Below are 57,671 nucleotides of genomic sequence, written 5' to 3' on the forward strand. Positions count from 1 at the left end.
AGCTGGCCGGGCGAGAGCTGGTACGGAGACCCCGCGCGCCGCAGCGCGGTGAGCACGTCGAACTCCCAGGGCTCCAGGCCGACCTCGGAGAAGGCCAGCCGGCGCGCGCGGTCGAGATGCCGGGCGAGCCGGCTGATACGGCTGAGCACCTCGAGTGGTTCCACATCGAGGTCGGGGCGCTCGCGGCGCCATGCTGCGACCAGTCGGTCGACCTCGTCCTCCATGACGATCAGTGTAGTGGTTGTGTCGACGTGAAGTCTCTTGACGTCAAGATATATTTTGCTGGACGATTGGGCAGCGTCGGCAGCAGTTCCTGCTCCACCGGCCTAGGCCCGTACCAGCAGAGGGGTTCGACCATGCACGACACGCACGTTGCGCCGACCTGGGACCCACAGCAGTATCTCCGCCACGCGACCCACCGCACCCGCCCCTTCCTCGACCTGCTCGCCCGGATACCCGAGCTGCCCGCCGCCCGCCGCCCGCGCATCGCCGACCTGGGCTGCGGCCCCGGCAACGTCACGGCCCTGATAGCCGACCGCTGGCCCGACGCGCACATCACCGGCTTCGACAGCTCCGCCGACATGCTGGCCCGGGCCCAGTCCTACGCGGGCCCCACCCCCGGCGGCGGCCACCTGGACTTCGCCCCCGCCGACGCGGCCACGTGGATCCCCGACGAACCCTTCGACCTCATCGTCTCCAACGCGGCACTGCAGTGGGTCCCCGGCCACGCCGACTCGTTCGCCCTCTGGATCGACTCCCTCGCCCCCGGCGGCACCCTCGCCCTCCAGGTCCCCGGCAACTTCACCTCCCCCAGCCACGCCCTCCTCGGCGAGCTGTGCGAGAGCCCTCAGTGGCGCACCCGCCTCGGCGACAAGGGCCGGCGCTTCGTGCACATCCTGCAGCCGGAGGAGTACCTCGAGCGGCTGATCGACCTCGGCTGCGCGGCGGACGCCTGGGAGACCACCTACGTCCAGGTCCTGCAGGGCGAGGACCCGGTACTGGACTGGGTGAAGGGCACCGCGCTGCGCCCCGTCCTCACCGCCCTGGACGGCGACGCCGAAACGGCGGCGGAATTCCTCGACCAGTACCGCGACCTGCTGCGCAAGGCCTATCCGACCGGCCCGCACGGCACGGTCTTCCCCTTCCGGCGGATCTTCGCCGTGGCCCGTAAGGAGATCTGAGCGCATGATCACCGGCCTCGACCACGTCCAGCTCGCCGCGCCGCCCGGCTCCGAGGAAGCCCTGTGCCGGTACTACGAGGGCGCGCTGGGCATGGCCCGGGTCGCCAAGCCGGCCGCGCTTGCCCCATGCGGAGGCTGCTGGTTCGAGGCCGGTACGGTCCGGCTCCATGTCGGCATCGAGGATGCCTTCCGGCCCGCGGCCAAGGCCCACCCCGGCATCCTCGTCACGGACATCGACGCCCTCGCCGCCCGGCTCGCCGCCCACGGCGCGGACCTCACCTGGGACGACAACCTCCCGGGCCACCGCCGTTTCTACTCCCACGACCCCGTCGGCAACCGGCTGGAATTCCTCGAACCCCTGTCCTGACCCGGCGCGCGCGGGTCGCCTGCGCTGCTCACTCTTTCGGGTGAACTTTGGGGCGCGTGTGACGAGAGGTCACGCCTTGCGATGGCCTATCAGCCGCGGTTTCGGCTCCAGCCCGTCCAGCCCGTGCCAGGCGAGATTCACCAGATGCGCGGCGACTTCCGCTTTCTTCGGCTTGCGTACGTCCAGCCACCACTGGCCCGTCAGCGCCACCATCCCGACCAGCGCCTGCGCATACAGCGGCGCCAGCTTCGGGTCGAAGCCGCGGGCCTTGAACTCCAGGCCCAGGATGTCCTCGACCTGCGTGGCGATGTCGCTGATCAGTGACGCGAACGTGCCCGTCGACTGAGCGACGGGGGAGTCCCGCACCAGGATGCGGAAGCCGTCGGTGTACGTCTCGATGTAGTCCAGGAGCGCGAACGCCGCCTGTTCCAGCAGCTCACGCGGGTGCCCCGCGGTCAGGGCACCCGTCACCATGTCCAGCAGCTGCCGCATCTCGCGGTCCACGACGACCGCGTACAGCCCTTCCTTACCGCCGAAGTGCTCGTACACCACCGGCTTGGACACCCCGGCCTTCGCCGCGATCTCCTCCACCGACGTGCCCTCGAAGCCCCGCTCGGCGAACACCGTGCGCCCGATGTCCAGCAGCTGCTCCCGGCGCTCCTTGCCCGTCATGCGGACCCGGCGCACACGCCGCGCGCCCGCACCGGAAGACGCCCTGTCCTTACTGCCACTCACGCTGCTGCCATCGATCGCCACCCGTCAATCATGCCGCCTGCGCGGCCTTGTCCTTTCGGCGGGAGTCGTTCTCCTGGCGCCGGGAGTCGATCCGCGAGGCGTTCGGCCACCGCACGTCGTACGCCCACCCCAGCTGCTCGAACCAGCGGATCAGCCGCGCACTGGAATCCAGCTGCCCCTTCAGCACGCCGTGCCGCGCACAGGTCGGGTCCGCGTGGTGCAGGTTGTGCCAGGACTCACCGCAGGACAGGATCGCCAGCCACCACACGTTCCCGGAGCGGTCCCGCGACTTGAAGGGACGCTTGCCCACGGCGTGGCAGATGGAGTTGATCGACCACGTGACGTGGTGCAGCAGCGCCACCCGCACCAGGGAGCCCCAGAAGAACGCGGTGAACGCGCCCCACCACGACATCGTCACCAGACCGCCGACCAGCGGCGGGATCAGCAGCGACACCGACGTCCACAGGACGAACTGGCGAGAGATCCGGCGGATCGCCGAGTCCTTGATCAGATCCGGCGCGAACTTGTGCTGCGGCGTCTGCTCCTCGTCGAACATCCACGCCATGTGCGCCCACCACAGGCCCTTCAGCAGGGCCGGCACGGTCTCGCCGTAACGCCACGGCGAATGCGGGTCACCCTCCGCATCGGAGAACTTGTGGTGCCGGCGGTGATCCGCCACCCATCGCACCAGCGGACCCTCCACCGCCAGCGACCCCATGATCGCCAGCGCGATCCGCAGTGGCCGCTTCGCCTTGAACGATCCATGCGTGAAATAGCGGTGGAAACCGATCGTGATGCCGTGGCAGCCGATGAAGTACATCGCCACCAGCAGCCCCAGATCGAGCCAGCTCACGCCCCAGCCCCAGGCCAGTGGCACCGCGGCCACCAGCGCCAGGAACGGCACGGTGATGAACAGCAGCAGCGCGAGCTGTTCCACGGAGCGTTTGCTGTCGCCGCCCAGCGTCGCGGGCGGCAGCGCGCTCTCGGCGGTCTTCGGGGTTTTCTCGACGACTTCAGGGCCAGCGGTCATGTGGTGTCCCTCGCTGGGGGTCAGGGGCATGGCTACGGTTCCGTAACCTACGGTCTCGTAAGTATGGCAGTGCCGCCACACCGTACAAGGGTGTGACCGGCCCGACAGTCCCTCTCACAGAGCGGACGGTATGACCGCCCGAAAAGCGGAGATCTATTCTTGAGGCGTCGGACAGCGCGGTCCGCAACCCGCCACAAAGGAGTGTCCACAAGACACCCACCAGCCCAGACGTGCTCAACACTGCAAGGAGCCGCACCTGTGAGCAGTGCCGACATCTCTCCCGACGCCGCACAGCAGACCCCGCGCCCCGGCGCCCCTGACGCGGCCGACACCGGCAACGGCGCCCTGCGCGCCGACATCCGCCGCCTCGGCGACCTCCTCGGCGAGACGCTCGTACGCCAGGAAGGTCCCGAGCTCCTCGATCTGGTGGAACGCGTACGCGCCTTGACGCGCACCGACGGCGAGGCCGCCGCCGAGCTCCTCGGCGACACCGACCTGATCACCGCCACCAAGCTCGTGCGGGCCTTCTCCACGTACTTCCACCTCGCCAACGTCACCGAGCAGGTGCACCGCGGCCGCGAGCTGCGCGCCCGCCGCGCCGCGGAGGGCGGCATCCTCGCCCGCACCGCCGACATGCTCAAGGACGCCGACCCCGAGCACCTCCGCCAGACCGCGGCCCACCTCGGCGTACGCCCCGTCTTCACGGCCCACCCCACCGAGGCCGCCCGCCGCTCCGTCCTCACCAAGCTCCGCAAGGTCGCCGAGCTGCTGGAGACCACCGACGCCGGCGACCGCCGCCGCGCCGACCTCCGCCTCGCCGAGAACATCGACCTGATCTGGCAGACCGACGAGCTGCGCGTCGCGCGCCCGGAGCCCACCGACGAGGCCCGGAACGCGATCTATTACCTCGACGAGCTCGGCCGCGGCGCCGTCGGCGACGTCCTCGAAGACCTCGCCGCCGAGCTGGAGCGGGCCGGCGTCAAGCTGCCGCCCGGCACCCGCCCCCTCACCTTCGGCACCTGGATCGGCGGCGACCGCGACGGCAACCCCAACGTCACCCCCCAGGTGACCTGGGACGTCCTCATCCTCCAGCACGAGCACGGCATCACCGACGCGCTGGAGCACATCGACGAGCTGCGCGGCGCCCTCTCGAACTCCATCCGCAACTGCGGCGCCACCGAGGAACTCCTCGCCTCCCTCCAGCAGGATCTGGAACTCCTCCCCGAGATCAGCCCCCGCTACAAGCGGCTGAACTCCGAGGAGCCCTACCGCCTCAAGGCCACCTGCATCCGCCAGAAGCTCGTCAACACCCGCGAGCGCCTGGCCAACGACACCCCGCACGTCACCGGGCGCGACTACCTCGGCACCGGCGAGCTCCTCGACGACCTCACCCTGCTGCAGACCTCGCTGCGCGAGCACCGCGGCGGCCTCGTCGCCGACGGCCGCCTGGAGCGCACGATCCGTACGATCGCCGCGTTCGGCCTGCAGCTCGCCACCATGGACGTCCGCGAACACGCCGACGCCCACCACCACGCCCTCGGCCAGCTCTTCGACCGCCTCGGCGAGGAATCCTGGCGCTACGTCGACATGCCACGCGACTACCGCCGCAAGCTCCTCGCCAAGGAACTGCGCTCGCGCCGCCCGCTGGCCTCCACCCCCGCCCCGCTGGACGCGGCCGGAGCCAAGACCCTCGGCGTCTTCGAGACCATCCGCAAGGCCAAGGCCACCTTCGGCCCCGAGGTCATCGAGTCGTACATCATCTCCATGTGCGCCGGCTCCGACGACGTCTTCGCCGCCGCCGTCCTCGCCCGCGAAGCCGGCCTCATCGACCTGCACGCAGGCTGGGCCAAGGTCGGCATCGTCCCCCTCCTGGAGACCACCGACGAGCTGAAGATCGCCGACCAGCTCCTGGACGAGATGCTCTCCGACCCCTCCTACCGACGCCTCGTCGCCCTCCGCGACGACGTCCAGGAGGTCATGCTCGGTTACTCGGACTCCTCCAAGTTCGGCGGCATCACCACCTCCCAGTGGGAGATCCACCGCGCCCAGCGACTCCTCCGCGACGTCGCCCACCGGCACGGCGTACGACTGCGCCTCTTCCACGGCCGCGGCGGCACCGTCGGCCGCGGCGGCGGCCCCTCCCACGACGCGATCCTCGCCCAGCCCTACGGCACCCTCGAAGGCGAGATCAAGGTCACCGAGCAGGGCGAGGTCATCTCCGACAAGTACCTCGTGCCGTCCCTGGCCCGCGAAAACCTGGAACTGACCGTCGCGGCCACCCTGCAGGCATCCGCCCTGCACACCGCGCCGCGCCAGTCCGACGAGGCGCTGGCCCGCTGGGACGCGGCCATGGAGAAGGTCTCCGAGGCCGCCCACGGCGCGTACCGCAAGCTTGTCGAGGACCCGGACCTGCCGACCTACTTCCTCGCCTCGACCCCCGTCGACCAGCTCGCTGACCTGCACCTGGGCTCGCGGCCCTCCCGCCGTCCCGGCTCGGGCGTCTCCCTCGACGGCCTCCGGGCCATCCCGTGGGTCTTCGGCTGGACCCAGTCCCGCCAGATCGTCCCCGGCTGGTTCGGCGTCGGTACGGGCCTGAAGGCGGCGCGCGAGGCCGGCCTGGACTCCGTGCTCGACGAGATGCACGAGCACTGGCACTTCTTCCGCAACTTCCTGTCCAACGTCGAAATGACGCTGGCCAAGACCGACCTGCGGATCGCCCAGCACTACGTCGACACCCTCGTGCCCGACGAGCTCAAGCACATCTTCGACGTCATCAAGGCCGAGCACGAGCTCACCGTCCAGGAAGTCCTGCGCATCACGCAGGAGACCGAACTGCTGGAGGCCAACCCCGTCCTCCAGCAGACCTTCCGCATCCGCGACGCCTACCTGGACCCGCTGTCCTACCTCCAGGTCTCCCTCCTCGCCCGCCAGCGCGAGGCCGCCCAGCGCGGCGAGGAAGCCGATCCGGTACTGGCCCGGGCCCTGCTGCTCACCGTCAACGGTGTCGCGGCGGGTCTGCGCAACACCGGCTGACCTGCCGCACACGAAAGGGCCGGGCGCCGCTCCCCGCGGCGCCCGGCCCTTTCGGCTCAACTCACAGCCTCACAGCGTCACGAACGCCGCCACCAGCAACGCGGCCCCCGCCAGACCGACGCCCCACGCCGTCCGCCTCATACGAAGCCCCCCGGCCACCACCAGCGAAGCCAGCAGCAGCGCCCCGCCCAGCGGCGCCCACGCGTACAGAATGCCGCCCGGCCCCGTACGCACCGCACGATCCGTATCGGGCTCCACCGTCACCTCGACCAGCTGCCCCTTCTCCGGAGCCGCCGCCTCCGCGAGCACGACCTTCGCCCGCCGCTCACCGTCCCCGCCCGTCGGCACGTACGGACCCCAGCAGCTCTCCTCGCCGCACGACGCCACCGTCATCGTGCCGCGCTCCTTCGCGCCCACGAGCATCGCGTACTGCGCCGTACCCCACGACGTCCACCCGCCCGCCACCAACAGCAGCAGCGCGAGCAGCGCCATCAGCAGGTTCTTCACGACGAGCAGCAGCCCGAACGCGCTCTCACCCGCCCGCTTGGTACGGCTGCGCTTCTTGGACCCTGTCGAACCTGTCCTGGACATGGCGGCGATCCTTGGTCATGCGAGTACGCCCGGTCAACTCGATCAGAACGCTTCGTCAGGCGTCGTCCCGCACTGTCCCGCTCAGGAGTTGTAGGCCGATTGCGCCCGTTCCAACCCCTCTGTGACCAGCGCCTCCACCGCATCCGCCGCCCGGTCCACGAAGAAGTCCAGCTCCTTGCGCTCCGCCGACGAGAAGTCCTTCAGCACAAAGTCCGCCACCTGCATCCGCCCCGGCGGCCGCCCGATCCCGAACCGCACCCGGTGGTACTCGGCACCCATCGACTTCGTCATCGACTTCAGCCCGTTGTGACCGTTGTCCCCGCCACCCAGCTTCAGCCGCAGCGCCCCGTAATCGATGTCCAGCTCATCGTGGACCGCCACGATGTGCGACACCGGGATCTTGTAGAAGTCGCGGAGGGCCGTCACCGGACCGCCGGAGAGATTCATGTACGACGAGGGCTTGGCCACGATCACCCGCCGGCTGTTCGGCCCCGGAGGACCGATCCGGTCCTCCACCACCTGCGCCCGCGCCTTGTGCGCCTTGAACCGGCCGCCCATCCGCTCCGCCAGCAGATCGGCCACCATGAACCCCACGTTGTGGCGATTGGCGGCGTACTCGGGACCGGGATTACCCAGCCCCACCACCAGCCACGGGCTCGCCGAGTCCTCACTCACCGCTGCACTCCTGCACGTAAGAAACAGTACGTAAAAAAACCGCCGCCCCGCTCGCAACGAACGGGACGGCGGCGGAAGAACCAGAGACGGAAACCGTCGGACGCGGCGACCGTCAGAGGTGGTCCGAGGCTCAGGCCTCGGCGCCCTCCTCGGCCTCGCCCTCGCCCTCAGCGGCGGCCTCGGCCTGCGCGGCCACGACCTGCAGGACGACCGCGTCGTCCTCGACGCCCAGGGAGACACCGGCCGGCAGCTTGATGTCCTTGGCCAGCACCGACTGACCGGCGTCCAGACCCGCGATGTCGGCGGTGACCGACTCGGGGATGTGGGTGGCCTCGGCCTCGACCGGCAGGGTGTTCAGCACGTGCTCGAGCAGGTTGCCACCCGGGGCCAGCTCGCCCTCGGTGTGGATCGGCAGCTCGACCGAGACCTTCTCGCCCTGGCGGACCAGCAGCAGGTCGACGTGCTCGATGATGCCGAGACGGATCGTGGCGCGCTGCACGGCCTTCGGGATGACCAGCTCGCGCTTGCCCTCGATGTCCAGGCTGATCAGCACGTTCGAGTTCTTCAGCGCCATCAGGGTGTCGTGGTGCGGCAGCGCCACGTGACGCGGCTCCGAGCCGTGACCGTAAACCACCGCGGGAACCTTGTCCTCGCGACGCAGACGGCGGGCGCTGCCCTTGCCGAACTCGGTACGCAGCTCGGCGGAAATCTTGACCTCGGCCATGATGCACTCCTCGTAGTACTTCAACGGATCTGACGACCGTCACCCGGCCCACGACAGACCTGCTACGAAGAGCGCGTCGATAACGGACAGCCGTACATACGAGTACGGCCTCCCTCGCCGAGCAACTCCGTGAGTCTACCCGGCGGGGAGGCCGCCCTCGAAATCGATCTCCGCAGTCCCTACGCGGGGACCGGGATCACTGCTCCTCGAAGAGGCTCGTCACCGAGCCGTCCTCGAAGACCTCGCGGATCGCACGGGCGATCGTCGGGGCCATCGACAGCACCGTGATCTTGTCCAGCTCCAGCTCACCCGGAGTCGGCAGCGTGTTCGTGAACACGAACTCGCTGACCTTGGAGTTCTTCAGGCGGTCGGCCGCCGGGCCGGACAGGATGCCGTGCGTGGCGGTGACGATGACGTCCGCCGCGCCGTTCGCGAACAGGGCGTCGGCCGCGGCGCAGATCGTGCCACCGGTGTCCACCATGTCGTCGACCAGGACACACACCCGGTCCTGCACGTCGCCCACGACCTCGTGGACCGTGACCTGATTCGCCACGTCCTTGTCACGCCGCTTGTGCACGATCGCCAGCGGCGCGTCCAGCCGGTCGCACCAGCGGTCCGCGACGCGTACACGGCCGGCGTCGGGAGAGACGACCGTCAGCTTGTTCCGGTCCACCTTCGCGCCCACGTAGTCCGCCAGCACCGGCAGCGCGAACAGGTGGTCCACCGGACCGTCGAAGAAGCCCTGGATCTGGTCCGTGTGCAGATCCACCGTGACGATGCGGTCCGCACCCGCCGTCTTCAGCAGATCCGCCACCAGACGCGCCGAAATCGGCTCACGGCCACGGTGCTTCTTGTCCTGACGGGCATAACCGTACGAGGGAATGACCACGGTGATGCTCCGCGCCGAAGCGCGCTTCAGAGCATCAATCATGATCAGCTGTTCCATGATCCACTTATTGATGGGAGCCGTGTGGCTCTGCATCAAAAAGCAGTCCGCACCACGCGCCGACTCCTGATAACGGATATAGATCTCACCGTTGGCGAAGTCGAAAGCCTTCGTCGGGACCAGGCTGACACCCAGCTGGTGAGCAACCTCCTCCGCCAGCTCGGGGTGGGCGCGGCCGGAGAAGAGCATCAACTTCTTCTCGCCGGTCGTCTTGATCCCGGTCACAGCAAATCTCCTTGCCAAGCTCTCAAACATGAGGGCGCTTTGCCTGCGCCGACCACGTTGCGTGCGCTTATCACGGTACGCCCCGCACGGCGCACCCGTTGCCCGGTCACTGCTCGCCCTCACTCTTCTGACGAGCAGCCGAAGCGGCCTGCGCGGCGGCGCTTCCCGGTCGCTTACGAGCGACCCAACCCTCGATATTCCGCTGCTGACCACGCGCGACAGCCAGCGAACCCGGGGGCACATCCTTGGTGATCACGGAGCCCGCCGCGGTGTACGCGCCGTCCCCGACCGTGACAGGAGCCACAAACATGTTGTCCGACCCCGTCTTGCAGTGAGACCCCACCGTCGTGTGATGTTTCGCCTCACCGTCGTAATTCACAAAGACGCTCGCAGCACCGATGTTGGTGTACTCGCCAATGGTCGCATCCCCCACATAAGAGAGATGCGGCACCTTCGTACCCTCACCGATTTTCGCGTTCTTCATCTCCACATACGTGCCGGCCTTCGACTTCGGCCCCAGCTCCGTACCCGGACGCAGATACGCGTACGGACCCACACTCGCCCCCGGCCCGACCCGCGCCCCGTCCGACACCGTGAAAGACACCACAGCGCCCTCATCGACGTACGTGTCCGCCAGCCGCGAATTCGGACCCACCTCGGCGAACGCCCCCACATGCGTACTGCCCAGCAGCTGCGTACCGGGGTGCAGAAGGGCATCCGGCTCGAACGTCACCGTCGCGTCCACCCACGTCGACGCCGGATCCACCACCGTCACACCGGCCAGCATCGCCGCTTCCAGCAGCCGGTCGTTCAGCAGCCGGCGCGCCTCCGCCAGCTGCACACGGTTGTTGATCCCCAGAATCTCCCGGTGATCCGCCGCGACCGCCGCACCCACCCGGTGCCCGGCCTCCCGCACGATCCCCAGCACATCCGTGAGGTACTCCTCACCCTGGCTGTTGTCCGTCCGCACCTTGCCCAGCGCGTCGATCAGCAGCCGCGCGTCGAACGCGAACACGCCGCTGTTGATCTCCCGGATCGCCCGCTGCGCGTCGCTCGCGTCCTTGTGCTCGACGATCGCGGTGACGGCCCCCGTGGCCTCGTCCCGCACGATCCGGCCGTACCCGGTCGCGTCCGGCACCTCGGCCGACAGCACGGTGACGGCGTTGCCGTCGGCGGCGTGCGTCTCGGACAGCTTCTTGAGGGTCTCCCCGGTCAGCAGCGGCGTGTCGCCGCACACGACGACCACGGTGCCGTCCAGCTCCACGCCCGGTGCACCGGCCGCACCGGAACCGCCGGAGGTCAGCTCCTCCAGCCCCATCCGGACGGCGTGCCCCGTACCGTTCTGCTCCTCCTGCACGGCCGTACGGACGCCCGCGTCGATCTCACCGAGATGCGCGATGACCTGCTCACGGGCGTGACCCACGACCACGACGAGGTGCTCGGGGTCCAGCTCACGGGAGGCGGCGACGACATGGCCGACGAGGGAGCGGCCGCAGATCGCGTGCAGGACCTTCGGGGTCGCCGACTTCATGCGGGTGCCCTCACCCGCTGCGAGAACGACGACGGCTGCCGGGCGGTTGGCGCTCACGGGGATGCCCTTCGGCTTCTTGGCTACTTCGGGTGGTGGACACCCGAAGGATACCGGTGCGTATTGCAGCCGAAACGCGGACGGGTCCCGACGCCACCGTCAGGACCCGAACCGAGCAGTTGTACAGCCTGGCTCCCCCGCAAGGATTCGAACCTTGACCTGCCAAGACCAAAACTTGGTGTGCTGCCTGGTTACACCACGGGGGATCAGTGCGTCAGACCATACCTGAGAGCCGGTCGATCCCGGGGGCTGCCGCCCAACCTGAGATGCCTTGCCACCAACCTTCCACCTGCCGGTACAGCCGAGCACTGTTCGTGACGTAGATCCTCAGGCAGCCACGGTAGGACGGTCCCCGGTTCAGACGGTTGGTTCCGGGGTTGTCGTGCCGGAGGCTCGGCTTGAGGAAGTCCTCTGCCGGCACCCCGGTGATCTCGGACCAGAACCGGGTGGCCTCGGTCAGATCGGCGGAGTCGTGGATGTGCAGGCTGCACCGCATCCGGTGCCGCTCGACGCCGAGCAGCTCCAGCCAACGCACATAGACCTCGATCATGTGCGGATCGCTGTTGATGAAGGTGAGGCTCTCGCGGCGAGCGTAGGTCTTGTCCTTGGAGCCCTCAGCCCAATAGAGGGCGGCTCCGATGAGCAGCAGCTCCCGGTCATCGATGTCGCCGACCTGTCGCGAAGCCTCGCTCGTCAGCCGCTCCCGTTCTTCGTCCCGACTCGCGCGGAAGGCGGCCTGGGCCCGCTCCAGGCGCTGCATCTGCGGGACCTTCTTCCACCGCGGGGCGGGTTTCGGCAAGTCGCGTACCCACGCGGAGATGGAGCTCTTGGAGACCCCGAGCTCCGCTCTGATCTCGTCGTACGTCATGCCCTGCTCTCGCAGCGCGCGGGCCTTCAGGCGCAGGTGATCCTTCGCATTGGGGCGGCGAGCCCAGTCCGGCGGGGTGCCGGGCCGGCCGAGGTCTGGGTCGTGCAAGGAGCCGAAATTCGTCCCGGTGTTTGTCACAGTGCAAAGCGTCGCGGTCGCCGTGGACAGATGTGCCGAAAATGTGGGTGATTCGCTGGTTCGAGGGAAAGGCGTAGGTACTGGTCCGTAACGGACGGGCTACGTGGTGGTGGGCGTGGCCGGAAATCGGGGGCGGGCGCCCGTAGGGTGGGCGGTATGACCGCGACGGGGGTAAGGGACGCCGGGGGCGTCAGGGGTGCGCCGGGTGGCGGGCCATGGTGGTGGGAGAGCCGCCGCAGCGCCGCGTTGGATGTGTGTCTGGCTGTCGCTTCGGCGGTGGAGTGCGTGCTGGAGGGGATCCAGTTCGCGGAGGAGTCCCGGCTGCCGGTGGCGGTGGGGATCGTGCTCGGGGTGCTGGTCGGCCCGGTGCTGCTGCTGCGCCGCAAGTGGCCGATTGTCGTCGTGCTGGTGTCGATCGCGGTGACGCCCGCGGAGCTGGGCGCGCTGCTGGGGATCGTGGGCCTGTACACGTTGGCGGCGTCGGACGTGCCGCGGCGGTTCACGGTGTTGCTGGCGGGGATGTCCGTCATCGGCACGCTGATCACCACGATCTTGAAGATGCAGCAGGACGTGGCGTCGCAGGAGGACTTCGATCCGCCGTGGTGGTTCGTGCCGCTGGTGTCGATGGCGCTGGGTCTGGTGCTGACGGCGCCGCCGGTGCTGCTGGGGCTGTACGTGGGGGCGCGGCGGCGGCTCGTGGAGAGCCTGCGGGAGCGTAACGACGGCCTGGAGCGGGAGCTGATGCTGCTCGCGGAGCGCGCGGAGGAGCGTGCGGAGTGGGCGCGTAACGAGGAGCGGACGCGGATCGCGCGGGAGATGCACGACGTGGTGGCGCACCGGGTGAGTCTGATGGTGGTGCATGCGGCGGCGTTGCAGGCGGTGGCGTTGAAGGATCCGGAGAAGGCGTCGCGGAACGCGGGTCTGGTGGGGGACATGGGCCGGCAGGCGTTGACGGAGCTGCGGGAGATGTTGGGGGTGCTGCGTACGGGGGAGGGCGCGGGGGCGTCGGTGACGGTGTCGGACGAGCCGGAGCGGCTGGTGGCGGTGGCGTCGAAGCTGTCCAGGACGTCGCAGGCGTCGCAGGTGGCGGAGTCCGCCGGGCCTGTGACGGGGGCGGCCGCGGCCGGGGACGTACTGGCGGGCGGGGACGTATTGGTGGAGGGCGCGCCGGGGGCGGTGCGGGCGCGTGCTGCGCGTGGTGGTCCGGCGGCGGGGCGTTCGGAGGCCGAGGGGGAGGGGCCGTCGCTGGCGGACGTGGCGGGGCTGGTGGAGCAGTCGTGCGCTGCGGGCGCGGTGGTGGAGCTGTCCGTGGAGGGGGAGGTGCGGGCGTACGGGTCGGGGGTGGAGCAGGCGGTGTTCCGTGTGGTGCAGGAGGCGTTGACGAACGTGCACAAGCATGCGCCGGGGGCGCGGGTGCGGGTGCGGTTGGCGCATCGCGAGGGGGAGGTCGCGGTGCAGGTGGAGAACGGTCCGTCGGAGCGCGGGGCGGCGGATGCGGGGCTGCCGAGTGGGGGGAACGGCCTGGTGGGGATGCGGGAGCGGGTCAATGGGCTGGGTGGTGTGTTCGTTTCGGGGCCGACGGAGGCGGGCGGCTTCCGGGTGTCGGCGGTGCTGCCGGACGGGGTGGAGCGGTAGGCCCTGCCGCGGTGGAGCGTCAGGGCCTGGCGGGACGGGGCGCGGGGTCCGCCCCGCCGGGGGTGCGCGTCGCGTCAGCCCGTACCGACCGCCGTGCCGTACCGAGACGACCGTCAGGCCGTGCCGACCGTAAGCCGGGTCGGCCGGGTGCCCAGTACGAGCGTGGCGAAGGCCTGGTCGATGTCGCGGCCGAGGTACCAGTCGCCGGTGTGGTCGAGGCTGTAGACGCGGCCTTCGGCGTCGATGGCGAGGGTGGCCTGGCTGTCGGCTTCGCGGCCGAGCGGTGCGACGTGGGTGTCCAGGGCGCGGCCGAGGTCGCCGAGGGTGCGGGCGAGGTGGATGCCGTACAGCGGGTCGATCTCGAAGGGCGTGGGGGCGATGTGCCGGCCGGGTCCGGGCGCGTTGATGCGGAGGGCGCCGAATTCGGCCCAGGCTTCGACGGCGGCGGGGAAGACGGTGTGCCGGTGGCCGCCGGGGGAGGCGTATTCGCGGAGCGCGTCGGCCCAGCGTTCGGCCTGCTTGATGTCCCAGTGGCCGGGCTGCCAGCCGGCTTCGTGCAGGGCGGCGTCGACGGCGACGGGGAAGCGGGTGGTGGCACCGGCGGCGCGGTCGTACGCGGTGGTGGGTGGGGTCATGGTGCGGTTCAGCTCCCTGCCGCGGAGAGGCCGACGGGCATGACGCCGAAGAAGGCCAGGAGGGCGTCGCAGGAGCGGCAGGGCGCGGCGTAGTGGCCGTGCTGGGGGTCGCCGTCCTCGCGGATGTGGCGGGCGGTGAGTTTGGAGTGTTTCAGGGAGCGGCGGGCTTCGCCGTTGGTGAGCGGTTTTTTGGACTGGCGTTTGGAGCGGTTCGCTTCGACGGCGGTGAGGTGCCGGGAGAGCAGGACGGCTTCGGGGCAGCGGCCGGTGAAGCGTTCGCGCTGTGCGGTGCTGAGGGTGTCCAGGAAGTCCTGGACGAGGGGGTGGAGCGCGGGGGGCTGTTCGGACTTGCTCGCGGTGCAGGTGAGGGTTGTGCCGCGGACGGAGAGGGCGGCGGCGACGGTGGGGAGGATGCCGTCGCGGCGGTGCCGGAGTGTGGGCGGCCCGTCGTTGTCGGCGGTGGCGCTCCAGCCGATCCGTGGGTCGCCTGCGGGGTGCGCGGATGACGGCGCGCCTTGTTCGGCGCTGCCTGCGCCGGCGACTGTGGCGGTCCGTGCGGCGGACTGTGCGGTGGTGCTCATGCGGTGCTTTCCCTCCCTGCATCCCCCCGTCTGCGGGGGTCAGCCTGCCAAACGCGCTGGGTGTTGCGGAAGTCGGGCATGCCCAGTGGGTGTCACGGGTCGGTGCCGGTCCTTGTCGCAGGTCTGTGACAGTCGGCCGGTCGGGGGTGTGGTGGCACGGATGTACGAGGGTGTGGTGGTGCGGGTGTGACCGTCCCGAAAAGGGGCTCGACGGGTGGCCGGTGGACGGTCTGCGGGGGCGGGCGGGGGCGGGTGCGGTGGTTGCCGTAGCGCTTAGGCTGTGCGGCAGTAGCCAGTTCCAGCCAGGGGGCAACCGCCATGACGACAGGTCGGCTCGGGCAGAGCGCCGCGCCACCGAACACGGCCTACGCCGGGCAGGTCGTGCATTTCCCGGACCCGGTCCGGGCCGCGCGCTTTCCGCGGGGTGTACGGGTGGACGGTTCGGGTTTTCCGGACTTTTCTCCGTATGCGCGGGCGGCGGCGGAGATCGCCGAGCCGCCGGAGGGTTTCGGGGTCGACGAGCTGCGGCTGACGGACTTCGTGTCGGCCAACGCCGCCCTGCACGCGGCGGACCACGAGCTGTGGGAGGACGTGCCGTCGGTGGCGACGCCGCACGGCTGGACGTGGCACCACGTGGCGGGCACGCGGCGCATGGAACTGGTGCCGGTCGAGGTGAAGGCGCTGCTGCGGCACCACGGCGGGCTGGCGACGGCGGCGGTGGACCACGAGAAGCGCGGGACGCGGCCGTTGCAGGAGACGCGGCCGACGCACTTCGGGCTGCCGCACCGTGATGTGTCGGTGCCGGAGGACGCGGTACTGCAGGCCGAGGAGGCGCTGGGGTACCGGCTGCCGGGCGCGTACCGGGCGTTCCTGAAGGCGGCGGGCGGCTGCGCACCCGTAGGCGCGGCGCTCGATGCGGAGCTGGGGCTGCTGGTGGACCAGCCGTTCTTCACGGTGCGGGACGATGCGGCCGTGAACGACCTGGTGTACGTGAACAAGTGTCTGCGGGACCACTTCACGAAGGACTACCTGGGCGTCGGGTTCGTCCAGGGCGGTGTGATCGCGGTGAAGGTGCGCGGGGACGCGACGGGGTCGGTGTGGTTCTGCGCGTACGACGACGCGCGGGACCGGGACGGCTGGTCGGTCCAGGAGCGGGTGGAGCGGCTGCTGTTGCCGTGCGGCGGGGACTTCGATGAGTTCCTGGAGCGGCTCGCGGGCAATCCGCCGGAGCTGGAGACCGTGGCGAACCTGATGGTGGACGGTGGCTTCGCGCGCGCCGTTCCGGTGGAGGGGTGAGGCGCGATGGTGACGTTCGCGCAGGCGCAGGAGCGCGCGGAGCGCTGGGTCAACGGTGAGGTGCCGGCGTACCAGCAGCGTGAGGTGAAGGTACGGGAGTTCGAGCTGGGCTTTGTGGCCTGGGCGGAGGACCGCGAGGGCGGGCCGGCGGTCGGCGGTGGCCGGCAGCGGCTGGTGATCGCCCGGGACAGCGGGGAGACGACGCTGTGGCCGGGGCTGCCGGTGGGTGAGGTGATCCGGCGGTACGAGGAGGAGTACGGCGGGGTGCCGGAGGCGGCGCCCGCGCCGGAGGTGCCGCGGCAGCGGATCGATCTGGAGCAGACGTCGTTCCTGCTGACGCCGCCGGAGTGGCTGCAGGAGGCGGCGGACGCGATCGGCATTCCGGAGCGGGGGGCGTCGGCTCCTGGCGCGCCTGCCGCTGCGCCCGAGCCGGAGCCGGTGGCGGAGACGCCTGCCGCCGCGCCGGAGCCGCAGCCGGTGGCGGAGTCGCCTGCCGTCGACGAGGCCCCGGCGGCTGTCACTCCCGCCGCCGGTACGTCTCCCAGTACTTCCGCCGCCCCCTCCTGGGAGGGCACGGACATCACCGCGGACGACGACGGTGACGACCGGTCGGTGGGGCTGCCCGCGACAGTGTTCGCGCCGCCGCTGGACATCGAGGACGCGGGTGCGGTGCGGCCGGATGCCAAGACCGAGCTGCTCCAGGGGGGCAGCCGGCTGCCGCCCACGGCGGTCGAGCCGGCCATCGAGGAGCCGAGTGCCGCCGCTCCCGTAGCCGCTCCCAAGCTCTCGGACCTGCCGCCGCCGTCGGGCCCGGCGGTCACGCACCTGCCGCCGCCTCCGGGGGCGGCCGCTGCGCCCGGTACGCCGCCTCCGCCACCCGCTGCTCCCAGTACGCCGCCGCCCGCCGCACCTGGTACGCCGCCGCCCGCGCCGTCCGGTGCGCCGGGAGGCGGTGGTTACGTACCGACGCAGATGGTCTCCCAGCTGGAGGACCCCGACGCCACCGGCCCGTCCGGCGCGTCCGGCGCGCCGGACGCGGCCGAGGGCTCGCAGCCCGCGCCGCCCGGCCCTCCGCCGGCCCCCGGTGCGCCGGGTACTCCCGGTGCTCCCGGTACGCCCGCTGGTGGCGTGCACGCGGCTGCCACGATGCTGGCCGACGGCTCGTCGCTGCCCGGCAACGCCGGTGCGGCGAAGAGCGCCGGCGACGGGCCGCCGCCCCCGTCCCCGCCCGGTGTGCCCGGCGCCGCCGGCCCCGGTACGCCTCCGCCGCCGCCCGGCGCCCCGGCCACCCCGCCGCCGGGCGCTCCCGGCACCCCCGGTGGTGGCGTGCACGCCGCGGCGACGATGCTCGCGGGCCCCGGTACGCCGCCGCCCGCAGGCCCCGGTGCGCAGCCTCCGGCCGCCCCTGGTGTGCAGCCTCCTGCTGCCCCCGGTACGCCGCCGCCCGCTGCCCCCGGTATGCAGCCTCCCGCCGCCCCCGGTATGGCGCCTCCCCCCGCCCCTGGTGCGCAGCCCCCGGCCGCTCCCGGTATGCAGCCCCCCGCTGCCCCCGGTATGCAGCCTCCCGCCGCTCCTGTGGGTCAGCCCGGTGCCCCGGCCGCTCCTGCTGGGCCGCCTCCGGCGTACGGATACCCGCAGGCGCCGCCGACCGGTCAGCCGACCGTCGGTCCCGGGTACATGGCCGTGCTGCGTTACCGCGCGCACGACGGGTCCGAGCAGCAGATCATCCGGCGTTCGGCGCCCGGTACGCCGCATCCGGAGTGGCAGATCCTGCACGAGCTGCGCGGGCTCAACGTGCCGCCGCAGCAGGTGCTGGAGCTCCACACCGAGCTGGAGTCCTGCGATCTGCCGGGCGGTTACTGCGCCCGGATGATCCGGGAGACCTGGCCGCAGGTGCGGATCAGCCACACCGCCGCGTACGGCCACGACCACGCCTCGCGGCAGCAGGGCGTACGGCATCTGGTGGAGCATCAGGGCGAGCTGCACCAGGTGGCGGACGGGCCCGCCCGTCCGGCGCCGGTGCGCGTGCCGCTGCCGCACCCGTCGCAGATACAGCTCGCGCCGCCGGTCCCGCCGCAGACGATCGGGCAGGAGCTTGAGCAGGCGTTCGGGCCGCAGGGCGTCTTCCGCTTCGACCAGCGCGCCGTCTCCCGGCAGGGCGTGCCCGACGTGGTGGGGCAGACCCTGGTCTGGGCCGGTGTACCGGTCGATTTCGGCCCGTTCTTCTGGGGGCAGGCGCAGCCGGGCCGGCCGGTGCCGACGCTGGCGGAGCTGGCCCAGGAGCGGGGCGTGCAGCCGGCTCCGGACGCGGGCTCGTACCTGGTCATGGGCTCGGACTTCGGCCGTCAGCTGTGTGTGCAGTACGGCACGGCGCACATCGTGGCGGTGCCGCTGGAGGCCGGCCCCGGTGGGCAGGCGGCGACGCCGCAGTTCGTGAACACCGGGCTGCCGGAGTTCGTGCGCTGCATGGCGATGCTGGGCCGGATGTGGCGACTGCGGTACGGGCTGACCCCGGAGCAGGCGGGCCGCTGGACCACCGACTTCCAGGTGCAGCTGGCGGCCCTGGACCCGGCGGCGCTCGGCTCGCCGGAGACCTGGTGGTCGGTCCTCCTGGAACAGATGTGGGACGGCCTTCTGTAGCCGGGGGACGGCCCTCCTGTAGCCGGGGGACGGCCCTCCTGTAGCTGGGGGCGGCCTTCTGCAGCGGTGGGGCGGCGGCGCTGAGCGCGCTGTCGCCCGTACGGCCGTGACGGTGTGTCATACGTGGCGCTCGACCTGCGAGGCGGGTCGGGCGCCACGATCATTCCGGTATGGCCCCACCGTCCTCGCCGTCCCCACCGTCGCGGTCCTGGCCGCGGCGGATCGCGCTCCTGGTGACCGTGCTGGTGCTGCTGGCCCTGGCGCTGGCGGCCGCGCTGTTCTTCTGGGCGGGCGGGCAGCTGCGCCAGATGGACGCACTCAGCGGCTACTCGGACCGGCCGGCCGCGGGCAAGGGCACGAACTGGCTTCTGGTGGGCTCCGACAGTCGGCGTGATCTGACCGCACGCCAGCAGCAGGAGCTGCATGTGGGCCATGATGCGGTGCGCAACACGGACACGGTGATGCTGCTGCACTACGGGGACAGCGGCCCGTATCTGGTGAGCCTGCCGCGGGACAGTTATGTCGCGGTGCCGGGACACGGCAAGAACAAGATCAACGCCGCGTACGGGCTGGGCGGCCCGAAGCTGCTCTCGCGCACCGTCGAACAGGCGACGGGCCTGCGCGTGGACCACTACGCCGAGGTCGATTTCATCGGCTTGGTACGGGTGGTGGACGCGCTGGGCGGAGTACGGCTGTGCCTGGACGCGCCCCTGAAGGACGAGAAGTCCGGCGCCGACTTCCCGGCGGGCTGCTCGCAGATGAACGGCACGCAGGCGCTGGCCTACGTACGGGCCCGTTACAGCGATCCGAAGGGCGATCTGGGACGGGTGCAGCGTCAGCGGCAGCTGATCAGCGCGGTGTCGGAGAAGATGCTCGGCCCCGGGACGCTGCTGAACCCGTTCCGGACGGTGCCCGCGCTGGACGCGGCGCTGGCGGCGGTGCGCGTGGACGGCCGCACCGGCGTGGTGGACCTGACGCAGATGGGACTGTCGATGAAGCAGGTGGCGAACGGCTCCGGGACGGCCACGACGGTGCCGGTCACCGGCCCGGGGACGGTGGTCGCCGGCGCGGGCGACGTACTCGTGTGGGACGCGGAGCGGGCGCGGCGATTGTTCCGTGCCCTGCGTACCGACGAGCCGATTCCGACTTCTGCTGAAAAGTAACGCATCCTTGGGCAGTGATAGGTGCGGAGTGTCGCGTTATGGGCGCTTCGGAACAATCAACAAAGATGTGCGCCGGACCACGTCACTGTCGGAGAGGGGCTTTGAGGGATGAGTGCATCGGTGTCGCCTCACGGATTCGAGGTCGTACGAGGGCGTGGTTACCGTCCGGCGGACGTGGACCGCAGAGTCGAAGGGCTCTCCCTGGACCGCGACTCCTGCTGGGAACGGGCGGCCCGTCTCACCGTGCTGGCCAACGAGATGACCGCCGAGCTGGAGCGGCTGCGCGAGTACCTCGCCCATATGCCGCCCCAGACGTACGAATCCCTGGGCGAGCAGGCCCGGCTGATCCTGACCACGGTGGAGTCCGAGGCGGACCGGCTGCGCACCGAAGCGGCGGCGGACGCCGAACGACTCCGGGAGGAGGCGGCGGACTACGGGCGGGAGCAGGGCGACGCCGCCGACGCGTACGCGCTGAAGCTGTGTCAGGACGCCGAGGACGCCGCTGTACGTGCCGAGGAGGCCGCGGAGGCCGAGGCGCGGACGATGGTCGAGGAGGCCGCCAGAGCCGCCGAGGAGGCGCGCCAGGAGGCGGAAGAGCGGCTCCGCGAGATGCGCCGGCGCACCGCGGAGGTCCTGGAGGACCAGGAGAAGAGCCTGGCCGAACAGTGGGCGGCGGCCGAACAGGAGCTGGCCGAGCGCGAGCTGGCCATACAGCAGCGGATCTCGGACATGGAGGAGCGCGGCGAGGAGCGCATCGCGGAGGTGCAGCGCCACTACGCCAGGATGGAGGAGTCCGCGCGGCACATCGATGAGGAGGCCGCGGCCCGCGCCGCCGAACTGATCGCGGAGGGCGAGGCGGAGGCGGCCCGCGTCGAACGCGCCACGGAACGCGTCCTGCGCGAACACGAGGAGCGCCGCGAGGAACTGCGCTCCCACATGGCCCACGTACGCAGCAGCCTGGCCACCCTCATGGGCAAGGACCCGGACGCGGCGGACCAGGAACACGAGCAGGAGCACGAGCAGGAGCACGTGCAGGGGTACGAACAGGAGCCCGCCGCCGGGGACGGCGTACGGGGGCACACCGACGCGCCGTACGAAGAGCATCGGGACGCGCCGTACGAAGAGGCCCCGGGCGCCGGGTACGAAGAGGCCGCGAGCGCTGCGTATGAAGGCGGCGCGACCGCTGCGTACGAAGGCGGCGCGACCGCTGCGTACGAAGGCGGCGCCAACGCTGCGTACGAAGAGGCGCCCGCCCCAGAAGCGGTGCCCGCCTACGAAGCCGCGCCCGCCCCCGAAGAGGCCCCCGCCAAGCGTGGTGTGGACCCCGATGAGGAAGACACGCTGGAGACCGAGCTGCCGCGTACGGAGAGCTGAGCGCCGCCCGCCTCAGTCCTTCTCGGCGGGAGCGGGCGCGGCCTCCCCCTCGCCCCGCGCGTCCGCGTGGACGGGGAAGCGGCGCGGGGCGAAGAGCAGCGCGGCCAGGGCGAGCAGCCCGGCGAGGGCAGCGCCGTAGTAGACGTGCTCGACCGTGGTGTCCACGGCGCGCCGCAGGTAGTCGGCGGCCTGCGCGCTGAGCGTGCCGGCGTGCTCCAGCGCGCGGGAGACGGCGTCCAGGTCGTCCGGCAGCCCGGCGCGGATGCCGGCGGGCGCGTCGGCCAGCCGCCCGGCCAGGGTGGCGTTGGCGACGGCCCCGAAGAGCGCGGCCCCGACGGACTGGCCGACCTGGCGGCAGAAGAGGATCGAGGCGGTGGCGGTGCCCCGTTCGGCGTATCCGATGGAGGACTGCACTCCGATGATCAGCGGCAGCTGGAACAGCCCGAGGGTGGCGCCCAGCGCGAGCATCAGCAGGGCCGGTTGCCACGCCGCACCGGGGTAGGGCAGCTGCGGGAAGGCCAGCAGTACGAGCGTGGCCGCGCCGATGCCGAGGAGCGCGCAGGTGCGGATGCCGAAGCGGTTGTAGACGTGGCTGCTGAGCGCGGCCGCCACCGGCCAGCTCATGGTCATGGTGGACAGCACGAAGCCGGCCGCGATGGGGCCGAGGCCCAGTACGGCCTGCGCGTAGGTGGGCAGGAAGACGGTCGGGGCGACCATCAGCAGCCCGAGGGCGCCGAGCGCGAGGTTGACGGTGGAGATGGTGCGGCGGCGCCAGACCCAGCCGGGGATGATCGGTTCTGCGGCGCGGCGTTCGATCAGTACGGTGGCGGCCGCGCACAGGGCGCTGCCGCCCAAGAGGAGCAGCGAGGGTGCGGACAACCAGGGCCAGGCCACGCCGCCCTGGACGAGCGCGGTCAGCAGCAGCCCGCCGCAGGCGAAGATGGCCAGCGCGCCGGGCCAGTCGATGACCGGACGGGTCGTACGGGAGCGGTGCGCGCGGTCCTCAAAGAAGTGGCGCAGGACGAGCCAGAGGGCGAGCGCGCCGACCGGCAGGTTGACGAGGAAGATCCAGCGCCAGTCCGCGTACGCCGCGAGCAGGCCGCCGAGCGCGGGCCCGGCCACGGAGGAGGTGGCCCAGACGGTGGAGAGCTTCGCCTGTATGCGCGGCCGCTCCTTCATGGGGTACAGGTCGGCGGCGATGGTCTGCACGGTGCCCTGGAGGGCGCCGCCGCCGAGGCCCTGCAGGATGCGGAAGGCGATCAGCGAGGCCATGTTCCAGGCGCCCGCGCACAGCAGCGAGCCGACGAGGAAGATCACGATGCCGGCGACGAGGACGGGCTTGCGGCCGAAGGTGTCGGAGAGCTTGCCGTACACGGGCAGGGTGACGGTGACGGCCAGGAGGTAGCCGGAGAAGAGCCAGGAGAAGACCGAGAAGCCGCCGAGGTCGCCGACGATCTGCGGGACGGCGGTGGCGATGATCGTGGAGTCCAGGGCGGCCAGCGCCATGCCGAGCATGAGGGCGGCGACGACGGGGCCGCGACGGGTGGCCGGAGCCGCGGCGGCCGCGGGCGCGGCCCCGGGCGCCTGCGGTGCTTCCGGCGCCTCCGGTGCCTGTGGTGCGGCGCCTGCCGTCCGCTCCGGTTCCGTCCGTCCGCCGGTGCCGCTCACCGTGCCCCCTCCGCCGTATCCGTGTACGGGACACCATTCCACGCGCGGCCGGAATGCGGTACGGGGCTTCTCGCCCGTCGAGACGGTGCCGCGCCGTCGCGACCAGCCACGGCGGCGCGCGCCGGTGCCGCGCTCCCGTACCACCCCGATGACCCCATCCGCACCGCGGCCGGGCGTACGCTGGGGGATCCTGGCCCGCCCGCGGTGCCGGCCGTCGAGCCGCCGCAGGGCGGCACCCACGTTGTCCGACTCCCTGGGACGGAAGCCTTTTCATGAGCCTGACAGGACTGCTCGACGCCGTCGTACGGGACCCGGCGCTGGCCGAAGCGGTCGAGGCCGCCACCGACGGGCACCGCCGCCACCTGGACCTGGTCGGCCCGCCGGCCGCCCGTCCCTTCGCCGTCGCCGCCCTGGCCCGCGACGCCCGGCGCCCGGTGCTCGCGGTCACCGCGACCGGCCGGGAGGCCGAGGACCTGGCCGCCGCGCTGCGCTCGCTGCTCCCCGAGGACAGCGTCGTGGAGTACCCCTCCTGGGAGACCCTGCCGCACGAGCGGCTCTCGCCCCGTTCGGACACCGTCGGCCGCCGCCTCGCCGTGCTGCGCCGGCTCGCCCACCCCAGCAAGGACGACCCGGCGACCGGCCCGGTCTCGGTCGTGGTCGCGCCCGTGCGCTCCGTGCTGCAGCCGCAGGTCAAGGGGCTGGGCGACCTGGAGCCCGTCGCGCTGCGCAGCGGCGAGAGCGCCGACCTGGGCGAGATCGTGGACGGCCTGGCGGCCGCCGCGTACAGCCGGGTGGAACTGGTCGAGAAGCGCGGCGAGTTCGCGGTCCGCGGCGGCATCCTGGACGTCTTCCCGCCCACCGAGGAACACCCGCTGCGGATCGAGTTCTGGGGCGACGACGTCGAGGAGATCCGGTACTTCAAGGTCGCCGACCAGCGCTCCCTGGAGATCGCCGAGCACGGTCTGTGGGCGCCGCCCTGTCGTGAGCTGCTGCTCACCGCCTCCGTACGGGAGCGGGCCGCGGCGCTCGCCGAGGAGCACCCGGAGCTCGGCGAGCTGCTCGGCAAGATCGCCGAGGGCATCGCGGTGGAGGGCATGGAGTCCCTCGCGCCGGTCCTCGTGGACGAGATGGAGCTGCTGCTGGACGTGCTGCCGGCGGGCTCCATGGCGGTGGTCTGCGACCCGGAGCGGGTGCGGACGCGCGCCGCCGACCTGGTCGCCACCAGCCAGGAATTCCTGCAGGCCAGCTGGGCGGCGACGGCCGGCGGCGGGGAGGCGCCCATCGATGTCGGCGCGGCCTCCCTGTGGGGCATCGCGGACGTCCGGGACCGCGCCCGCGAGCTGGGCATGATGTGGTGGTCGGTCTCGCAGTTCGCCGCCGACGAGGCGGGCGAGGCGGACGGGGACACCCTCAAGCTCGGCATGCACGCCCCCGAGACGTACAGAGGCGACACCCAGCGCGCGCTCGCCGACACCAAGCAGTGGCTGGCCGACGGCTGGCGCACGGTCTACCTCACCGAGGGCCACGGCCCCGCGGCCCGTACGGTCGAGGTGCTCGGCGGCGAGGGCATCGCCGCCCGCCTGGACTCCGAGCTGGCGGAGATCTCGCCGTCCCTCGTGCACGTCTCCTGCGGCTCGATCGACAACGGCTTCGTCGACCCGGGCCTCCAGCTCGCCGTCCTCACCGAGACCGACCTCTCGGGCCAGAAGGCGGCCGGCAAGGACGCCACACGGATGCCGGCCCGCCGCCGCAAGACCATCGACCCGCTGACCCTCGAAGCGGGCGACTACATCGTGCACGAACAGCACGGCGTGGGCCGGTACATCGAGATGGTGCAGCGCACGGTCCAAGGCGCCACCCGCGAGTACCTCCTCGTCGAGTACGCGCCCGCCAAGCGCGGCCAGCCCGGCGACCGCCTCTACATCCCCACCGACCAGCTGGAGCAGGTCACCAAGTACGTGGGCGGCGAGGCCCCGACGCTGCATCGCCTCGGCGGCGCCGACTGGACCAAGACCAAGGCGCGCGCCAAGAAGGCCGTCAAGGAGATCGCGGCCGACCTGATCAAGCTGTACTCGGCCCGGATGGCGGCGCCCGGCCACACGTTCGGCCCGGACACCCCCTGGCAGCGCGAGCTGGAGGACGCGTTCCCGTATGCGGAGACGCCCGACCAGCTCACCACCATCGCCGAGGTCAAGGAGGACATGGAGAAGTCGGTCCCGATGGACCGGCTGATCTGCGGCGACGTCGGCTACGGCAAGACCGAGATCGCGGTGCGCGCCGCCTTCAAGGCCGTCCAGGACGGCAAGCAGGTCGCCGTGCTGGTCCCGACCACGCTGCTCGTGCAGCAGCACTTCGGCACCTTCACCGAGCGCTACGGCCAGTTCCCCGTCAACGTCCGTGCCCTCTCCCGCTTCCAGACCGAGACCGAGTCCAAGGCCACCCTGGAGGGGCTGAAGGACGGCTCGGTCGACATCGTCATCGGCACCCACCGCCTCTTCTCCTCCGAGACCAAGTTCAAGGACCTGGGCCTGGTCATCGTCGACGAGGAGCAGCGCTTCGGTGTCGAGCACAAGGAGCAGCTGAAGAAGCTCCGCGCCAACGTGGACGTGCTCACGATGTCCGCAACGCCCATCCCCAGGACTTTGGAGATGGCGGTGACCGGCATCCGCGAGATGTCGACCATCACCACCCCGCCCGAGGAGCGGCACCCGGTCCTGACCTTCGTCGGGCCGTACGAGGAGAAGCAGATCGGCGCCGCCATCCGCCGCGAACTGCTCCGCGAGGGCCAGGTCTTCTACATCCACAACCGTGTGGAGTCCATCGACCGGGCCGCGGCCCGGCTCCGCGAGATCGTCCCCGAGGCGCGCATCACCACCGCCCACGGCCAGATGTCGGAGTCCGCGCTCGAACAGGTCGTGGTCGACTTCTGGGAGAAGAAGTCCGACGTACTGGTCGCCACGACCATCGTCGAGTCCGGCATCGACATCTCCAACGCCAACACGCTGATCGTTGAACGAGGCGACAATTTCGGCCTCTCGCAGCTGCATCAGCTGCGCGGCCGCGTGGGACGAGGGAGGGAGCGCGGTTACGCGTACTTCCTCTACCCGCCGGAGAAGCCGCTCACCGAGACCGCGCACGAGCGGCTGGCCACCATCGCCCAGCACACGGAGATGGGCGCCGGCATGTACGTCGCCATGAAGGACCTGGAGATCCGCGGCGCGGGCAACCTCCTCGGCGGCGAGCAGTCGGGCCACATCGCGGGCGTCGGCTTCGACCTGTACGTCCGCATGGTCGGCGAGGCCGTGGCGGACTACCGCGCCTCCCTGGAAGGCGGCGTGGAGGAAGAGCCGCCGCTCGAGGTCAAGATCGAGCTGCCGGTGGACGCGCACGTCCCGCACGACTACGCCCCCGGCGAGCGGCTGCGCCTGCAGGCGTACCGCGCGATCGCCGCGGCCAACACCGAGGAGGACATCGCCTCGGTACGCGAGGAGCTGACCGACCGCTACGGCAAGCTCCCCGAGCCGGTGGAGAACCTCCTGCTGGTCGCGGGCCTGCGGATGCTCGCCCGCGCCTGCGGCGTCACCGACATCACGCTGCAGGGCTCCAACATCCGCTTCGGCCCGGTCGAACTGCGCGAGTCCCAGGAGCTGCGACTGAAGCGCCTGTACCCGCGCACGGTCATCAAGCCCGCCACCCACCAGGTCCTGGTCCCCCGCCCGACCACGGGCAAGATCGGCGGCAAGCCCCTGGTCGGGCGCGAACTGCTGGCTTGGGTGGGGGAGTTCCTCACGTCGGTGCTGGGGTCGTAGGGGAGCGCCCGCCTCGTGAGCCGGGGCAGCGGGTCTCGGGTCCGCCGCGGCGGCGGGGCCGTGGGGGCCCCTGCCGCGGCTCTCAGTCCTTCGTGGCGCGCTTGAGGAGCGTGAGGCCGCCGGCCTCGCCGTCCGGTACGTACACCGCGCCCGGGTGGCGGTGGACGGCGTCCGCGAGGGCCTGCGGGGTGGTCCGGCCGTCGCGGAGCTGGACGGCGATGTAGTCCGGGGCGATGCCGCGGGTGTCGCCTATCCAGTACACCGTCGTACGGCCGGTGAGGCGGCTGATGGGCCGGACGTCGGCCTCGACGGTGGCGCCGTCGGGGATGCGGCCGAGCAGCGCCTCGGCCTGGGGGACGGTGGACGGCGTGCGGTAGGTGGCCGCTTCGGTGAGCCGCGCCAGCGGGAGCGTGGTGGTCAGGGCGAGGGCCGCGGCCAGCGCCGCCGCCGGGACGTGCGTGGCGTAACTGCGCAGCCAGGGGCGGCCGCTCATCCGGAACCGGGGCACCGCGTCGACCAGCGCGAGGAAGACCACCGGCATCAGGACGGCGCTGTAGTGCCAGTCGGTGCCCCAGTAATGGTCGTCGTGCGAGACGAAACGCCAGCCGAGGGTCGGCACCGCGGCGAGCAGCAGCGGTGAACGCAGCGCCAGCAGGCCGGTGGTCGGCAGCAGCGTCCACAGCAGCGTACGGACGGCCGTGTCCACGGGGATGACCGGCGCCGGGCCGCCGTCACCGCTGAGCTTGGTCCAGTAGTCGTACGAGCCGGTGCCGTTGAAGGCAGGGATGATCACGGCGAGGGTGAGGGCGCTGGCGGCGAGGCCGAGGAGGACCAGCGTGACGGCCGCTGGCAGCGCCCGCCGGGTCCGGATCAGGATGATCACGCCGATGGCCGCCGCGGTCACCCCGAGGTCCTCCTTGACCAGGACCAGCGGGACCGCCCAGCACACCGCTGCGGTCCAGCGCCTGCCGATCACCGCCTCCAACGAGAAGGCGATCAACGGCAGCGCGAACGCGATCTCGTGGAAGTCGAAGTCGACCGCGCGCTGCAGCCCCCAGGACAGCCCGTACGCCACGCCGACGGCGAGTCCGGAGCGGCGGCCGAGCAGCCGGGCCGCGCACCGGGTGACGGGCACGGCGGACAGTGCGAAGAGCGCGGCCTGCGCGACGAGCAGGGTCACGGGGGAGGGCAGCAGCCGGTAGAGCGGGGCGAGCAGGGCGAGTACCGGACTGAAGTGGTCGCCGAGGATGTTCGCGCCGGGGCCCTTGAGATCGGCGACGGGGGCCCGGAGATGCGCGTAGGACCGGACGACCTGCTCGAATATCCCGAGGTCCCAGGAGATCGTGCCCATGGTGCGGTACCGCTGCACGGACACCGCGGCGAACAGCGTGAAGAGGGCGGCGGCCGTCCAGTACGGATCCAGGCGCGGGGCGCGCAACGCGGCGGCCCGGCCACGGAGGCGGCCCGGCCCGCGCCCGGTACGGCTGTCGGCCGCGGCCGGGGTCCGTGCGCCGGCCTCGTCCGTCGCGGTTGCTGCGGCCGTGTCCATGCGGATCGATCCTTACTCTTTCTCGCTCGCCTGGCCCCGTGCTTGCTCTCTGCCGTCTCAACTTCCGAAAGGTACTCGAAACCATCGAATCGGACGGCCCGTCCTACAACGTGGCCGACGAGACGTACGGTCACCAAGGGGTCCCCCGTGCCCCGCCTGCCGCGATGCAACCGAAGATTGGATGTCCCCTTGATACGGTCCGCGCTTCCCGTACGCCGTGCCGCGCTCTCCGTGACGGCCCTGGCCGCGGCCCTCGCCCTGGCCGGCTGCAACCCGTCCGGCGGCAGCACTCAAGGAGACGGCAAGCGGAGCCCGGACGTTCCCACGGCGACGGGCGAACCGGGCAGTGCGCTCGCGGCGCTCGGCTCGCTCACGGTCAAGGGCCGGGCCCCGAAGACCGGATACGAGCGAGACCGCTTCGGCACCGCCTGGGCCGACACCGACAGCAACGGCTGCCCGACCCGCGAGGACATCCTCAAACGCGACCTGACGCAGGTGCAGTACCAGGACGGACACTGCAAGGTGTCCTCGGGCGAACTGGCGAAGGACCCCTACACCGGGCAGCGGGTGATCTTCCGGCGCGGCAGCAGCCTCGTGGACATCGACCACGTCGTGGCCCTGTCGGACGCCTGGCAGAAGGGCGCCCAGCAGTGGCCGGCCGGCAAGCGGATCGCGCTGGCCAACGATCCGCTGAACCTCATCGCGGTCGGCGCCTCCGCCAATCGCCAGAAGAGCGACGGCGACGCGGCCACCTGGCTCCCGGCCAACAAGGGCTACCGCTGCGACTACATCGCCCAGCAGGTCGCGGTGAAGAAGAAGTACGGCCTGTGGGTGACGCGCGCGGAGAAGGCGGCAATGGGGAAGGTACTGAACACCTGCCCGGCCGAGCACCTCCCCACAGGCGGCAACCCGACCGAGGCACCGCCCCGCTTCCACGCGAACTAGCCGACCGGAACCCCAACGACGGGCCGGTGCCCGTCAGCCAGTACGGCACGGCGGCCGCGCCCGTCAGCCTGTACGGCGGCAGTACTCGTCAGCCAGTACGGCGGCCGTGCCCGTCAGCCTGGGATGGCTGGTCGGGCACGGTGCCGGTGGTCGTCAGGGGCAGGTCACAGACCCAGGTCCCACTGGGACGCCTCGTGCTCCAGGCCCGGCGTCACCTCGACGTCGAGGTTCTTCGCCCCCGCCGGCGCGTCGAAGGCGAACTCCACGCTCGCGCTCTTGCCCGGCAGGATCTTGCCGTTGAAGCCCTCGCCGACCGTGCCGTCGAATATCTGCTCCGCGGCCTTGCCGTCCTTGCCGGCGCGCGCCTCGACCAGGGTCAGGGTGCTGTCGAACTTTTCCTTGCCCTTGTTCTCCAGCTGCACCGTGATCTTGTAAGCCTTCTGGCCCTCCTTGTGACCGACGGCGAACTCGCCGACGGTGTACGCGGTCGCCTTGGACACCGTGACGCTCAGACCCGTGTCGTACTCGGCGGTGTCGCCGGCGTGCAGCGCCTCGCCCACCTTGCCCTTCGAGCCGCCGCCCGTGCCGGCCGCGTCATCGTCCCCGCTCTTGGGCTGCGCGGTGGAGGTCTCCAGCGACTTGTTGATCTCGTCGACCGTGTCCTTGACCGCGGTGAAGGTGATGACCGCACCGACCACCGACAGGATCAGCGAGGCGACGCCCAGCAGCACGCCCGCCAGCGCGACCCCCTTATTGGTGGCCTGACCGCGCTTGGCGCGGCCGCGGCCGACCAGGCCGAAGATCAGGGCCAGCAGGCCGAGCGTGCCGGCGAACCAGAACATGAGCGGTATCAGACCGGACAGGGCGCCGATCACGCCGAGCACGAGGGCCGCGATGCCCAGGCCGTTGCGCGCGGCCTGCGGAGCCGGGGCGCCCGTCGGAACCGGTGCGCCGGGCGGGAACTGCATCTGCTGGGACATGGCTTTGGGTCCCTTCCGGGAGTCTCGATCGGTTCTGACGAATCGACCTGAAGAAAGAGAGAGGAGAAGAACGAGAAGAAAGTCGAGAAAGGTGGAGCTGGTGTCGCGATGGCTCAATAACAGCAGAGGCTGTGAACCGAGTCAACACGGTTCACGGGAAAGTGTTAATTCACGGCGTGAAGGGGTTCGGGGCTGTGTCGTGGGTATGCTCGCTGACACAGGCGACAGACGCGACGGAGCGATCGGACGGGAGCCAGTCAGGTGCCGGAGAACGCAACACCGGAGACCCCAGCGCAGACCGCGGTGGAAGCCGCGGTCGCGGCGGAGGTGACCGCTGCGGGTATCGCGCGCCTGGCCGGCGTGGGCCGGGCCGCGGTCAGCAACTGGCGCCGCCGGCACGCCGACTTCCCCCGGCCCGTGGGAGGCACGGAGGCCAGCCCCGCCTTCGCGCTGACCGCCGTCGAGCAGTGGCTGCGCGATCAGGGCAAGCTCGCCGAAGTGCCGCTGCGCGAGCGGGTGTGGCAGCAGGTCGCGGGCCACCCGGCCGGCGCCGCCACGGCCCTGCGGCACGTCGGAGCCGTTCTCCTCCTCGTCCGTGACCGCCCCGCCGTCTGGCGCGGGCTCGCGCGCGCCGAGGACGATGCCGAGCTGACAGATCTGCTGCCGCCCGCGCTCGACGCCGTCCTCACCGCCCGGCTCGGCCCCGCCCACCCCGTCACGGGCCTCACCCGAGAGACCCTCGCCCCGTCCAGCGCCCTCGTCCGGGCGGCCGCCGAGCTCGCGGAGGATGCGGAAGGCGCTCCGTATGCATACGAGTTCCTGCTCGGCCGCCATCTGGACGCCAACCCCCGGCAGTACACCCTCACCCCGCCCGGCCTCGCCGCCCTCATGGCCGAGCTGGCCGGCCCCGCCGATGCCGTCCTGGACCCCGCCGCCGGTACGGGCACCCTGCTGTACCCCGCACAGGAGCCGGCCCCCGGCCCGGTGCGTCCGGAGCCCGCCGCGCTCTACGGGCAGGAGGCCGACGCCGATCTCGCCGCGCTCACCGCCCTGCGCCTGGCCCTGCGTTCGCCGGAGACCCAGGTCCGGATCCAGGCCGCCGACACGCTGCGCGCCGACGCCTTCCCCGACCTCGCGGTCGACGCCGTCCTCGCCCACCCGCCCTTCAACGAGCGGAACTGGGGCCACGACACCCTGGCCTACGACCCCCGCTGGGAGTACGGCTTCCCGGCCCGTACGGAATCCGAGCTGGCCTGGGTGCAGCACGCACTGGCCCGTCTCAAGACCGGCGGTACGGCCGTCCTGCTCATGCCGCCCGCCGCCGCCTCCCGCCGCTCCGGCCGCCGGATCCGCGCCGACCTGCTGCGCCGCGGCGCGCTGCGGGCCGTCATCGCGCTGCCCGCCGGCGCCGCGCCGCCGTACGGCATCCCGCTGCACCTATGGGTGCTGCACCGGCCGGGCAGCGCCCCGCCGCCCGCTCCTCACCTCCTGGTCGTCGACACCGCCGAACTCGCCCCGGGAGGCCGGGACAAGCTCGACTGGCAGACCGTGCGCGCCACCGTCCTGGATGCCTGGCGGGCCTTCGACCACGAGGGCGGCATCGAGGAACAGCCGGGCGTACGGCGCTCGCTGGCCGCCATCGACCTGCTGGACGACGACGTCGACCTCGCCCCGGCCCGGCACCTCCCGCCGCCCGCCGCGGGAGGCGGCCCCGCCGAACTGGCCCGGGCACACGAGGAGCTGACCGCCGCCCTCGCCCGTACCACCGATCTCGCGCCGGCCCCCGCGTCCGCCGGCCGGGCGGCGCCCGCCCGCTGGCCGCTGACCACCGTCGGCGAGCTGGCCCGGGGCGGCGCGCTGTTGCTGCGGGCCGGCGGGCCCGGCACGGCCGCCCTCGGTGAGGGCCCCGTCCAGCTCACCGAGCACGACGTCATCGGTGGCACGCCACCGTCCGGCACCCTTCCCGAACCGGCCACCGGCGACGCCCCCGAAGAGCCGGTCCTTCTCCAGGCGGGCGATGTCGTCGTGCCGGTCCTGGGCGGCGGCGCCATCGCCCGGGTCGTCGATGACGCCACCGAGGGTGCGGCGCTCGGCCGGAATCTCTTCCTGCTGCGGCCGGACCCGTCCGCGCTGGACCCCTGGTTCCTGGCCGGGTTCCTGCGCGGTACCGCCAACAACCGCCAGGCCAGCAGCTACGCCTCCACCGCCACCCGGCTCGACGTCCGCCGCCTCCAACTGCCCCGGCTGCCCCCGGCCGAGCAGCGCGGATACGGCGAACGCTTCCGGGCGCTCGCCGCGTTCGAGGAAGCGCTGCGTGAGTCGGCCCGGCTGGGCGAGCGCCTGGCGCAGGGCCTGTACGACGGGCTGACGGACGGGTCCATACCGCCGGGGTGATCCGGTGGGGAGCCGGGTGACCGGCCGGGGCGCCGGGGGTCGGCCGGGGCGTGCGGGTGCGGCTGTGACCGGACCGGGATGTGGTTCCGTACAACCCAGGCGGTGTTGTCAGTGTCGGTATATACGCTCGAAAAAACCCGCCACGACGGCCATACCGACCAGGAGCAGCAATGCACGGCCCCGCCGCCCCGGCTCCGCCACCGCCCCGTCTCCCCAAGGCAGGCACGGTCGTGCTGCTGCGGGTGGTCTTCGTGGCGACCGCCGTGCTCAGCATCGGGATGCTCGCCTGGGTGACGTTGCTGCGTGCCGCGCTGGTGCACCGGCGGCCGGTGAGCTGGTGGATCTTCGGGGTGGATGCGGCGCTGGCCATCCCGCTGCTGGCCGTGGTCGGTTCGGTGCCGGAGAGCGACTGGCGCGGGGATGTGGCAATGGCCCTGGTCCTGCTGCAGATGGCGGGCGCTGTCGCGTACTACCTCGTGGTCGACATCCGTGCCGGTGCCCGTGCCCGTGCCCATTCGCTCGCGGGATACCCGGCCGACCACGGCCGGGCCGGCCAGCCGTATGGGACCTCTGCGTATGGGACCTCTGCGTATGGGGGCTCTGCGTATGGGCCGTACGCCTCCCTGCCGAACCCGTACGCCGCGCCCGTCCCCGCGCAGCCGCAGCCGCGGCCGCAGCGGATTGAGCGGGTGCGGGCCGAGTTGGATGAGCTCAGCGAGTACCTCCGCCGGGGTGAGAGCGCCGGGGGCGATGGTCGACAGGAGGGGGAAGGGCGGTGAACGGCAGAGTCATCGGCGAGCGGTATGAGCTTTCCGCGCTGCTCGGGCAGGGCGGCATGGGCCAGGTATGGATCGCGTACGACCGGCGCCTGGACCGCCGGGTCGGTGTCAAGCTGCTCCGTCCCGACCGGCTGGCAGGCACGCCCGACGCGGAGGAGCTGCGGCACCGTTTCGCGCGCGAGTGCCGGGTGACCGCGCAGGTCGACCATCCAGGGCTGGTCACCGTGCACGACGCGGGCAGCGATGGCGACGACCTCTTCCTGGTCATGCAGTACGTCGAGGGCGCCGACCTCGCCGACCACCTCGCCGAGCACGACCCCTACCCCTGGACCTGGGCCGTGTGCGTGGCGGCGCAGCTGTGCGCGGTGCTGGCGTCCGTGCACGCGGTGCCGATCGTGCACCGGGACCTCAAGCCGCGGAACGTCATGGTCAAGGCGGACGGCACGGTCACCGTCCTGGACCTCGGCATCGCCTCCGCACTGGACACGGACACCACCCGCCTCACCCATACCGGCTCGCCCATCGGCAGCCCCGCGTACATGGCGCCCGAGCAGGCCATGGGCGGGACGGTCGGCCCGTACACCGACCTGTACGCGCTCGGTGTGCTGCTGCATGAACTGCTCAGCGGGTCCGTGCCGTTCGCCGGGTCGACGGCGCTGGGCGTGCTGCACCGTCACTTGTACGAGATGCCGGTGCCGGTGCGGCAGTTGCGCCCCGACGTGCCCGAGGCGCTGGAAGCGCTGGTGCTGCGGCTGCTGGCCAAGGACCCCGAACACCGCCCGGCCGACGCGCAGGAGGTGTACCAGGCGCTGGCCCCACTGCTCCCGCACGCCGGCTCCGGGAGAGGGGGAGGAGCAGGGGTGGCGTCGCTGCCGGTGGCGCCGATGGATCCGACCCGGCCGTTCCTGCTGCCGCATGCGCCATGGCCCCGGCGCGCGGTGGCGCCGGGCGCCGGGGGGACGGCGGTGACGGCCGTACCGATGATGACAGCCGTACCGGTGGCGGCTGGATCGGTAGCGGCTGGGGCGGTGGCTGAGGTACGGACGCCCGTTGGACAGCCTGTATCCCCACCGCCCGTACCCGTACAGCCCGTTCCCGTACCCGCCGTCGCAATGCCGCGCGTCCCCGCCGCGTCGGTGACCGTGCCGCCGGGTGCGGACCCTCGTACGCCAGCCTTCGTACCGTCCTCTGCGGCCACGCCCACGCCCACGCCCATATCCGCGCCCACACCCCTCGGGCTGGACGTCGCGGCTGCTGTTGAGGAGGTCAAGCGGTTGCTGGACCATGGGCGGATCACGCAGGCCGTCGACATCCTGGGCGGCATCCTGCCGGCCGCCGCCGCGCGGCACGGTGAGCACTCGCCGGTCGTGCGGACGCTGCGCAAGCAGTACGCGGCCACGTTGATGGACGACGGGCAGTACCGGCGTGCGCTGCCGGAACTTCGGCTGCTGGCCGAGGAGTTCGCGCGGGGGTCCGGTCCGCGTGCGGCTCGCCAGGCGCTCCAGTTCCGTTTCGAGGCGGCGCAGTGCCTGGAGCAGCTGGGCGAGGTCGCGGCGGCCCTGGAGGAGTACCGCACGCTGCTGCCGCACTTCGAGGCGGCGTCAGATGACCCCGTACGGCCGCTGGAGATACGGCGTTCCATAGGCCACTTGCTGCTCGCGCTCGGCGAGCGTGGTGCGGCGCAGGAGACGCTGGCCCGGCTGTTGTACGACGCGGAGCGGGTGCACGGCGCGCATCACGCCTTCCCTGCGGAGGTGCGCCGGACGCTGGAGTGGCTGGCCCGCGTCCGCTGAGCGGCCGGCTGCCCGGAATCACCGCCTCCGCCGCGTCCCCGGGTACGAAACACAAAAGTGCCGCAATCGTTGGTCGAATTGCTGGTCCGCGCCGCGCGGACTCCATACCATCGATCAACGCCAGGACTGATACGCCCGCGAGGTGCTGTGGAAGGCCCCCGCTGTCGTTCATGATCTTCGCCGGGAGGCCGAATGCTCCGCCGTAGGACTGCGCTCTCCGTTTCCGCCGCCGCGATCGTGGCGGCCCCGCTCCTGTCGGCCTGCGGCAGTGACGCGCACCCAGGTGCCGCGGCCGTCGTGGGAGGCGAGCGGATCACCGTGGCGCAGCTCCAGGCGCGGGTGAAGAACGTCCGTACCGCCCAGGAAGGCGCCCCGCAGGGCGCGCAGCTCATCCAGAACACCGGCCGGCTCAGCCTGGCCACGCTCAACAGCATGATCTTCGACCGCGTACTGGCGCGCAGCGCGAAGGACGCCGGCGTCGAGGCCAGCCGTTCCGAGGTGCAGAAGTGGCGGTCTGCCGCCGAGCAGCGGGCCGGTGGCGCCGACCGGCTGAAGGCGATGTGGCTGCAGCAGGCCATCGCGCCGGGCGAGATCGACGGCGTGGTGCGCAACCAGATCCTGATGGACGGCATCGCGAAGAAGCTGGGCGTGAACCGCCAGTCGCCGCAGGGGCAGCAGCGGCTGGCCCAGGCGCTGGCCAAGACCTCGCGCGACCTCGGGATCGATGTGAATCCGCGCTTCGGCAAGTGGGACGACCGCCAGGTCATGCTCGGCGAGGCGAAGACCCCGTGGGTGCGGACGGAGCAGAAGCAGCAGGTGTGACGCCTGGGGCCGGCGGTGTGAGGCATGCCGGGGCTCGCCCGGCCCCGGCCGTGCGTTACGTTCGACGGGTGAACGCTTCTGCCACCGGCCGCCTGGTCCTGCTCACCACCAGCCACCGGGTCGCACCCGGCCTGCTGTCCTGGCCCGCGTGGCAGACGCTGCGCGGCGCCGACCGTGTGCTGTGCACCGACCCGGACCACCCGCAGCTGCCGTACCTCGCCGAGGCGGGCATCGCGGTCGAGATCGCGGAGCCCACCGCCCGCGAGCTGGTCGACCACTGCGTGAGCGGCGCCCGTACGGCGGTCGTACTGACCTCCGCCGACGGCGAGAGCGCGCTGACCGACGGGCTGGCCCGGCTCGCCGGGTCGGGTCGCGAGGCGATGCCCGACCTGGAGCTGCTGCCCGGTTCGTACGATCTGCCCGGCGCCCGGCTGCTGGACCTCGTACAGGTCATGGACCAGATCCGCGTCGCGTGCCCGTGGAGCGGCATCCGGACGCACGAGGACCTGGCGAAGTACGGCCTGGAGGAGGCGTACGAGCTGGTCGAGGCGATCGAGGAGGGGGACCGGGGGGCGCTCGCCGAGGAGCTGGGTGACGTACTGCTCCAGGTGGTCTTCCATTCGCGGATCGCGCAGGACGACCCCGATGAGCCGTTCTCGATCGATGACGTCGCGGGTGGCATCGTCGACAAGCTGATCCACCGGCACCCGCACGTCTTCGGTGACGAGGAGGCGGCGACGCCGGAGGACGTCAGGGCGCACTGGCTGCGGACGAAGGCGGTCGAGAAGGGGCGCGAGTCGGTGACGGAGGGGGTGCCGCTGGGGCAGCCGGCCCTGGCGCTGGCCGCGAAGCTGGCGTCCCGGGCCCGTACGGCCGGGCTCGACGTGCCGGTCGCGGGCGAGGGCATCGGGTACGAGCTGCTGGCGCTGGCCGTACGGGCCCAGGCGGAGGGCACCGACCCGGAGACGGCGCTGCGGGCGGCGGCGCGTACGTACCGGGATGCGATTGTGGCGGCGGAGGGGGCGGGCTAGCGCGTTCCTGGCAGGGCCCCTCCCTCTCCCCATCCACCGAGAGTCGGTCGGCGAAAGCGGAAGCAGTCGGCGAAAGCCCCTCCCCCACCTCCACCGCACTACCCAAAAGCTACAGCCCGCCACCGACAGTAACCGCCCCCTGTGGATAACCGGTTACCGTCGAAGAGTGCACGAGCAGACCCCCACCGCCCCCGCCCCCCTTCCCGCCTGCCCCGAGCTCTTCACCTGGGAGTTCGCCGCCGACCCCTATCCCGCGTACGCCTGGCTGCGCGAGCATGCGCCCGTCCACCGCACCGCGCTGCCCAGCGGGGTCGAGGCGTGGCTGGTCACCCGGTACGCGGATGCGCGCGAGGCGCTGGCCGATCCGCGGCTCTCCAAGAATCCGCAGCACCACAGCGAGGCCGCGCACGGCAAGGGCAAGGTCGGCATCCCCGGGGAACGCAGCGCCAACCTGATGACGCACCTGCTCAACATCGACCCGCCCGACCACACCCGGCTCCGCCGCCTCGTCTCCAAGGCGTTCACGCCGCGTACGGTGGCGCGCTTCGCACCGCGCGTACAGGAGCTGACCGACCAGCTGATCGACGGCTTCGCCGAGCGCGGCGAGGCCGACCTCATCCACGAGTTCGCCTTCCCACTCCCCATCTACGCGATCTGCGACCTGCTGGGCGTGCCGCGCGAGGACCAGGACGACTTCCGGGACTGGGCCGGGATGATGATCCGGCACGGCGGCGGGCCGCGCGGCGGGGTCGCCCGGTCCGTGAAGAAGATGCGCGCGTATCTGACCGATCTGATCCACCGCAAGCGCGAGTCGCTCGCTGCCGAGGAGACCGAGGACGAGGACCTGATCTCGGCCCTCATCCGTGCCTCCGACCACGGCGAGCACCTCACCGAGAACGAAGCGGCAGCGATGGCGTTCATCCTGCTCTTCGCCGGGTTCGAGACGACGGTCAACCTGATCGGGAACGGTACGTACGCGCTGCTGCGCAACCCGGAGCAGCGGGCGCGGCTGCAGGACGCGCTGGCCGCGGGCGACGAGGAGCTGCTCGCGACCGGGATCGAGGAACTGCTGCGTTACGACGGGCCGGTGGAGCTGGCGACCTGGCGGTTCGCGACGCAGGAGCTGACGATCGGCGGGCAGTCGATCGCCGCGGGCGATCCGGTACTGGTGGTACTGGCGGCCGCCGACCGGGACCCGGAGCGGTTCGACGCGCCGGACACGCTGGACCTCGGGCGCCGCGACAACCAGCACCTCGGTTACGGGCACGGTATCCACTACTGCCTGGGCGCGCCGCTCGCCCGCCTCGAAGGCCGTACGGCGCTGGCGACCCTGCTGACCCGGCTGCCCGACCTCCGGCTGGCCGCCGACCCCGATGACCTGCGGTGGCGCGGTGGCCTGATCATGCGCGGGCTGCGGGCGCTGCCGGTGGGATTCACGCCGGAGGGAGCGCGGGAGACACCGCCGGACATCACGCCGTCCGCAGCTTCGGACACCGCGCAGTCCGACGTGCCAAAAGGCGCATAGCGCAACGTCTCGGGCAGTGTGTGCGCCGGTCCCCGACGGCCCGTCAGAAAGGGCATTCGCGTACGTACCGGAATGCGCCAAGGGCGCCGGGGCCGGGAAGGATTGACCCGGCGTCAGCAGCGTGATCTTCGCGTGATCTCGGCTACACCGGGTTGAGACCGGAGCGGGCCCCCGCTACCTTGCCTGCGACAACCAAGAGCCTCTCGAAAGGCAGTCGCATGCGCTCCGGCACCGGTAGACACCGCCGACCCCGTCAGGCCCCCGCCCTTCTGGTGGCGGCCTCCGTCACGGGGGCCGGGCTGGCCCTGCCGCTGCTGACCGCGGGCGGTGCCCAGGCCGCCGACACCGCCACCTGGGACCGCGTCGCGCTGTGCGAGAGCGGTGGCATCTGGAGCGCCAACTCCGGCAACGGCTTCTACGGCGGGCTGCAGCTGACCCTGGAGATGTGGAAGGACTACGGCGGCGAGTCCTACGCCGAGCGCCCGGACCTGGCCAGCCGCTCCCAGCAGATCGCGGTCGCCGAGTCGATCCTGAACGACCGCGGCCCGGACGCCTGGCCGAGCTGCTCGGTGAACGCCGGTCTCGATCTGGACGGGCTGATACCCGACGTGGACCCGGGCAGTACGCAGACGCCCGCGCCGGAGCCCTCGGACGACGGCATCGGCACCGGCCTCGAAGGCGACACGGACACCGGCGACACCCAGCCGTCCGACGGCACTACGGACGGCACTACGGATGACGCGACGGACGGCGCCACCGATGAGCCGTCGGCCACGCCGTCCGGCGACGCCGACGCCGACACCGGCGATGCGCAGCCCTCCGAAGACGCCACGGAAGACCCCTCCGGCAGCCCCTCCGGAGACTCCTCCGAGCAGCCCAGCGCCGACGGCCCCTCGACGGAGCCCTCCGAGGAGGCCACCGAGCCGCCCGCGTCGTCCGACGGCGGCGCCTCCACGCCCGGTACCGGCCGGCACCGTGGCGGCGCCGACGACAGCAAGGGCGACGGCAAGGACGGACGCCCCGAGGGTCGGCACGCCTCGCGCGGCGGTGACGCGCACCGCGACGGCATGTACACGGTGCGGCCCGGCGACAACCTCTCCGCGATCGCGGCCGAGTACGGGCTGACCGAGGGGTGGACCGGCCTCTATGACGCCAACGAGGGTGTCATCGGAGCTGATCCGGACCTTATTCAGCCTGGTCAGCGACTCGACCTCGGGCAGTGACGGAGCGTCCCACGCGCTAAGTGCGCGATGGTTGCCCTCATTTGGGGAAAGTGAGACATGGGTCTCGTCCCGAGGTATTCCGTCCGCCCTGTCCGTTCTTTTCCATACCGTGTTCGACCTGCGCAAACAGATGTCGCCGGTGATCGAAAACCGCAAACTGTCCTACGAAAAGGTGGTTTGAACCGCCGAGGGGTGTGTGTTTACGTTCTTCACCGCTCGCACCAAGCGAGCCCGCCGATCATTCGCCGAATCCTGCCGGTGATCGGTCGGACAACCGTCGCGCAAGCGCCGTAGGCAGGAGCGGGGGAACCAAGGTAAGTGCCGTACCGCAGCGGAAACGCGGCGGCGGCTTGGGGTGAAGCCGGGTGTGCGGACAGCGCATCCGGCCGGGCCACTCACAGCCCGAACCCGACAGCTCACCTCGCAGGCGTCGGTGAGGAAGAACAGCATGCTCAAGGGCAAGCACCGCCGCCCCTCGAAGGCCGTCCGCGTCGTCACGCTCGCCGGTGTCGCCGGCGCCGCCGTGGCCGTCCCGCTGATGACCGCCGGTTCCGCCAACGCCGCCTCGGTCGCCACCTGGGACAAGGTCGCCCAGTGCGAGTCCGGCGGCAACTGGTCGATCAACACCGGCAACGGCTACTACGGTGGCCTGCAGTTCTCGAACTCCTCCTGGGCCGCCGCGGGCGGTACCAAGTACGCGCCGCGTGCCGACCTGGCCACCAAGGACCAGCAGATCGCCACCGCCGAGAAGCTGCTCGCCATGCAGGGCCCGGGTGCCTGGGGCTGCGCCGGTGCCGGCGGCCTGACCGCCGGTGGCCCGGCCGCGCAGGTGAACACCGGTGGCTCCGGCCAGGCTCAGCAGCAGGCCGCCCCGAAGCAGGAGGCGCCCAAGCAGCAGGCCGCCCCGCAGCAGCAGGCCGCCCCCAAGCAGGAGGCGCCGCAGCAGCCCGCCCCGAAGCCGGTGACCGGCCACGGCAACTACACCGTGAAGTCCGGCGACACCCTGGGCAAGATCGCCAAGGCGCACGGCAAGAACTGGAAGGCCGTCTACGAGGCCAACAAGTCGACGGTCGGCGGCAACCCCGACCTGATCTTCCCGGGCCAGAAGCTCAACGTCTGATCGGCCCTCAGGGCGGCGTGAGCGCCACCCCGTGAGACTGCCCCGCCAGGCGCGTCCCCCCGAGCGCGCCGGGCGGGGCTTCCCCGTTTCCGTGGCCATCCGGGCGCCCCTCCGCTCAGATGCGTACGGACCGTTTTGTCCCCTACGTCCGCCGTGAATCCCGGACGCTACCTCCCGTATTGCGGGCCTTTGGGTCCTTTTTCGTCTCACAGACGGGGCTAGGGGCAGGCGGAGGGTCCGCGGGCCGTTAGGCTCGTGCTGCAGAACTCCAGATGACACCCATGAAGGAGACAACGTGCCGTCGATCGACGTCGTCGTAGCTCGCGAGATCCTCGACTCGCGAGGCAACCCCACGGTCGAGGTCGAGGTCGGCCTCGACGACGGCAGCACCGGCCGCGCGGCCGTGCCGTCGGGCGCCTCCACCGGCGCCTTCGAGGCCATCGAGCTGCGTGACGGCGACCCGAACCGTTACCTCGGCAAGGGCGTCGAGAAGGCCGTGCTGGCCGTCATCGAGCAGATCGGCCCCGAGCTGGTCGGCTACGACGCCACCGAGCAGCGCCTCATCGACCAGGCGATGTTCGACCTGGACGCCACCGACAACAAGGGCTCCCTGGGCGCCAACGCGATCCTGGGCGTCTCCCTGGCCGTCGCGCACGCCGCGTCCGAGGCCAGCGACCTGCCGCTGTTCCGCTACCTCGGTGGCCCGAACGCGCACGTCCTGCCCGTCCCGATGATGAACATCCTGAACGGCGGCTCGCACGCCGACTCCAACGTGGACATCCAGGAGTTCATGATCGCCCCGATCGGCGCGGAGTCCTTCTCCGAGGCGCTGCGCTGGGGCGCCGAGGTCTACCACACCCTCAAGAAGGTCCTGAAGGCCAAGGGCCTGGCCACCGGCCTGGGCGACGAGGGCGGCTTCGCCCCGAACCTGGGCTCGAACCGTGAGGCCCTCGACCTCATCCTCGAGGCCATCAAGGAGGCCGGCTACACCCCCGGCCAGGACATCGCGCTGGCGCTCGACGTCGCCGCCTCCGAGTTCTACAAGGACGGCGCGTACGAGTTCGAGGGCAAGTCCCGCTCGGCCGCCGAGATGACCGAGTACTACGAGGAGCTCGTCGCCTCGTACCCGCTCGTCTCCATCGAGGACCCGCTCTTCGAGGACGACTGGGCCGGCTGGAACGTCATCACCGAGAAGCTCGGCTCCAAGGTGCAGCTCGTGGGCGACGACCTGTTCGTCACCAACCCCGAGCGCCTGGCCCGCGGCATCGAGGAGAACTCCGCCAACGCCCTCCTGGTCAAGGTCAACCAGATCGGTTCGCTGACCGAGACCCTGGACGCCGTCGAGCTGGCCCAGCGCAACGGCTTCAAGTGCATGATGTCGCACCGCTCGGGCGAGACCGAGGACGTCACCATCGCCGACCTGGCCGTCGCCACCAACTGCGGCCAGATCAAGACCGGCGCCCCGGCCCGCTCCGAGCGCGTCGCCAAGTACAACCAGCTGCTGCGCATCGAGGAGATCCTCGACGACGCGGCGGTGTACGCGGGCCGTTCCGCCTTCCCGCGTTTCAAGGGCTGACGCCAGTAGGTCTCAGTTCCGTACGTCCCCGGCAGCGGTCCCGTACCGTTGCCGGGGACGTACGTACGCAGTCACCCGCCGCCGCGTACACAGCCACCAGGGGAGGCCACCGTGTTCCGCCGCAGCCGGCTCACCGGGCGCGCCGCGCTCCTCGTGCTCGTGCTGTGCTCGCTGGTCGTGGCCCTCGCGTATCCGATAAGGGCGTACGTCTCGCAGCGCTCGGACATCGCCGAGCAGCGCCGTGAGGCCGAGACGGCCCGGGAGGCGGTGCAGCGGCTGCGCCAGGAGAAGGCGCGCTGGCAGGACCCCGCCTACGTACGCCAGCAGGCCCGCCGCCACCTGCACTACGTGATGCCGGGCGAGACCGGCTACACCGTCGTGGACGGCACGGGCGCGGGCCGGCCGCGGGCCGGCCGGGGTCCCGTGCAGCGCCCCTGGTACGAAGCCATCTGGTCCGGCCTGGACTCCGCCGACGCGCGCCGCGGTGCCGCCGGGGGATGATGGGGCGGCCGACCGTTCAACCCTGACGACAAGAGAAGCCTGCATGGACACGCCGCCTCCCCAGACCGAGCCCACCGAGCCCACCGACGCGGACGTCGCGGCGTTCCGGGAGCAGCTGGGCCGCCCGCCGCGCGGCCTGCGCGCCATCGCGCACCGCTGCCCCTGTGGCAACCCCGACGTGGTCGAGACGGCCCCGCGCCTGGAGGACGGCACGCCCTTCCCCACGCTGTACTACCTGACGTGCCCGCGCGCGGCCTCCGCGATCGGCACGCTGGAGGCGAACGGCGTGATGAAGGAGATGAGCGAGCGACTGGCGACCGACCCGGAGCTCGCCGCCGCCTACCGCGCCGCGCACGAGGACTACATCCGGCGGCGGGACGCCATCGAGGTGCTGCAGGGCTTCCCGAGCGCCGGCGGGATGCCGGACCGGGTGAAGTGCCTGCATGTGCTGGTCGGCCACTCGCTGGCGGCCGGGCCGGGCGTCAATCCGCTGGGCGACGAGGCCATCGCGATGCTGCCGGAGTGGTGGAAGAAGGGGCCGTGCGTGAGCCCGTGCGGCGCCGGTGACGGAGAAGGAGACGCCCAGTGACCCGGGTCGCGGCCATCGACTGCGGTACGAACTCCATCCGCCTGCTGGTGGCGGACGCCGACCCGGAGACGGGGGAGCTGAAGGACCTGGACCGCCGGATGAAGATCGTCCGGCTCGGTCAGGGCGTGGACCGTACCGGGCGGCTGGCGCCGGAGGCGCTGGAGCGGACCTTCGCGGCCTGCCGCGAGTACGCCACGGTGATCGAGGAGCTGGGCGCCGAGAAGCTGCGCTTCGTGGCGACCTCGGCCTCGCGCGACGCGGAGAACCGCGACGACTTCGTGCGCGGCGTGGTGGACATCCTGGGCGTCGAGCCCGAGGTGATCACCGGTGACCAGGAGGCGGAGTTCTCCTTCACGGGCGCGACGAAGGAGCTGACCGGGCGCGAAGACCTGGAGAAGCCGTACTTGGTCGTGGACATCGGCGGCGGGTCGACGGAGTTCGTGCTCGGTACGGACTCCGTGCGGGCCGCCCGCTCCGTCGACGTCGGCTGTGTGCGGATGACCGAGCGGCACCTCGTGCACGACGGCGCGGTCACCGACCCGCCGACGGCCGAGCAGATCGCCGCCATAAAGGCGGACGTCGCCGCGGCGCTGGACGAGGCAGCGGAGACCGTGCCGCTGGGCGAGGCGCACACGCTGGTCGGCCTCGCGGGGTCGGTGACGACGCTCGCCGGGATCGCGCTGCGCCTGGAGGAGTACGACTCGGCCGCGATCCACCACTCGCGGATCCCGCTGGCCAAGGTCCGGGAGATCACCGACCGGCTGCTGACCTCCACGCACGACGAGCGCGCGGCGATCCCGGTGATGCATCCGGGCCGGGTGGACGTGATCGCCGCGGGCGCCCTCGTACTGCTGTCGATCATGGAGCGTACGGGCGCTCAGGAGGTCGTCGTCTCGGAGCACGACATCCTGGACGGGATCGGCTGGAGCCTCGCCTGAGAGGGCCGTTGAGGGTCTTTGAGAGGTGCTTCGGAGGGGCCTCGGAACATGCGAATGACGCGTTCCGGGGCCCCTTCGCGTCGTGTCGCCGAGAAAGTTCGTGAAACTCTTCACATGAAAAAAGGGCCCCTTGGTCGAACAAACGGCCCGCCGGGACGCCGTTCGGGGCTCACCTGGGCGGCCGGCCCTGGGAATGTGCGCTTTCGGCGGTGTTAAAGAAGCGCTTATGCGGCCCGTGGTCCAGCCTCACAGAGGGGAGCAACCGCTGATGAGAAGGGGTGCCCAACGCTCGGCCGTGGATAGTGGTTCCCCGAGGGCGCTATGGCGTCGATCACGAAGGCGCGGAGTGTAGCAGACCCCTCTTCCGTGCTTGTGAAGGCCCTCACGAGCGACCCCCCAAGTGGGGGTGGATACTCGATGACATGAGCACCACGGAGCGTCCCAGGATCCTCGTTGTAGGCGGTGGGTACGTAGGCCTGTACGCGGCACGCCGCATCCTCAAGAAGATGCGGTACGGCGAGGCGACCGTCACGGTCGTCGACCCGCGCTCGTACATGACGTACCAGCCCTTCCTCCCCGAGACTGCTGCCGGCAGCATCTCGCCGCGTAACGTCGTCGTCCCGCTGCGACGCGCTGTGCCGGGCGCCGAGATTCTCACCGGCCGCGTCACCACCATCGACCAGGACCGCAAGGTTGCCACGATCGCCCCGCTCGTGGGCGAGGCGTACGAGCTGCCCTTCGACTACCTGGTCATCGCCATGGGCGCGGTCTCCCGCACCTTCCCGACCCCCGGCCTGGCCGAGCAGGGCATCGGCATGAAGGGCGTCGAGGAGGGCATCGGCCTGCGCAACCATGTGCTGGAGCAGCTCGACAAGGCCGAGTCGACGACCGACGAGGAGATCCGCCGCAAGGCGCTCACCTTCGTCTTCATCGGCGGTGGCTTCGCGGGCGCCGAGACCATCGGCGAGGTCGAGGACCTGGCGCGCGACGCGGCCAAGTTCTACAAGAACGTGAAGCGCGAGGACATGCGCTTCGTGCTCGTCGACGCCGCGGACAAGGTGCTGCCGGAGGTCGGTCCCGAGCTCGGCCAGTACGGCAAGGAGCACCTGGAGTCCCGGGGCATCGAGGTCTACCTGAAGACCACCATGCCGTCCTGCGTCGACGGCCACGTGGTGCTCAGCAACGGGCTCGAGGTCGACGCCAGCACCATCGTGTGGACGGCCGGCGTCAAGCCGAACCCGGCGCTCGCGCGCTTCGGTCTCCCGCTCGGCCCGCGCGGCCACGTCGACACCGCCGCCACCCTCCAGGTGCAGGGCACCGACTACATCTGGGCCGCGGGCGACAACGCCCAGGTCCCGGACCTGGTCAGCCGCGAGAACGGCAACGAGAACGCCTGGTGCCCGCCGAACGCCCAGCACGCGATGCGCCAGGCCAAGGTGCTCGGCGACAACGTGGTCTCCGGTATGCGGGGCTTCCCGCAGAAGGAGTACAAGCACGCCAACAAGGGTGCGGTCGCCGGTCTCGGCCTGCACAAGGGCGTCGCGATGATCGTCATGGGCAAGATGAAGATCAAGCTCAAGGGTCGTCTCGCCTGGTACATGCACCGCGGCTACCACGGTCTGGCGATGCCGACCTGGAACCGCAAGGTCCGTGTCATCGCCGAGTGGACGCTCAACGTGTTCCAGAAGCGCGACATCACCTCGCTCGGTGCGATGGAGAACCCCCGCGAGGAGTTCTACGAGGCTGCCAAGCCCGCGCCGAAGCCGGCCGCCGCCGAGGACAAGACGGCCGCCAAGGCCTCCTGAACACCGGCTTCCTGACCGTGCGTCGGAAAGCCACGCAGTACAGCGCCGAAGGGCGCCTGCCATCCGTGGGGCAGGCGCCCTTCGGCGTATCCGTATGCGGTCAGCGGGACGCCTCCGAGAGCCGCTCCTTCGGCGTATTCACAAGGGCGCCGGTAACGGGCTTTGCTGTTCCCTTACGAACGAACGGGACTACCCGGGCCCCGCCAGGCGTTTACGTGGTGGGTGAAACTACCTCGCCCCGACTCGTCAATAACGGAGGTGTGCGACATGGCCGACGCCGCTGGACGGCTCACCAAGCTCGCGGAGGAGGTACTGGGTGCCCCGCTCCCCGTGCGCATCCGGGCCTGGGACCGCAGCGAGTCCGGTCCGCCAGGAGCTCCGGCCCTCGTCTTCCGCAGCCGCCGCGCGCTGCGCCACCTGCTGTTCAAGCCCGGCGAACTGGGCCTGGCGCGTGCCTGGGTGGCCGGCGACCTCGATGTCGACGGAGACCTCTACACCGCCCTGGACGGCCTCGCCGGAATGATCTGGGAGCGCGGCCCGGAGGATCAGGCCAAGCCGCAGCGCGCCCCCGTACTGCGCGCCCTGGCCCGCCCCGAGGTCCGCAGCGCGGCCCGCGAACTCCTCTCGCTCGCCGGCGCGCCCCTGCCGCCCCGCCCGCCCGCCGAAGAGGCCCCCAAGAGCCACGGCCCGCTGCACACCCTGCGCCGCGACAAGCAGGCCATCAGCCACCACTACGACGTCGGCAACGACTTCTACGAGCTGGTCCTCGGCCCGTCGATGGTGTACTCCTGCGCCTACTGGGAGAGCCCCGAGGCGACCCTGGAGGAGGCCCAGCGCGACAAGCTCGACCTCATCTGCCGCAAGCTGGACCTCAAGGAGGACGAGCGGCTGCTGGACGTGGGCTGCGGCTGGGGCTCGATGGTGCTGCACGCCGCCGAGCACTACGGCGTGCGCGCGGTCGGCGTCACGCTCTCCGAGGAGCAGGCCGCGTACGCCCGCAAGCGCGTGGCCGACGCCGGGCTCGCCGACCGCATCGAGATCCGCGTCCAGGACTACCGCCTGGTCAAGGACGGCCCGTACGACGCGATCTCCTCCATCGGCATGGCCGAGCACGTCGGCCGCGCCCGGTACGCCGAGTACGCCGCCGACCTGTACCACCTGCTCAAGCCCGGCGGCCGGCTGCTCAACCACCAGATCGCCCGGCGCCCGCTGGCCGACGAGGAGACCTACCACGTCGACGAGTTCATCGACCGCTACGTCTTCCCCGACGGCGAGCTGGCCCCGATCGGGCAGACCGTCGGGGCGCTGGAGGACGCCGGCTTCGAGGTGCGCGACGTGGAGGCCATCCGCGAGCACTACGCGCTGACGCTGCGCCAGTGGGTGGCCAACCTGGAGCGCCACTGGGACCGCGCGGTGCGCCTGACCACACCGGGCCGGGCGCGCGTCTGGCGGCTGTACATGGCCGCCTCGGCGCTCTCCTTCGAGCGCAACCGCATCGGCGTGAACCAGGTCCTCGCGGTCCGTACGCCGGAGGGCGGGGCGTCCGGTATGCCGCTGCGGGCACGGGAGTGGCGGAGCTGAAAGACGGCGAGCGCCCCGGTCCGGTGGACCGGGGCGCTCGCGTCTTCAGGCGTGCGGGCTCACTCCGCCTTGATCGCCGCCAGCATGTTCAGCCGGGCGGCGCGGCGCGCGGGCCACAGCGCGGCCAGTACGCCGACCAGTGCGGCCATCGCCAGGAAGAGCCCCATCCGGCCCCAGGGCAGCACCATCTCGTAGGTGTCCAGGCTGCCCGAGATGAGCTTGCCGCCGGCCCAGCCGAAGAACACGCCGAGGCCGATGCCCAGCACCCCGCCGAACAGCGAGATCACCAGGGACTCCAGGCGGACCATCCGCTTGATGCCGCGCCGGTCCAGGCCGATCGCCCGCAGCATCCCGATCTCCTGGGAGCGCTCGAAGACCGACATCGCGAGGGTGTTGACCACGCCGAGCACCGCGACGATCACGGCCATGGCGAGCAGCCCGTAGAGCATGTTCAGCATCAGCGTGACCGACTTGGCGATGCCCTCGGAGATGTCCTGCTTGTCCTGGACCTGGACGGCCGGGTTGTCGCCGAGCGCCTTGGTCAGCCTGCTCTGGGTGGCGTCCGAGGCGCCGCCCGCGGTCTTCACCATGACCTGCATGTCGGACGGGTCGCTCATGTGCGGGGTGAGGGTGGCGCTGTCCAGCAGGATGCCGCTGATCAGCTCGTTGCCCTCGTAGATGCCCGCGACGGTGAGCTTCTCCTTGCTGCCGTCCTCGTACGCCGCCGTGAAGGAGGAGCCGGTCTGCCAGCCCTTGTCCTTGGCGGTGTCGGCGTCGACCACGACGTCCTTGCCGCCGACGGTGAAGGCGCCGCTCTGCACCGGGAGATCGGTGAGGTCGCCGATGGTGCGTCCGTTCACGCCGGTCAGGTACTCGGTCGAGCCGGCGATCCGGGACGGTGCGTTGCGCATGCCGCTGACCGCGGTGACGCCGTCGACCCCGTCGAGCTTCTTCTCCACCTCGGGCGAGAGGAAGTTCCCGTTCGCCATGGAGACCACGTAGTCGGCCTTCAGCGCTGAGGTGGCCATCTTGTCGACCGCCTGCTGCGAGCTGCCCGCGATCACGGTCATACCGGTGATCAGGGTGAGGCCGATCATCAGCGCGGCCGAGGTGGCGGCGGTGCGGCGGGGGTTGCGTACCGCGTTGAGCCCGGCGAGCTTGCCGGAGATCCCGAAGGCGCGCAGCACCGGGCCCGCGGCCGCGATCAGCGGGCGGGACAGCAGCGGCGTGAGCACGAAGATGCCGATCACCAGCAGTACGGCGCCCAGGCCCAGCGGGAGCTGAGCGGTGTCCATGTCGTCGATGCTCGTGGCGTACAGGACGACGGCGATGCCGGCGCCGGTGAGCAGGGCGCCGAGGGTGTTCCGCAGTACCAGGGACTTGGTCGTGGCGGTGGCGTGCACGCTGTTCATCGCGGCCACCGGCGGGATCTTGGCGGCCCGGCGGCCCGGCAGCCAGGCGGCGAGCATGGTCACCAGGATGCCGACGGCCAGCGAGGTGGCGACCGTACCGGGCGAGACCACCAGCGGACCGTCGGGCAGGGTCACGCCCGTGGCGCCCATGACGGCCCGCAGTCCGGCGCCGATGCCGACGCCGACGCCCAGCCCGGCCACGGCGGCGATGGTGCCCACGACGAACGCCTCGAAGAGCACCGAGCGGGTGACCTGCTTACGGGAAGCGCCGACGGCGCGCAGCAGGGCCAGCTCCTTGGTGCGCTGGGCGACCAGCATGGTGAAGGTGTTGGCGATGAGGAAGATGCCGACGAAGAGCGCGATGCCGGCGAACATCAGCAGCGTGGTCCGGAAGCTGTCCATCGACGAGGCGGTCATCTCGGCCTGGTCGTCGGCCAGCTGCTGCGCGGTGGTCGTGGACGCCCGGTCCTTCGGCAGCGCCTTGTCGAGCTGCGCCTGCAGCGCGGTCTGCGAGACGCCGGACGCGGCCTTGACGTCGATCCGGTCGTACGCGCCTTCCTTGTGGTAGAGCCGCTGGGCGGTGGGGGTGTCGAAGAGGGTGAGCGAGCCGCCGGCCGCGACGGTGCCGTCGTCGGTGCTGAAGATGCCGGAGATCTTCGGGGTCAGTACGGGGCCGTCGACGGAGACGCGGACGGTGTCGCCGACCTTGTAGCCGGTCCGCTCGGCGGTCTTCGCGTCGATCGCGACCTCGTGCGCGCCGTGCGGGGCGCGGCCGTCCTGGATCGGGTAGCGCGGGTCGTGACCGCCCCAATAGTTGCCGCCCCGGGTGGAGAAGCCGCTGCCGACGAGCTTGCCGTCCTTGCCGGCGAGCGCGCTGAAGCCGCTCAGCGAGCCGATCGCGGAGTCGGCGCCGGGCACCTGCCGGGCCTTCTTCAGCATGGCCTCGGTCAGCTGGGGCGGCGGCGAGAGACGGTCGCCGCGGTCCGGCCCGGACTCGGGCTCGACGGCGACGTCGACATGGTCGAAGCCCTTCGCGGAACTGCTCTGCTGGGCCTGGGAGATGGAGTTGGTGAAGACCAGGGTGCCGGAGACGAAGGCGACGCCGAGCATGACGGCGAGCACGGTCATCAGCAACCGGGCCTTGTGCGCGAGGACATTGCGCACGGCGGTACGGAACATGAGTGGGTCAGTCCTGAAGGTGAGGTCCGGAGGACGGGGCGGCGGGGAGGAGCACGTACGGGCCGGGGCCGGCCGGCGTCAGCTCGTACGGCCCTTGGCGTCGAAGCCCTTCATGCGCTCCAGGACCTTGTCGGCCGTCGGGGCCGTCATGTCGTCGACGATCCGGCCGTCGGCCAGGAAGACGACGCGGTCCGCGTAGGCAGCGGCCACCGGGTCGTGGGTGACCATCACCACGGTCTGGCCGAGCTCGCGCACGGAGTTCCGCAGGAAGCCCAGTACCTCGGCGCCGGAGCGGGAGTCGAGGTTGCCGGTGGGCTCGTCCGCGAAGATGATCTCGGGCTTGGAGGCCAGCGCGCGGCCCACCGCGACGCGCTGCTGCTGGCCGCCGGAGAGCTCGCTGGGGCGGTGCTTCAGCCGCCCGGAGAGGCCGACCGTCTCCACGACCCGGTCCAGCCACTGCTGGTCGGGCTTACGGCCCGCGATGTCCATCGGCAGGGTGATGTTCTCCAGCGCGCTGAGCGTCGGCAGCAGGTTGAACGCCTGGAAGATGAAGCCGATCTTGTCGCGCCGCAGTTGCGTCAGCTTCTTGTCCTTCAACCCGGTCAGCTCGGTGCCGCCGATCCGGGCCGAGCCGCGGGAGACCGTGTCCAGCCCCGCCATGCAGTGCATCAGCGTGGACTTGCCGGAGCCGGAGGGGCCCATGATCGCGGTGAACTCGGCCTGCCGGAAATCGACGCTGACGCTGTCCAGGGCGACCACCTGGGTCTCGCCCTGTCCGTAGACCTTGGTGAGATCCGTGGCGCGTGCGGCCACCGCGGTGGCGCGGGTGGCGGTGGGAACGCCGGAGTGGGTGGTGGTCACGGGATGGTGCTCCTGTCGGATGTAGGGGCCGTGTGAACGGTCGGCTTCCATCGTCGAGGAGCGGATCGCGCGGAACGTCAGCCCGTGCGCCGGTCTCTCGGGGGGCCTGCGGTCGGACCCGGGAGGCCCCGGGTCCTCCTTGGGGATGAGGGCGACCCTGAGGCGCTGACGCGGCGGTGCGGGCGCCGGAAGGCCGCTGTACGGGGCCCGGAAGGCATCGAGTTTCCGTCAATCCGGCGGTGACGTTGCCGGTGGGGCGTGAGCGGGGCGGTTCGGCCCTGGGCATGTGCCGAAGGCCAGTACCACGTGCTGATGCACCCTCAGTTGCCAATAAAATAAGACAACCTCGGGCCCACCCGCCGCTGTTCGAGTGGCGCTGCGGGCTAGGCTCGTGGTGCCGTCTTCGTGACGGCGTGGGGGGTTTCGGGCCCGGATGGTGGAATGCAGACACGGCGAGCTTAAACCTCGCTGGCCTTCGGGCCGTGCCGGTTCAAGTCCGGCTCCGGGCACCATTAACCTTTTATTATTACGCGAAATATACATAGATCGCAAGTGCCTGTTCAGTGGCACTTTCTATGCATCGTCAAAACAGTGCATCACCCGCAGGGAGTAACGCGAAGCCCGCGCGGCCCGAGTCGCGGTGTTCCCTGCGGGAACACCGGACGTTGCGGCGCAGCGCTGCGCTCCTGCAATGGGTTTCGGCTTACCCCGTCGAGATCCCGCAGGTGGGGCACCGTGGCGCGGACCTACGGGATCGAGGACGTCGCCGCCCCCGGCGATGAGCGCACCGTACGGGCGGTGCTGATGCAGACCTTCATCCCCGTACCCGAACAGCAGGGCTCGGTGGCCCTGGTGTCCGCAGCAGCCAGGTGCTGGACCTGGCGGACTCCTTCTTCGACATGTTCGATGCCATCACGTCCACGTTCCGCTTTGTGCGACGACTCCGTCGCATCGCAACCGTCTCGCGCCTCGCTGCCCAGCCGGGATGCGCAGAGCCGCCGAACCTTCCGCCACTCGTGTGAGTGGTGAGAGTTAAGGTTGTTCCGCGAGATCACGTTGACTGAAGTTGAGTGTGTTACGGGGGCGTTGACGTGGGCCATCGGCCGACAGACTGGCATGTGCTGGACCTGGAGGGGGACCCGACCCCCGGCGATCCGGAGCGGGTGCAGAAACTCGCCCGCGAGCTGCACGAGTTCGCCGAGGACGTCGGTACGGCGCTGCGGGGGATCACCGACATGGCGTCCGAGGACGCGGTGCTGAAGTGGTCCGGGAAATCGGCGAAGAAGTTCAAGGAGGAGTTCGACGGCGTCCCGGGGAACCTGCGGAAGCTGCGGACCTCCTACGAGATGGCGGGCGATGCCATCGCCGCCTACTGGCCGAAGCTCGAACGCGCCCAGGCCCTGGCCGACCGGGCCCTGCGCAAGGGCCGTGAGGCCCGTAACGACCTGACCGCGGCGCAGGGGCGGCTGGACTCGGCCAACGACTGGGTCAGGACCGCCACCTCCAGGACCAAGGCGTACGACGAGGCCAAGGGTCCCGAGGCGCCGGACGAGTCCAGGGTGCGGGCCGCAACCCGCAACGCCCAGCAGGCCAACTCCGCCCGCAGCGACGCCCAGGGCTCGGTCGACTCCGCCCAGTCGGCCCTGGATGCGGCCAAGGTGATGGCCGAAGAGGCTCGCGGGCTGCGTGAGGAGGCCGCCCGGGTCTGCCAGGACAAGCTCGACGAGGCCTCCGACGCCGGCATCCAGAACCGCCACTGGTGGGAGGAGGCCACCCACTTCGTCACCGAGAACTGGGACGCGATCGTCTCCGCTTGCAAGATCGTCGTCACGGTCGTCGGCATCGCCGCGATGATCATCGGTGGGCCGATCCTCGCCGCCATCGTGGTCGTCGCGGCCCTGGTCGTCCTCGCCGACACCCTGAACAAATACAGCAAGGGCCAGGCCAGCCTCTTCGACGTCGGCATGGCGGCGCTGGACTGCATCCCCGGCGCCAAGGGAATCACCACCCTCGCCGGAGCGGCCAAGGGCCTCAAGGTCGCGGCCAAGGGCCTGCGGGCCGGCGGACTGCGTGGCGCCTTGCGCTCGGGCAAGGATCTGCTGAAGAAGGCCAAGCCGACCAAGGGCCGGTGCAAGAACGGCGACCCGATTGACATGGTCTCCGGCGAAATGCTCATGGAGGAGACCGACGTCGTCCTGCCGGGCGTGCTGCCGCTCGTCCTGCGGCGCACGCATCTGTCCACGTACCGCCAGGGCCGCTGCTTCGGCGAGTCCTGGGCCTCCACGCTCGATGAGCGCCTGGAAGTCGACCCTGAGGGCGCCGTGTTCGCCACCGAGGACGGGATGCTCCTGGCCTACCCCGTCCCCGAACCGGGCCGATGCGTCATGCCCGCCGCGGGCCCGCGGCGGCCGCTGGAGTGGGACGGACAGCCCAACGGCCTGATCACGATCTCCGACCCGCGTTCCGGGCTGATCCGCCGGTTCGCACCGCTCTCGCCGGATGCGGCGGAAGGCCGTGCCGATGCTGCCGACGAGCCCGTGACCTGGCTCCTGCGGTCGATCACCGACCGCAACGGCAATGCGATCACCTTCGAGTACGACGACGCCGGCCTGCCGACCGCGATCCGGCACAGCGGCGGCTACCACATCGCCGTCGACACCGCTGGCACCCGAATAACCGGCCTGCGCCTGCTCGGCTCGGACGAAGGACGCGACGGCGCCGGCACCCAGCTCCTGCGGTACGTGTACGACAGTGAAGGCAACCTCAACGAGATCTACAACTCCTCCGGCCTGCCGCTCCGCCTCACCTACGACGAGAACGCGCGCATCACGTCCTGGACCGACCGTATCGGCGCCTGGTACCGCTTCACCTACGACGCCGACGATCGTGTCGTGCGGGGCGCGGGCGCGGGCGGCAGCCTGAGCTGCACGGTGATGTACGACCCCGAGCACCACACCACGCGCTACCTGGACTCGCTGGGCCAGGTGACCACCTACGAGTACAACGATCGCCTGCAGCTCGCCGCGGAGACCGATCCACTCGGGAACACCGTGCGGCAGGAATGGGACGAGCACGACCGGCTGCTGTCCTGGACCGACGCCCTGGGCAACACCACCAGCTATACCTACGACGAGGCCGGCAACATCACGCGCATCACCCGCGCCGACGGCAGCACCACCGAGGCCACCTACAACGAACTCCACCAGCTCGTGCACGCCGTCGCCCCCGGCGGTGTGGTCTGGGAGCACACGTACGACGACCGCGGCAACCGCACCTCGGCGACCGCCCCGGACGGTACGACCACCCGCTTCACCCACCACCCCACCGGAGCGGTGGCCACCGTCACGGACGCACTCGGGCACACCACCGAGGTGCGCTGCAACGCGGCGGGCCTGCCCCTGGAAGTCACGGACCCGCTGGGCGCGGCGACCCGCAACGAGCGGGACGCCTTCGGCAGGCCCGTCACCCTCACGGACCCGCTGGGTGCGACCACACACCTGGAGTGGACGGTCGAGGGCAAGCCGGCACGGCGCACGGCGGCCGACGGCACGACGGAGTCCTGGACGTACGACGGCGAGGGGAACTGCACCGCACACACGGACCAGATGGGCGCGACCTCGACCTACGAGTACACGCACTTCGACCTGCTCGCGGCCCGCACGGGCCCGGACGGCGTCCGCTACGCATTCGAGCACGACACCGAACTCCAGCTCCGCAGGGTCATCAACCCGCAGGGGCTGACCTGGAGTTACGACTACGATCCGGCGGGCCGCCTGACAGCGGAAACGGACTTCGACGACCGTACGCTGTCCTACGCCCACGACGCGGCCGACCAGTTGGTGAGCCATACGACGGCGGCGGGCGACGAGATCAGCTTCGAGCGGGACGCCCTGGGTCGCACGGTCACGAAAAACGTGGCGGGCACCGCGATCACACGCTACGCCTACGACGCGGCAGGCGGCCTGGCGGAAGCGACTGGTCCGGACGCGACGCTGATCTTGGAGCGTGACGCGGCGGGCCGCGTCACGGCCGAAACGGTCAACGGCCGCACGCAGACCTACATATACGACGAACTCGGCCGCCGCACGGGCCGCACCACGCCGTCGGGTGCGGTGAGCACCTGGACGTACGATGCGGCAGGCAACCGCACGGAACTGACCACGTCCGGCAGGACGCTGGCCTTCACGCACGACGACGCGGGCCGGGAAGCCACCCGCACGCTCGGTGAAGCCCTCACCCTGACGAACACCTACGACGTCGTGGGCCGCCTGTCCCAGCAGGAACTGACGGGCCCGGCCGACACCCGCATCCAGCACCGTGCCTACACCTACCGTGCGGACGGCCACCTCACCGCCATCGAGGACCACCGCAACCGCACCCGCCGCTTCGACCTCGACGCGACAGGCCGCGTCACGGCGGTCCACGCGGCAGGCTGGACGGAAACCTACGCCTACGACGAGGCAGGAAACCAGACAGATGCCTCCTGGCCGGCCCCCATGCCGGGCCAAGAGGCAACAGGTCCGCGCACCTACACCGGCACCCGCATCACCACCGCAGGAAACGTCCGCTACGAACACGACACAGCAGGCCGCGTCACCCTGCGCCAAAAGACCCGCCTGTCCCGCAAGCCGGACACATGGCGCTACGCATGGGACGCGGAAAGCCGGCTTGTCTCGGTGGTGACACCTGACGGCACCCAGTGGCGGTACCTCTACGACCCCTTGGGACGGCGTATCGCGAAACAGCGGTTGGCTGTGGATGCTGGCGAGGCGGTCGAGGAACAGGTCGACTTCGCCTGGGATGGGGCCACTCTCTGCGAGCAGACAACGAGCACGGCGGCATCCCCGCATACGGTGACGCTCACGTGGGACCATGACGGGCTTCGGCCGCTCACTCAGACCGAGCGCAAGACCTCCTGGGACACCCCCGCGGCCGACGCTCCGCAGCAAGAAATCGACGAGCGCTTCTACACCATCGTCAGCGATTTGATCGGTACGCCGACGGAACTGTTCGACGAACACGGCCGCAGCGTGTGGGGCACCCGGTCCACCCTCTGGGGCACCACCGTGTGGAAGCGTGGTGCCACCGCTTACACCCCACTTCGCTTCCCCGGGCAGTACTTCGATCCTGAGACGGGGTTCCATTACAACTGCTTCCGTACCTACGAACCCGAAACCGCCCGGTACCTCACCCCGGACCCGCTGGGTCTCGCCCCCTCACCCAATCCGGCTGCCTATGTCACGAACCCGCACACCTGGAGCGATCCGCTCGGGCTTTCGCCCTGCACCGATGAACTTCTGGAGCGGATGGATGAAAACACCTACTTCCATTACACTGACCGCGCCGGATTCGACGCCATCACGAGTGGTGAAGGTGCGCGGTTCGTGGCCAACCGGCAGGGGAAGTTGTTCGCCACACAGGACATGCTCAGCCCTGCCGAGGTGGAGCGGAACATCTTCATCGGGAACCCCGCCTATCAAGGGAAAGGTGATTACTTGATCGCCTTCCGAAAGCCCGAGGGAGCGGAATTTATTCCGGGTGAGCAGCCCAACGAATTCATCCACCGAGGCGGATTGAAAATCCCAGAAGACGCCATCCTCTACCGCGGAGGTAACCCTTTCTAGTGTTTAATGTCAACCTGGGGGACAGGGGCTCGGCCGAATCCCTTCTTCGGGCATCAGTGCTCTTCAAGTTCGAGGCCTCTGGGGAAGCTGATCCGTTCGTGGGCAGCCCCCAGTTCTCCGAGGCCCTTGCGTCATTGCTTGAGTCGATCGTCCATAGTTACACCGAGGCGGGACAGCAGGGGAAAGCTGACGCCTGGCGTCACACGTACCGACTCTCGACCCGAAGTGACCGCTGGCAGTACGTGGCGGAGTACGCCACGCGCCACCCCGGCTGGCTGTCACTCTCCGCCGAGGAACGCGCGAACTGGATTGCTACGGTATCGGCGCCCTATTGGCTGGACGCCAACGAGAACGCTCAGATTTCCGAGCAGATCGACGGCCTGATCAGGGCTCGCGGAGCTGAGTGAGGAAACCGCATGGACAGCACAGCGTCGAATGGAAGGGGCATGGGGGCATCTTCCGGCCACTCGGGAAAGATTGCTGCGCTGCTGCAGAGGCAGCAGCGCGGCGAACGGATTAAGTATCTGTTCTTCTGGGGCCAC

The 57,671-nt window shown here is 71.0% G+C and carries 43 protein-coding genes, 2 tRNA genes, 1 pseudogene and 1 riboswitch (2 of these 47 cut by a window edge); of the genes and pseudogenes, 29 read left to right on the forward strand and 17 right to left on the reverse strand.

The window, feature by feature from the left end:
• A protein-coding gene (locus AB0I82_RS27230; RefSeq protein ID WP_363259957.1) for a MarR family transcriptional regulator crosses the window boundary here: on the reverse strand, window positions 1–224 show its 5' end (the start). Its footprint begins 274 nt before the window's first position; the window shows 224 of its 498 coding nt (coding positions 1–224); its start codon is at window positions 222–224; its stop codon lies off the left edge, out of view.
• A 132-nt stretch (window positions 225–356) separates the two neighbouring features.
• Here AB0I82_RS27230 and AB0I82_RS27235 point away from each other — a divergent pair, with 132 nt between their 5' ends.
• Window positions 357–1,181 carry a trans-aconitate 2-methyltransferase gene (locus AB0I82_RS27235; protein WP_363259958.1) on the forward strand — a complete coding sequence of 275 codons (825 nt, stop codon included), beginning with the start codon at window positions 357–359 and terminating at the stop codon, window positions 1,179–1,181.
• Window positions 1,182–1,185: 4 nt separating this feature from the next.
• Window positions 1,186–1,548 carry a VOC family protein gene (locus tag AB0I82_RS27240; RefSeq protein WP_363259959.1) on the forward strand — a complete coding sequence of 121 codons (363 nt, stop codon included), beginning with the start codon at window positions 1,186–1,188 and terminating at the stop codon, window positions 1,546–1,548.
• A gap of 69 nt (window positions 1,549–1,617) precedes the next feature.
• Here the strand turns inward: AB0I82_RS27240 and AB0I82_RS27245 are convergent, their stop codons facing one another.
• Both AB0I82_RS27245 and AB0I82_RS27250 read right to left on the reverse strand, forming a co-directional pair.
• Window positions 1,618–2,304 carry a TetR/AcrR family transcriptional regulator gene (locus tag AB0I82_RS27245; protein ID WP_363259960.1) on the reverse strand — a complete coding sequence of 229 codons (687 nt, stop codon included), beginning with the start codon at window positions 2,302–2,304 and terminating at the stop codon, window positions 1,618–1,620.
• A gap of 7 nt (window positions 2,305–2,311) precedes the next feature.
• Entirely contained in the window at window positions 2,312–3,313 is a 1,002-nt protein-coding gene (locus AB0I82_RS27250; protein WP_363259961.1) for a fatty acid desaturase, read from the reverse strand.
• Between the two features lie 345 nt (window positions 3,314–3,658).
• On the opposite strand from AB0I82_RS27250, the gene ppc reads away from it, so the two are divergent.
• Window positions 3,659–6,346: a phosphoenolpyruvate carboxylase gene (gene ppc, locus AB0I82_RS27255; protein ID WP_363260026.1), complete on the forward strand. Its 2,688-nt coding sequence runs from the start codon at window positions 3,659–3,661 to the stop codon at window positions 6,344–6,346.
• Between the two features lie 69 nt (window positions 6,347–6,415).
• On the opposite strand, the gene AB0I82_RS27260 is transcribed toward ppc, so the two are convergent.
• The 7 genes from AB0I82_RS27260 to AB0I82_RS27290 all read right to left on the reverse strand — a co-directional run bounded on the left by AB0I82_RS27260 (window position 6,416) and on the right by AB0I82_RS27290 (window position 12,101).
• Entirely contained in the window at window positions 6,416–6,937 is a 522-nt protein-coding gene (locus AB0I82_RS27260; protein ID WP_363259962.1) for a hypothetical protein, read from the reverse strand.
• An 81-nt stretch (window positions 6,938–7,018) separates the two neighbouring features.
• Window positions 7,019–7,612, reverse strand: coding sequence for an aminoacyl-tRNA hydrolase (gene pth, locus AB0I82_RS27265; RefSeq protein WP_363259963.1), 594 nt, complete (start codon window positions 7,610–7,612; stop codon window positions 7,019–7,021).
• A gap of 130 nt (window positions 7,613–7,742) precedes the next feature.
• Window positions 7,743–8,336 (reverse strand): 50S ribosomal protein L25/general stress protein Ctc, encoded by a 594-nt coding sequence (locus tag AB0I82_RS27270; RefSeq protein ID WP_363259964.1) that lies wholly within the window; start codon window positions 8,334–8,336, stop codon window positions 7,743–7,745.
• A 196-nt stretch (window positions 8,337–8,532) separates the two neighbouring features.
• Window positions 8,533–9,507: a ribose-phosphate diphosphokinase gene (locus AB0I82_RS27275; protein WP_030262165.1), complete on the reverse strand. Its 975-nt coding sequence runs from the start codon at window positions 9,505–9,507 to the stop codon at window positions 8,533–8,535.
• Between the two features lie 106 nt (window positions 9,508–9,613).
• Window positions 9,614–11,095, reverse strand: coding sequence for a bifunctional UDP-N-acetylglucosamine diphosphorylase/glucosamine-1-phosphate N-acetyltransferase GlmU (glmU, locus tag AB0I82_RS27280; protein WP_363259965.1), 1,482 nt, complete (start codon window positions 11,093–11,095; stop codon window positions 9,614–9,616).
• A 129-nt stretch (window positions 11,096–11,224) separates the two neighbouring features.
• A tRNA-Gln gene (locus tag AB0I82_RS27285) sits at window positions 11,225–11,301 on the reverse strand.
• A gap of 8 nt (window positions 11,302–11,309) precedes the next feature.
• Entirely contained in the window at window positions 11,310–12,101 is a 792-nt protein-coding gene (locus AB0I82_RS27290; protein WP_363259966.1) for a helix-turn-helix transcriptional regulator, read from the reverse strand.
• Window positions 12,102–12,257: 156 nt separating this feature from the next.
• Between AB0I82_RS27290 and AB0I82_RS27295 the strand changes: the two genes are divergently transcribed.
• Window positions 12,258–13,736: a histidine kinase gene (locus AB0I82_RS27295; RefSeq protein ID WP_363259967.1), complete on the forward strand. Its 1,479-nt coding sequence runs from the start codon at window positions 12,258–12,260 to the stop codon at window positions 13,734–13,736.
• A 113-nt stretch (window positions 13,737–13,849) separates the two neighbouring features.
• Here AB0I82_RS27295 and AB0I82_RS27300 read toward each other — a convergent pair whose 3' ends face one another.
• Window positions 13,850–14,371: an SUKH-3 domain-containing protein gene (locus AB0I82_RS27300; protein WP_363259968.1), complete on the reverse strand. Its 522-nt coding sequence runs from the start codon at window positions 14,369–14,371 to the stop codon at window positions 13,850–13,852.
• Window positions 14,372–14,379: 8 nt separating this feature from the next.
• Entirely contained in the window at window positions 14,380–14,952 is a 573-nt protein-coding gene (locus AB0I82_RS27305) for a YwqJ-related putative deaminase (protein WP_363259969.1), read from the reverse strand.
• A 318-nt stretch (window positions 14,953–15,270) separates the two neighbouring features.
• Here AB0I82_RS27305 and AB0I82_RS27310 point away from each other — a divergent pair, with 318 nt between their 5' ends.
• The 4 genes from AB0I82_RS27310 (at window position 15,271) to AB0I82_RS27325 (ending at window position 21,425) form a co-directional block, all read left to right on the forward strand.
• On the forward strand, window positions 15,271–16,248 hold the full coding sequence (locus AB0I82_RS27310) for an SMI1/KNR4 family protein (RefSeq protein WP_363259970.1): 978 nt from the start codon (window positions 15,271–15,273) through the stop codon (window positions 16,246–16,248).
• Between the two features lie 6 nt (window positions 16,249–16,254).
• Window positions 16,255–18,888, forward strand: coding sequence for an SUKH-4 family immunity protein (locus AB0I82_RS27315; RefSeq protein WP_363259971.1), 2,634 nt, complete (start codon window positions 16,255–16,257; stop codon window positions 18,886–18,888).
• A gap of 170 nt (window positions 18,889–19,058) precedes the next feature.
• Window positions 19,059–20,051 (forward strand): LCP family protein, encoded by a 993-nt coding sequence (locus AB0I82_RS27320; RefSeq protein WP_363259972.1) that lies wholly within the window; start codon window positions 19,059–19,061, stop codon window positions 20,049–20,051.
• 174 nt (window positions 20,052–20,225) lie between these two features.
• Window positions 20,226–21,425: a cellulose-binding protein gene (locus AB0I82_RS27325; protein WP_363259973.1), complete on the forward strand. Its 1,200-nt coding sequence runs from the start codon at window positions 20,226–20,228 to the stop codon at window positions 21,423–21,425.
• A gap of 12 nt (window positions 21,426–21,437) precedes the next feature.
• On the opposite strand, the gene AB0I82_RS27330 is transcribed toward AB0I82_RS27325, so the two are convergent.
• Window positions 21,438–22,940 (reverse strand): MFS transporter, encoded by a 1,503-nt coding sequence (locus tag AB0I82_RS27330; protein ID WP_363260027.1) that lies wholly within the window; start codon window positions 22,938–22,940, stop codon window positions 21,438–21,440.
• Between the two features lie 425 nt (window positions 22,941–23,365).
• Between AB0I82_RS27330 and mfd the strand changes: the two genes are divergently transcribed.
• Window positions 23,366–26,902, forward strand: a complete 3,537-nt coding sequence (mfd, locus tag AB0I82_RS27335; protein ID WP_363259974.1) for a transcription-repair coupling factor — start codon at window positions 23,366–23,368, stop codon at window positions 26,900–26,902.
• Between the two features lie 82 nt (window positions 26,903–26,984).
• Here the strand turns inward: mfd and AB0I82_RS27340 are convergent, their stop codons facing one another.
• Complete coding sequence (locus tag AB0I82_RS27340; protein WP_363259975.1) at window positions 26,985–28,451, reverse strand: DUF2079 domain-containing protein; 1,467 nt, start codon at window positions 28,449–28,451, stop codon at window positions 26,985–26,987.
• A gap of 189 nt (window positions 28,452–28,640) precedes the next feature.
• On the opposite strand from AB0I82_RS27340, the gene AB0I82_RS27345 reads away from it, so the two are divergent.
• The gene (locus AB0I82_RS27345) at window positions 28,641–29,396 is read left to right on the forward strand and encodes an HNH endonuclease family protein (protein ID WP_363259976.1); all 756 of its coding nucleotides are present in this window, start codon (window positions 28,641–28,643) and stop codon (window positions 29,394–29,396) included.
• A 164-nt stretch (window positions 29,397–29,560) separates the two neighbouring features.
• On the opposite strand, the gene AB0I82_RS27350 is transcribed toward AB0I82_RS27345, so the two are convergent.
• Window positions 29,561–30,376, reverse strand: a complete 816-nt coding sequence (locus tag AB0I82_RS27350; protein ID WP_363259977.1) for a DUF4190 domain-containing protein — start codon at window positions 30,374–30,376, stop codon at window positions 29,561–29,563.
• A gap of 303 nt (window positions 30,377–30,679) precedes the next feature.
• Between AB0I82_RS27350 and AB0I82_RS27355 the strand changes: the two genes are divergently transcribed.
• The 14 genes from AB0I82_RS27355 (at window position 30,680) to AB0I82_RS27420 (ending at window position 48,053) form a co-directional block, all read left to right on the forward strand.
• A complete protein-coding gene (locus AB0I82_RS27355) occupies window positions 30,680–32,770 on the forward strand; it encodes an N-6 DNA methylase (protein ID WP_363260028.1) in 2,091 nt (696 codons plus the stop codon).
• Window positions 32,771–32,940: 170 nt separating this feature from the next.
• Window positions 32,941–33,549 carry a hypothetical protein gene (locus tag AB0I82_RS27360; RefSeq protein WP_363259979.1) on the forward strand — a complete coding sequence of 203 codons (609 nt, stop codon included), beginning with the start codon at window positions 32,941–32,943 and terminating at the stop codon, window positions 33,547–33,549.
• Entirely contained in the window at window positions 33,546–35,342 is a 1,797-nt protein-coding gene (locus tag AB0I82_RS27365) for a protein kinase (protein WP_363259981.1), read from the forward strand. Before AB0I82_RS27360 ends, AB0I82_RS27365 begins: the two co-directional genes overlap by 4 nt.
• Before the next feature lie 192 nt (window positions 35,343–35,534).
• Window positions 35,535–36,164 (forward strand): SurA N-terminal domain-containing protein, encoded by a 630-nt coding sequence (locus tag AB0I82_RS27370; protein ID WP_363259982.1) that lies wholly within the window; start codon window positions 35,535–35,537, stop codon window positions 36,162–36,164.
• Between the two features lie 68 nt (window positions 36,165–36,232).
• Entirely contained in the window at window positions 36,233–37,195 is a 963-nt protein-coding gene (locus AB0I82_RS27375; protein WP_363259983.1) for a nucleoside triphosphate pyrophosphohydrolase, read from the forward strand.
• 166 nt (window positions 37,196–37,361) lie between these two features.
• Window positions 37,362–38,720, forward strand: coding sequence for a cytochrome P450 (locus AB0I82_RS27380; RefSeq protein ID WP_363259984.1), 1,359 nt, complete (start codon window positions 37,362–37,364; stop codon window positions 38,718–38,720).
• Between the two features lie 272 nt (window positions 38,721–38,992).
• Window positions 38,993–39,943 carry a transglycosylase family protein gene (locus tag AB0I82_RS27385; protein ID WP_363259985.1) on the forward strand — a complete coding sequence of 317 codons (951 nt, stop codon included), beginning with the start codon at window positions 38,993–38,995 and terminating at the stop codon, window positions 39,941–39,943.
• Between the two features lie 233 nt (window positions 39,944–40,176).
• Window positions 40,177–40,388, forward strand: a riboswitch (cyclic di-AMP (ydaO/yuaA leader).
• Window positions 40,389–40,391: 3 nt separating this feature from the next.
• On the forward strand, window positions 40,392–41,063 hold the full coding sequence (locus AB0I82_RS27390; protein ID WP_363259986.1) for a transglycosylase family protein: 672 nt from the start codon (window positions 40,392–40,394) through the stop codon (window positions 41,061–41,063).
• 295 nt (window positions 41,064–41,358) lie between these two features.
• Window positions 41,359–42,639 (forward strand): phosphopyruvate hydratase, encoded by a 1,281-nt coding sequence (gene eno, locus AB0I82_RS27395; RefSeq protein ID WP_363259987.1) that lies wholly within the window; start codon window positions 41,359–41,361, stop codon window positions 42,637–42,639.
• Window positions 42,640–42,687: 48 nt separating this feature from the next.
• A complete protein-coding gene (locus AB0I82_RS27400) occupies window positions 42,688–43,140 on the forward strand; it encodes a septum formation initiator family protein (RefSeq protein WP_363259988.1) in 453 nt (150 codons plus the stop codon).
• A 43-nt stretch (window positions 43,141–43,183) separates the two neighbouring features.
• Window positions 43,184–43,729 (forward strand): DUF501 domain-containing protein, encoded by a 546-nt coding sequence (locus AB0I82_RS27405; protein WP_363259989.1) that lies wholly within the window; start codon window positions 43,184–43,186, stop codon window positions 43,727–43,729.
• Window positions 43,726–44,667, forward strand: a complete 942-nt coding sequence (locus tag AB0I82_RS27410; RefSeq protein WP_363259990.1) for a Ppx/GppA phosphatase family protein — start codon at window positions 43,726–43,728, stop codon at window positions 44,665–44,667. The genes AB0I82_RS27405 and AB0I82_RS27410 overlap by 4 nt, the downstream gene beginning before the upstream one ends.
• Window positions 44,668–45,089: 422 nt before the next feature.
• Window positions 45,090–46,472, forward strand: coding sequence for an NAD(P)/FAD-dependent oxidoreductase (locus AB0I82_RS27415; RefSeq protein WP_363259991.1), 1,383 nt, complete (start codon window positions 45,090–45,092; stop codon window positions 46,470–46,472).
• 267 nt (window positions 46,473–46,739) lie between these two features.
• Window positions 46,740–48,053 carry a cyclopropane-fatty-acyl-phospholipid synthase family protein gene (locus AB0I82_RS27420; RefSeq protein WP_363259992.1) on the forward strand — a complete coding sequence of 438 codons (1,314 nt, stop codon included), beginning with the start codon at window positions 46,740–46,742 and terminating at the stop codon, window positions 48,051–48,053.
• Window positions 48,054–48,112: 59 nt separating this feature from the next.
• Here the strand turns inward: AB0I82_RS27420 and AB0I82_RS27425 are convergent, their stop codons facing one another.
• Together AB0I82_RS27425 and AB0I82_RS27430 are read right to left on the reverse strand one after the other, a co-directional pair.
• Complete coding sequence (locus AB0I82_RS27425; protein WP_363259993.1) at window positions 48,113–50,644, reverse strand: ABC transporter permease; 2,532 nt, start codon at window positions 50,642–50,644, stop codon at window positions 48,113–48,115.
• Window positions 50,645–50,722: 78 nt separating this feature from the next.
• Window positions 50,723–51,505, reverse strand: coding sequence for an ABC transporter ATP-binding protein (locus tag AB0I82_RS27430; RefSeq protein WP_363259994.1), 783 nt, complete (start codon window positions 51,503–51,505; stop codon window positions 50,723–50,725).
• A 427-nt stretch (window positions 51,506–51,932) separates the two neighbouring features.
• Here AB0I82_RS27430 and AB0I82_RS27435 point away from each other — a divergent pair.
• The 5 genes and pseudogenes from AB0I82_RS27435 to AB0I82_RS27455 all read left to right on the forward strand — a co-directional run.
• Window positions 51,933–52,017 (forward strand) — tRNA-Leu (locus AB0I82_RS27435).
• Window positions 52,018–52,234: 217 nt separating this feature from the next.
• Window positions 52,235–52,440: pseudogene (locus tag AB0I82_RS27440) on the forward strand (hypothetical protein); the annotation flags it as partial.
• A 183-nt stretch (window positions 52,441–52,623) separates the two neighbouring features.
• Window positions 52,624–57,129, forward strand: a complete 4,506-nt coding sequence (locus AB0I82_RS27445; RefSeq protein WP_363259995.1) for a DUF6531 domain-containing protein — start codon at window positions 52,624–52,626, stop codon at window positions 57,127–57,129.
• A 56-nt stretch (window positions 57,130–57,185) separates the two neighbouring features.
• The gene (locus AB0I82_RS27450) at window positions 57,186–57,536 is read left to right on the forward strand and encodes a hypothetical protein (RefSeq protein ID WP_363259996.1); all 351 of its coding nucleotides are present in this window, start codon (window positions 57,186–57,188) and stop codon (window positions 57,534–57,536) included.
• Window positions 57,537–57,575: 39 nt separating this feature from the next.
• On the forward strand, window positions 57,576–57,671 hold the 5' end (the start) of the coding sequence (locus AB0I82_RS27455; protein ID WP_363260029.1) for an NADAR family protein. 486 nt of this gene lie beyond the right edge of the window; only the first 96 of its 582 coding nucleotides appear in the window; the start codon lies at window positions 57,576–57,578; the stop codon falls past the right edge of the window.

Origin of the sequence: Streptomyces sp. NPDC050315 (assembly GCF_040655775.1) — a bacterium.
In the GTDB taxonomy this organism is placed as follows: domain Bacteria; phylum Actinomycetota; class Actinomycetes; order Streptomycetales; family Streptomycetaceae; genus Streptomyces.

Coding starts and splice junctions, on each gene's coding strand:
- AB0I82_RS27370 (WP_363259982.1), top strand. CDS start 35,535: ATGCTCCGCCGTAGGACTGCGCTCTCCGTTTCCGCCGCCGCGATCGTG.
- AB0I82_RS27305 (WP_363259969.1), bottom strand. CDS start 14,952: ATGAGCACCACCGCACAGTCCGCCGCACGGACCGCCACAGTCGCCGGC.
- AB0I82_RS27340 (WP_363259975.1), bottom strand. CDS start 28,451: ATGGACACGGCCGCAGCAACCGCGACGGACGAGGCCGGCGCACGGACC.
- AB0I82_RS27405 (WP_363259989.1), top strand. CDS start 43,184: ATGGACACGCCGCCTCCCCAGACCGAGCCCACCGAGCCCACCGACGCG.
- AB0I82_RS27295 (WP_363259967.1), top strand. CDS start 12,258: ATGACCGCGACGGGGGTAAGGGACGCCGGGGGCGTCAGGGGTGCGCCG.
- AB0I82_RS27240 (WP_363259959.1), top strand. CDS start 1,186: ATGATCACCGGCCTCGACCACGTCCAGCTCGCCGCGCCGCCCGGCTCC.
- AB0I82_RS27390 (WP_363259986.1), top strand. CDS start 40,392: ATGCTCAAGGGCAAGCACCGCCGCCCCTCGAAGGCCGTCCGCGTCGTC.
- AB0I82_RS27300 (WP_363259968.1), bottom strand. CDS start 14,371: ATGACCCCACCCACCACCGCGTACGACCGCGCCGCCGGTGCCACCACC.
- mfd (WP_363259974.1), top strand. CDS start 23,366: ATGAGCCTGACAGGACTGCTCGACGCCGTCGTACGGGACCCGGCGCTG.
- AB0I82_RS27330 (WP_363260027.1), bottom strand. CDS start 22,940: ATGCTCGGCATGGCGCTGGCCGCCCTGGACTCCACGATCATCGCCACC.
- AB0I82_RS27420 (WP_363259992.1), top strand. CDS start 46,740: ATGGCCGACGCCGCTGGACGGCTCACCAAGCTCGCGGAGGAGGTACTG.
- AB0I82_RS27320 (WP_363259972.1), top strand. CDS start 19,059: ATGGCCCCACCGTCCTCGCCGTCCCCACCGTCGCGGTCCTGGCCGCGG.
- AB0I82_RS27315 (WP_363259971.1), top strand. CDS start 16,255: ATGGTGACGTTCGCGCAGGCGCAGGAGCGCGCGGAGCGCTGGGTCAAC.
- AB0I82_RS27360 (WP_363259979.1), top strand. CDS start 32,941: ATGCACGGCCCCGCCGCCCCGGCTCCGCCACCGCCCCGTCTCCCCAAG.
- AB0I82_RS27270 (WP_363259964.1), bottom strand. CDS start 8,336: ATGGCCGAGGTCAAGATTTCCGCCGAGCTGCGTACCGAGTTCGGCAAG.
- AB0I82_RS27350 (WP_363259977.1), bottom strand. CDS start 30,376: ATGTCCCAGCAGATGCAGTTCCCGCCCGGCGCACCGGTTCCGACGGGC.
- AB0I82_RS27250 (WP_363259961.1), bottom strand. CDS start 3,313: ATGACCGCTGGCCCTGAAGTCGTCGAGAAAACCCCGAAGACCGCCGAG.
- AB0I82_RS27415 (WP_363259991.1), top strand. CDS start 45,090: ATGAGCACCACGGAGCGTCCCAGGATCCTCGTTGTAGGCGGTGGGTAC.
- AB0I82_RS27235 (WP_363259958.1), top strand. CDS start 357: ATGCACGACACGCACGTTGCGCCGACCTGGGACCCACAGCAGTATCTC.
- AB0I82_RS27310 (WP_363259970.1), top strand. CDS start 15,271: ATGACGACAGGTCGGCTCGGGCAGAGCGCCGCGCCACCGAACACGGCC.
- AB0I82_RS27425 (WP_363259993.1), bottom strand. CDS start 50,644: ATGTTCCGTACCGCCGTGCGCAATGTCCTCGCGCACAAGGCCCGGTTG.
- AB0I82_RS27260 (WP_363259962.1), bottom strand. CDS start 6,937: ATGTCCAGGACAGGTTCGACAGGGTCCAAGAAGCGCAGCCGTACCAAG.